Origin of the sequence: Microbacterium songi (genome assembly GCF_042747925.1) — a bacterium.
Classification (GTDB): Bacteria; Actinomycetota; Actinomycetes; order Actinomycetales; family Microbacteriaceae; genus Microbacterium.
On record NZ_JBHZIE010000007.1, the window covers coordinates 55,382 to 113,052 of the forward strand.

The following is a 57,671-nucleotide window of genomic DNA, read 5'->3' on the forward strand; positions in this document are numbered from 1 at the left end:
TGCGCATCCTTTTGAAATTCGTGATCGACTGCGATGCGGATGCGGCGTGGCGCGCTCTGCATTCCCCGAGCGCCGTCGGCGAACTGTACGGTCCGTTCCTCGAGCTGGCGGCGCTCGACCCGAAGGGCCTGCCTTCGTCGTTCACTCCGGGAACCGACGTTCCCGTGGAGATGTCCTTCGCCGGAGTGCCGATGGGCCGCCAGCTCATCCACGCCAGCGACCGCTTCACCCGCGATTCCCGCGGTGACGTGCGCATCTTCCGCGACAGCGGGATGCCTCTGACCGGCGCGCTCGGGACCCTCGACGTCTGGGACCACCAGATGGCGATCTCGCCGGCGCCGGGCGATCCGAGCAAGACGCTGTGGCGCGACCGTCTCACGATCGGCGGGGCGACCGCGCCGGTCCTCTGGCCCGTGCTCTGGGCGGTCTGGCAGTGGCGCGAAGCGCGCGTGAAGGCGCTCGCCCCGACGTGGGCGTACGACCCCGAGTCCGACGTCTCGATCGCCGACGACTGAGGGCCCCCAGCTGCTGGCCCGGTGCTGCCCGGCCGGGTGCTGCCCGGCGCGGCGGCGCGGCCCAGTGTTTCCAGGGCGGCACGGCCGGACGCTTGGCGGTGCGGTGCGGCGCGAACGGTCGCGACACGCCGTTGCCGCCGATACCCCGACGTAGGACACGGCATGTCGCGACCGTTCGCGAGGCCTTGGCCGGGGCCCGGGTGGGGGGCAGGCGAGCGCGGGCGCCGGGGCGCCCGCGCCCCGGGCTACTCGGCCAGCGCCGCCACCGGGGTGACCCTGGTGGCCAGGCGGGTCGGGACGACGGCGGCGATCAGGGTCAGCACCGCGGCTGCCACGACGATGCCGAGGATCGTCCACCCCGGGATCGACGGAGCGACGAGCGTGCCGGCGGGCGAGGCATCCGGGCTCAGCTTCACCGAGCCGAGCAGGGACTGCGCCCCCGCCCACCCGTAGACCGTGCCGAGCACGAGGCCCGTCACCACGGCGGCCGCCGTCAAGTGGGCGGCCTCGCGCAGCACCATTCCGCGCACCTGACCCGACGCCAGGCCGAGCGCGCGCAGCAGACCGAGCTCGCGGCGGCGCTGCAGGATGCTCAGCGTGAGGAGGTTGACCAGCCCGACGGCGGCGATCACGGCACTCACGCCGATCAGAGCGGTCACGATGCCCGTGAACGTGTTCATCACGGTCTCCATCTCGGCGGGGAGCTCCCCGCCGGCCGAGGCCGCGATCACCGACTTCGTCGACTCGAGCGCCACGGCGAACATCGTGATCAGGGTGACTCCGATGACCAGTCCCATCGTCATGCGGGACGACCGCTCGGGGCTGCGGCGCGCATTTGCCGCGGCGAGGCGGGCGGGCGCCGAACGACCCAGCAGGCGGCCGACCGCACTCAGCACCGGCGGCATCAGCATCGTCGAGCCGAGGATGAGGCCGGTGAACGACAGGACACCGCCCGCGAAGGAGACCAGTACGCCGGTGGGCGACGTGAGGCCCACCACGATCCCGACGGCCAGCAGGCCCGCGCCCGCGACGAACAGCGCGATCGCGATCAGGTTGCGGCCCGTTCGACGCACCAGCTCCGCCGAGGACGACTCGACCGATTCGCCGAGCGCCTGCAGCGGAGTGACCGTGAGGACGCGACGGGATCCGACCCACGCGGCCCCCCACGTCGTGAGGGCGACCACGGCGGCCGGCACGAGCAGGTCTCCGCGCACGAGCTCGTACGCCACTGCGGGCGCCCCGAGCGCCGGCCCGCCCCAGCCGATGAACGCCGCCGCGACCGCCGTGCCCAGCACCAGACCGATCATCGCCCCGATGGTGCCGACGATGAGTCCCTGGCGTGCGACCTCCCTGCGCTGCGACGCGGCCGAGGCCCCGATCAGACGCAGCAGTGCGATGCGGCGCGTGCGCCCGGCCACGACGGTCGCGAAGGTGTTCGCCGTCACGATGGCGCCGACGTACACGGAGACCGCGACGAACAGGAACGACAGGATGCTCAGCACCAGGGCGAGGGTCCCGCTGTCGCCCACGTACGGATCGGCGCGCATCACGGCTCCGATCCATCCGGTCGTGCTGATCAGCACCACTCCGAACGCGCTCGAGATCCCCGAGACGATGACGCTCGCCCCCATCCCCCGCTCCCGCAACCACCCCATTCGTGCGGATGCCGCGGGGCGGGGCATCCGCGTCGATACGGTGCGCGCACCCGGGCCGGCGGATGTCGCCGCGCTCATGCCGCGACCTCGCTCTGCAGCATGTACGCGGAGATCTCGGCGGCGCTCTGTCGCGGCTTGTCGGCGACGATGCGCCCATCGCCGAGGAACAGCACGCGGTCGGCGTGGCTCGCCGCGATCGGGTCGTGCGTGACCATCGCGATCGACTGGCCGTCGCGACTGGCCGCCGCGAGGAGTGCGAGGACCTCGCGGCCGGACCGCGAATCGAGGTTGCCGGTCGGCTCGTCGGCGAACACGAGATCGGGCGCCGTCGCGAGCGCGCGGGCGATCGCCACGCGCTGCTGCTGGCCGCCGCTGAGCTCGTGCGGTCGATGACGCAGGCGGTCGGCGAGCCCGAGCGACTCGACGAGACCATCGATGCGCGCGCGTTCGATCGCGCTCGGTCGCCGCCCGTCGAGGTCGAACGGAAGGCTGATGTTCTCACGGACATCGAGTGTCGGAACCAGGTTGAACGCCTGGAAGACGAACCCGACCCGTCTGCGACGAAGGACCGTCAGCTCGAGGTCGCTGAGCCCGGTGATGTCGGTGTCGCCGATCCATGCGCGGCCCGAGCTCGGCGCATCGAGCCCCGCCATGATGTGCATGAGCGTGGACTTCCCCGACCCGGACGGTCCCATGATCGCGGTGAACTCGCCCCGGCGGATGCCGACCGAGACGTCGTCGAGGGCGCGCACGGCGCCCGCCGCCGTGCCGGCGCTGCCGTAGGTCTTCGTGAGGTGCTGGACGTGGGCGGCGAGCCCGAGGTCGCTGGATGTGATCTGCATGACTCGACGCTACGAAGACGGCCCACTGCCGCGCGTCCGCCGTCAGGGTCATCCGCCTACATCGCAGGGATGACGTTGCCGCTGCTCACCCGCAGGTCGCGAGACCGAGATCCACCTTGAGCTGCACCACGCGGGTCGCCGCGTCCGTCACCTTCGCCGCGAAGGCGGGATCTGCCATCGCCGCCACGAGCGAGTCGTGGAACGGCCCGACGGCCGCCGGATCGGCGGTGAGCGCGAGATCGCCCCCCGCTCCGACGAAAGCGGTGGCCCGGTCGGTGACGGGTGTCGAGGCGACGGATGCCGCGACGCCGATGTCGTCGCTGATCACCACGCCGTCGAAGCCGACCTGGCCGCGCAGGAGCGACGTGATCACGGCGGCCGAGAACACCGCTTCGGTGGTGGGATCGATCTGCGTGTAGATCGCACTGCTGATCATGACCGCCGGGACCCCGGCGGCGATGCCCGCCGCGAACGGCTGGAGGTACGCGTCGGTCGAGGTCGTGACGTCGTCGGCCGTCCCGCTCGCCGTGAAGTCGGTGTTCCCGGTCACGCGCCCGAGTCCGGGAAAATGCTTGATCGTGGTGCCGACCCCCGCAGCGGCCATCGCGTCGACGACGGCGACGACATGGGATGCCACGGCCGTGGGGTCACTCGAGAACTGCCGGTTCAGTCCGCCGATCGGAGGATTGCCGCGCCCCAGGTCGGCCGGAACGGTGTCGGCCACGGGGGCGAGGTTGAGGTTGATCCCGGCGGCGCGGAGCTCGGCGGCCCACACGGTCGCCTGCGCCGCCAACGTGGCGGGGTCGAGCGCGCCCTGCTGCACGGCGGAGGGGATGGCGGTGAAGCCCTCGCCGCGCAGCTGCTGCACGTCACCGCCCTCCTGGTCGGCGGCGATCAGGAGGCCGAGCCCGCCGGTCGCGGGACCCGCCAACGACTGCAGGTGCGTCGAGGCGGTCCGAGCGACGCTCATCCCGCCGTCCCACCCGCCCAGGAGGACGACTCCGGCGAGGTGGTACCGGGTGATCGCGTCGTCCAACAATGTGGGGTCTTCGTTATCGCCGAGTCCCACGATGATGAGCTGTCCCGCCTGCTCGTCCGGGGTGAGGCCGTCGACGATGCGCGCCGCGCAGGAGAGCGTCGGCGTCGGAGACGGAGTCGCGGTCGGGGACATCGTGCGGGAGTCGCTGGGCGACGCGCTCGCATCTCGCACGCTCTGCGGTGCGCACCCCGCCAGCACGAGAGCACCGATGGTCGCCGCGATCCCCAGAACGGTGCGGCGGAAAGTCACACGAGCGAGCCTAATCGCGGTCGTCTCGACGTCGGCCCGAGCCGGCGGGCGATCAGGCGAGCCCGTGCTCGAAGGCGAACACCACCAGCTGCACACGATCGCGCAGTGCGAGCTTTCCCAGGATGCGGCTGATGTGCGTCTTGACCGTCGCCTCGGAGAGGAACTCCCGCCCGGCGATCTCGGCGTTGGACAGCCCGCGTGCGGCCAGCGCGAAGATCTCGCGCTCACGCTCGGTGAGTGTGGCGAAAGCGGGCGGTACCGGGCGGGGCGCGGCATCCGAGAAGTGCGCGAACAGGTCGCGGGTGGCGGATGCCGCGATCACGGCCGAGCCCGCATGCACCGTGCGGATCGCCGCGAGAAGGAACTCGGGGTCGGCATCCTTGAGCAGGAATCCGCTCGCCCCCTGGCGGATCGCCCGTGCCGCCGCCTCATCGAGATCGAACGTCGTGAGCATGACCACGCGGGGCGGGTGGTCGTCCTTCAGCAGCTCGGCGGTCGCCGCGAGCCCGTCGAGGACAGGCATGCGGATGTCCATCAGCACGACGTCGGGCGCCGTCCTGCGCACGACCTCGATGGCCTGAGCGCCGTCGGCCGCCTCCCCGACGACGACGAGGTCGGACTGCGACTCGACCATCATCCTGATGCCGGCGCGGAACAGCGCCTGGTCGTCGACGAGGACGACGCGGATCACGTCGGCCCTCCGATCGGCAGGGTCGCGTGCACGAGGAAATCGTCACCGGTGCCCCTGGCCTGAAGCCGACCGCCCACGAGATTCGCGCGCTCGGTCATGCCGATCATGCCGTGCCCGCTGCGTCCGGGGGTCGTGCCGGCGGGAACACCGTTGCGCACGCGCAGATCGACACGATCGGCGTGCCAGGCCAGCGCGATGCGCACGGCGCGACCGTCCCCGTGGCGCAGCGCGTTCGTCAGCGCCTCCTGAAGGATCCGGTAGACCGCCAGCTGGACAGCGGCCGGCGGCTCGCCCGGCGGGGCCGGGTCGACGTCGACCTCGAGCGGCACCCCGGCGGACCGCACCCGCGCGTACAGCCCCTCGAGATCGGCCAGCATCGGCTGCGGCCCATCGCTCTGGATGTGCCGCAGTTGGGCGAGCAGCGTCCGAACATCGGCGAGCGCGGCTCGCGCCGTGGACGAGATGGTCGCCAGCGCCGCGGGGGCCGCATCGGGATCGGATGCCGCGGCGTAGCGCGCACCGTCCGCCTGGGCGATCACGACCGCGAGGGAGTGCGCCACGACGTCGTGCATGTCCCGCGCGATCGCGACCCGCTGCTGTTCGGCGATCGCCTCAGCCTCGGCGCGCTGCTGCGCCGCGCGCGTCACACGCGCCCCCCGCGTCGTGCGCACGAGCGCACCGACGGTCCAGGACAGGAGCAGGGCGAAGGTCGCGGCGATGTAGGTGACGGCCGCCAGGGTGATCGTGGACGGCGTGATGCCGACGCCGGTGAAGGTCGTCCCCAGGAAGATGTACAGCGAGATCACGAGCGCACCGACGAGGGCCGAGGCGAAACCGACCCAGAACACCAGTCGGCTGCCATATGCCGCCGTGACGTAGAGGACGGCGAAGATCGCGATGTTGCTCGGCTGGGGGTTCAATCCGAGGCTCATCTGCAGGATCGCACCGACCCACGCGATCGTCAGGGCGAGCGGCGGCGAGAGCCGGCGCACGGCCAGTGCTCCCGACATGAGGAGCGAGACCACGATCCCGCCGGCGTACCCGGCGGGCTGGTCCGCGGAGTGGAACACCAGGAATCCGAACGCGAGGAAGAAGACGATCGCCGCGACCGCGTCCAGGACGAGCTGGGTGCGGGTGAGGGGGCGGAACACGCTCTCACGCTACGCGAGCGCCCCCGCCGAGGCATCCGTCTGGAGATGTATCCGCGGCGGGCGCCCGGTCAGGCGGACGAGCGCGCCGGCACGATCGGACGGTTCTCGTAGAAGGTCTGCAGCACGATCGTGGTGCGCGTGTTCACGGCCGCGCTGGAACGGATGTCGCGGATCAGTGTTTCGAGTGCGCGCGGCGAACCCACCCGGGCGAACAGCATGTAGCTCGCGTCGCCGGCGATCGAGTGGCATGCCTCGATGGCGTCGAGGTGCGCGAGCCGGTCCGGTGCGTCGTCGGGCTGGCCGGGATCGAGAGGCGTGATCTCGATGAACGCCGACAGCGGCTTGCCGAGCGCTTCCGGGTCGAGCACCGGACGATAGCCGGTGATCACACCGCGGGTCTCGAGGCGACGGAGGCGTGCCTGCACGGCGGATACCGAGAGGCCGACGCCATCGGACAGGTGTGCGAGCGTCGCCCGGCCGTCGGCGGAGATCTGCTCGAGGATCGACAGGTCGGTCGCGTCGAGCGGGTGTGCGCCCCGAACGCGGGCCTGCTCACGGGAGAGGGTCATGACCAGATGCTATCGCCCGGAGGCCCCACGACAGGAATATTTCCGGTGATCCAGCAAAGTACGGGCATTCTTCCTAGAGTGTCCGTGAACGCGCGATGACTCGTCGCAGCGTCGGACCCCCGCACCGCCCGGCCCGATCGGCCCCGGTGCCCTCGATCGGAGGTTGCCGTGCCCTTCCCCCCGACCAGCGAGCAGACCACGCAGACCGTCGTCGACACCTCCGAGGCGACGGCGACCGTGATGGACGTCGAGCGCTCGGCGGCCTGGATCGCACTCAAGGAGGCGGCGATCGCCCTGCAGGGCCTGCAGGCGAAGGACGGATCGGTGCCCGACACGGCCGCTCATCCGACCGCGCAGGCGCACGTCGATGTCATCGTCCGCGCCATCGACGAGCTCGCGCCCCTGTTCCCGCACGACGCGATGTACCTGTCGGCCTCCGGTGAGGACTTCCGCCGGTGGGCGGGCGCCGGCTTCGGCATCCCCGACTTCTACGATTCGCTGATCGCCTTCCAGCCGCAGAAGCACCGGATCGACGGCATCCGTCACCTGGTGATCTTCCCGATGTACACGCAGAACGGCTCCGCGAACCGCTTCGTCGAGGCCCTCATCGTCGAAGCGATCTGGCCGAAGTTCATCGCTCAGCTCGAAGCGGGCGACTACGGCAACAAGCTGTTCCTGTCGCTCAAGCTCATCGACTTCACCCCCGGATACGACACCAATTCGGCGGTGCTGTTCCCCGAGACGGTCGCGATGCGCGAGATCCCGACGTTCACCTGGGGGGCGATCTTCCAGGACCGCGAAGCGGCCCGCTACCGCCGTGTCGTCCGCGCCGCGGCCGACATCACCAAACTCGAGCTGCCGGCGGAGGCCGCGCGCATGCTCGACGACCAGGAATTGACCGAGCAGACGTTCGTGATGTGGGACATCATCCACGACCGCACCCACATGCGCGGCGACCTGCCGTTCGACCCCTTCATGATCAAGCAGCGGATGCCGTACTTCCTGTATTCGCTCGAGGAACTGCGCTGCGACCTCACCGCCTTCCGCGAGTCGGTCGCGATCCAGCAGCGTCTCACCGCCTGGGCCGAAGAATGCGATGAGCTCTCGACCACCGAGACGCAGATGCTCGAGCACGCGCGGCTGGTTCAGTACGCGGTCATCTTCGACCGCATCTTCCGCTTCTCGATCACGGGCTCGCGCGTGCGCAACTACGACGGGCTCGGCGGTCAGCTGCTCTTCGCCTGGCTGCACCAGCGCGGCGTGCTGCACTGGACCGACACGGCACTGACCTTCGACTGGGACGGTGTCCCGGCGGCGGTCATCGCGCTCGGCGACGCGATCGACGAGCTCTACTGGCGCTCGATCGACCGCCCGAAGGCAGCGCACTGGCTGGCCGCCTACGACCTCGTGCGCACGACGCTCACGCCCCACCCCGCATCGCACTGGGCACGCGGGCTGCCCGACGACGTGCTCGCCGGACCCGTCTCGGGCTACACGAACGCCGTGCTCGACGACGAGTTCCCGCTGTCGATGTTCTTCGAGGCCCTGGAGAAGAAGATGCGGCCCGTCATCGCATCGACCGAGGGGATCCGGGCCGGCGATGTCTGAGGACGGTGCGGCTCGCTCCGTCGGGTCTGCGGCCGGTGGCGGAGCTGCGGGCCGTCTCGTGCTCATCGCCGGCGCGACGAGCGCGGCAGGGCTCGCCTCCGCGGCCTCCCTCGTCGCCGCGGACGCCCGCGTCATCGCCGCCGGCCGCGATGCAGGCAAGCTCGACCGTCTGCGTGCATCGGTCGGCGACGAACGGCTGACCACCGAGGTGTGCGACCTGGGCAGCGAGTCGGAGGTGTCGGCGCTGGCGCAGCGTATCCGCGCCGCCCACGGACGGGTCGACGGGGTGCTCCACCTCGTCGGCGGGTGGCGCGGGGGCGGGGGGCTCGCCGGGCAGAGCGACGACGACTTCCGCTTCCTCGAAGGCTCGCTCACAGCGCTCCGACACGTGTCGCGCGCGTTCGACGATGACCTGAAGGCATCGGATGCCGCACGCCAGGCGATCGTCTCCTCGACCGCCGTCGCGCGTCCCCTCGCGGGCGGAGCGAACTACGCGGCCGTCAAGGCGGCGAGTGAAGCATGGACGCACGCCGTCGCGCAGGGGTTCGCGAAGACCGCCCGTGACGGCGGACGGCCGCTGGCTGCAGCATCCGTCATCTTCCGGGTGAAGGCACTTGCAGGGCTCGAAGGAGTTCTCGGCGCCGCGTTCGTCGGTCTGTGGGACACACCTGCGGGGGACGTGAACGACTCCGTCGTCGAGCTGCACCCCGCCTGACGCGGCGGTCCCGCCCTACCCCAGGCGCCGGACGCCGCGACCCGCAACTAGATTGGACCCCCGTGACCACGCTTCATGACCAGACCGTCCGCGGCTTCGCCTCGGACAACTACTCCGGCATCCACCCCGACGTCCTCGCCGCCATCGGCGCCGCCACCGGCGGCCACCAGACCGCGTACGGCGACGACGTCTACACGGCGCGGCTGCAAGAGGTGTTCGCCGGCCACTTCGGCGACGGCGTCGAGGCATTCCCCGTGTTCAACGGCACGGGTGCGAACGTCATCGGTCTGCAGTCGATGCTGCCGCGATGGGGGGCGGTCGTGGCCGCCGCCACCGCCCACATCAACGTCGACGAGGGCGGCGCGCCGGAGCGGGTGGCGGGCATCAAGCTGCTGACCGTCCCCACGGACGACGGCAAGCTCACCCCCGACCTGATCGACCGCGAGGCGTGGGGATGGGGCGACGAGCATCGGGCGCAGCCGCTGGTGGTCTCGATCACCCAATCGACGGAGCTCGGCACCGTGTACACGGCGGAGGAGATCCGGGCGATCACCGATCATGCGCACTCGCTCGGCATGCGCGTGCACCTCGACGGCGCGCGCATCTCCAATGCCGCGGCCGCGCTCGGCCTCCCCCTGCGGGCCTTCACGCGCGACGTCGGCGTCGACGTGCTGAGCTTCGGCGGAACCAAGAACGGCGCGATGCTCGGCGAGGCCGTGGTCGTACTCGACCCCGAGGCCTCCACGGGGCTCACCTTCCTGCGCAAACTCAATATGCAGCTGGCCTCGAAGATGCGGTTCGTCTCGGCGCAGCTGATCGCACTGCTGGAGGGCGACCTGTGGCTGCAGAACGCGACCCACTCCAACGCCATGGCCCAGCGCCTGCGCGCCGGGGTCGAGGCGGGCATCGACGACGGTTCGATCACCGGCGTCGCGTTCACCCACCCGACACAGGCGAACGGCGTGTTCGCGACCCTGCCCGACGGGGTCGCCGATGCGCTGCGGCAGAGCTTCCGCTTCTACGACTGGGATGCCGCGAGGAACGAAGTGCGCTGGATGTGCTCGTTCGACACACAGGAGGACGACGTGGACGCGTTCGTCGCCGCGATCGCGCGGGAGACGTCCCGCGGCTGAGGTCGTGCGTCCGACGGAAAGCCGTGCGTTCGACGACGACCGGCGCAGAGGCCGTCAGCGCAGGGCGCCGACGCTCGCCAGAGCGAGGCGGATGAGCGACCCGCGGCCGCCCTCCATCTCGGCGGCGAGGGAGTCGGATGCCGCTTCCTGCGGCGGCATCCACGTCACCTCGAGAGCGTCCTGGCGGGGCTCGCACGTGCCGGTGACAGGGACGACGAAGGCCAGGGAGACCGCGTGCTGGCGATCGTCGTGGAAGGCGCTCACCCCGGGGATCGGGAAGTACTCGGCCACCGTGAACGGCACGGGCGAGGGCGGCAGGAGCGGGAACGCCATCGGTCCGAGATCGTTCTCGAGGTGGCGGAACAGGGCGTCGCGCACCGTCTCGCCGTATCGCACCCGACCACTCACGATCGTGCGCGTGATCTCGCCGAGCGGCGTCGCGCGCAGCAGGATCCCCACATCGGTGACGGCGCCCATCCCATCGGTGCGCACGGGAATGGCCTCGACGTAGAGCATCGGCATCCGGCGCCGGGCCTCGGCGAGCTCGACATCCGACAGCCAACCGGGGTTGGCCACGTTGTCGGCGGCCGCGGAGCCGAACCTCCCGTCGCCCAGGGGGTGCCCCCCGGTGAAGCCGGACGAGCCATCCCCGCGACGTTGGTCCCGGGACGAATTGTCGTCGTCGCGCTCGTTCGGGTCGGGGTCTGGGGTGCGCACGGCCATGCCTCTTGTATACCTCACGGTCGCTCCCCCGCCGATCGACAGACCGTCGCGATGAACCGCACCGGCCCTGACGGAGGTCGGCGGCCCCTGTCAGGATGGGGACATGGACGAACTCCCCGACCTCGACGACGCCGCCGTGCTCTGGTCGGTGCCCGACGCCGAGCGCGCCGGGCGGCCGTTGCTCGTCCTGCTGCACGGATACGGCGCCGACGAACACGACCTGTTCGGGCTGGCACCCCATCTTCCCCCCGAGTTCGTCCTGGCCGCCGTGCGCGCCCCGCTCGCGCCGCCATGGCCGTCGCCGGGGTACTCGTGGTACCCGATCGGCGGCGCGGCAGAGAACGGAGAGTCCGGGGCGGAGCCCCGGACGGCCCTCGACGGCCGGGATCCGGACGCCGTCACGGATGCCGCATCCGCCGTCCTCGCGTGGGTGGATCGTGCCGCGATCGGGGCGGAGAGTGTCGGCATGCTCGGCTTCTCGCAGGGCGCCGCCGTCGCGATCCAGGCGCTGCGGCTCGCGCCAGAACGCTTCGCGTTCGTCATCAACCTGAGTGGCTACGCCAGCCCCGGCCTGCTGGCGGGCGACGCTCAGCTCGCCACGCGCAAGCCGCCGGTGTTCTGGGGCCGCGGGACCCGCGACGAGGTGATTCCGGAATTCCTCGTCGAGCACACCGTCCAATGGCTGCCGGGGCACGCCGATCTCAGCGGCCGGGTCTATCCGGGGCTCACCCACAGCGTCTCGGAGCAGGAACTCGCCGACGTGCGCGTGTTCCTCGAGAAGGTGCAGGGAGACGTCACAGGGTGACGAGCGTGCCGTCCGCCGTCCGCAGCACCAGCTCGAACCGAGACGGCGCCCCCTGCACGACCTCTGCCGTCGCGCCATCGCCGAGACCCAGCGTCGCGTTCAGCCGGATCACCCGTTCGGGATCCTCCTCGATGCGGGTGAAGGAGACGAGCTCGATCGTCGGCAGATCGCCCAGCCCGGGCTGGGGTGTCGTCCCCCAGTCGATGAGGAAGGGCACCCCGGGAATCGGGTCGGCCGCCCGCACGAGCGTCCACTCCAGCAGCGAGCCGTCGGGGGTGCGGCGAGAGAGAGGCGTCACCGGGCCGGGGTCGTAGCCGGCGGCGCGGGCGCGCTCGGCCACAGCCCCGATGTCATCGGGATGCACCGCGTAGGTCACGATCCGGGGCCCGGGCAGATCGACGATGCCGAAGGTCGTCGGCACGATGTCGGAGTCGGCGTCCGGAGCGATCAGCTCGATGTAATGCGGCACGCGCGCACCGTCCACCGTGAGGGCGACGAGATGGTTCGCCGTACCCGTGGGATGCCGCCCACCGGCGGCGGCGGTCACCCCGGTCGCCGCGGCGAACCAGCCGACGAGCACCTCGAGGTCGGGACCGGCGATGACGACGTGGTCCAGCAGCGCGGGAACCGTCACTTCGTGCCCGCCCGCCGGGCGGGGACCTCGGGCTCGCCGAGCGACAGCATGAGACGATTCGCCCAGCTGAAGAACGCCGAGCTGTTGACGATGTCGACGATGTCCGCATCGTCGAGTCCGGCGGCACGCAGTCGATCGACTTGCGCGGTGCCGAAGCGCGGTGGCGTCGCTGACAGCGCCGCCGCGGCATCCACGACCGCGTTCCACACGTCGTCGCCGACATCCGCGCCGATGCCCTCGTCGAGAAGACGCTGGACGTCATCACGGCGACCGGATTCGCGGGTGGCCGCTGCGGCGTGCACCGAAGCGCAGAAGACGCACCCGTTCGCGCGCGACGTCGCGGCGGCGGCCAGCTCGCGCTCGGCTCGGCCGACGCCGTCGGCGGTGTTGAAGAAGATGTCGAGATCGGTCAGCGTGCGCGCCTGGAGCGCCTCCGGGTTGCGCACGAGCAGACGGAAGTAAGGGCTTTTGATGCGGAAGTCATCGATCAGAGCCGCACGCTGGCGCGGCGAAAGCTCTTCTTCGGGTACCGGCTCGATCCAGGGGACCCAGCCGAGGCCCTCCTGGGTGAACCGATCGGGACGGTGCAGCTCGGGGTAGTCGATGACGCTCATCGGCGCTCTCCGTTCGATTCGTCGCGCGCGGGATCGCTGCCCGCCAGTACGCGCAGGCCCCACGCGGTGCGGAGTTGGAACGACAGGAAGGCCACGAGCTGCGACAGGGTGACGATGTCGTCGTCGGACCATCCGGCGTCGGCGAGCGCCGCGAGCGCGGCACCGCTGGATTCGCGCGGACGGAAGACCAGCAGATGAGCATGGGCGAACGCTGCTCGCAGGCGGGTGTCGAAAACGCCGGCCCGGTCCTCCGAGGCGTCGAACGCCGTACCCGAGGTGTTCTCGCCCTGCAGTCCTTCTTCTCGATACGTGCCGAAGGGTCCGGAGGTGGCCGTGGCCCGGACCAGGGCCGCGACGGGGGCGCTGAGTTCCGCGTCCTCGTCGGCGAGCAGGTCCGAGTAGAACGCCGACGCGGCGGGGAAGCCGTGCAGCCCTGACACGTAGGCGGCGACGGCGTAACGGTCGGCCACGGGGAACGTGCCGGGGTCGGCGGGCTCGAACAGCGCGCTGAAGCTGCGCTGCGCCTGCTCGCGCGCCTGCGGCCGATGACCGCGGATGGAGGCGATGTCGCTCGACGCGGCTGCTCCGCTCAGCAGGTCGATGATGTCGACGGCCGTCGTGGTGGATGCGGGGGTGGTCATCGCGTTCCCTCCAGGACTGCGGGGCTGCGGTGGGCGTTCCGGAGCGCCTCGGCGGCTTCTGGTCCGACACTCCAGCCGAGGCGTGGCGCGACTTCGGTCGCGATCAACTCGATGGAGCGCAGCGTCCACTCGTGCGGGGCGTCGATCGAGTGCACCTGGAACGACACGTCGGTGACCTGATCGATCGTGCGGTCGGCACCGAGGGAGGCGACCACCTCATCGACGGTGCCGACGTGGGTGTCGGTGACCCGGAAGAGCTCGTCGATCGACAGCTCGCCGGGCTCGACTCCGACGAAGGTGGCGGCGAGCTTGTGCAGCGCCTCGCCGACGTGGTCGACGACCTTTCCGCGGTTCTCCTCGTCGACGACGAGAGCGGTGCGCGACGCCAGGATCCGCGGCTGCACGCCGTCTGCCAGGTGCGCGAGATATCCCTCGACGACCGGAACCTGCACGTCGTGGAGGGGGATGTCGCGGTTGCGGTCGGGGCGCGGCTGCGTTCGAGACAGCAGCAGCCCGTCGCCCCGCTCGGCCGCGCGGACGCCGCCTTCGACGGAGAAGGTCGCCTGCCAGATGCGGCGGTCGAGGTCGGTCGCGTAGGGGTAGATCGCGTGCTCGGTGCCGCGGATGCCGCGCCCGCCGAGTGCGTCCAGAAGCACCTCGAAGTGATCGGTGAACACCTGACGACGATCGTCGAACGAGCGCCCGAACGCGTCGAAGGAGGACGGGGTGCCCCCGGTCGCCAGCCCGAGCTGCACGCGTCCGCCGCTGAGGGCGTCGAGCACCGTGGCGTCCTCCGCCACCCGCAGCGGGTCGTCAAGGGGAAGAGTGACCACCGCGGTGCCGAGCGCGATGCGGGATGTGCGCTGGGCCGCTGCGGCCAGGAGCACGAACGGCGAGGGGAGACCGCCCTCCTGTTCGTGGAAGTGGTGCTGCGCGAGCCAGGCCGATGCGAAGCCGACACGCTCCGCCTGCTCGATCTGCTCGATGGCGAATCGGTAGCGATCGGCTGCCGACGCCTGATCGAGCACGCGGGTGAAGAACCCGACACGGGGCGATGTGGTCATGTCATCCCTCTTGTTTCGATGGAGAGTGTGGAGCGGGGAGTCCGGAGCGCAGGCTGGCTCCGGGGATGGCGGCGATCAGCTGCCGGGTGTACTCGCTCTGCGGGTCGGCGAACACGCGGTCCACCGGTCCGAGTTCGACCTGCTCGCCACGTCGCATCACCGATACGGTATCGGCCAGTTGACGCACCACGGCCAGATCGTGCGAGATGAAGATGTAAGTGAGTCCGAGCTCCTGCTGCAGGCGGTTGAGCAGCCGGAGGATCTGCGCCTGGACCGTCACGTCCAGGGCCGACACGGCCTCGTCGAGCACGACCAGGCGCGGCTCGAGGATCAGCGCACGGGCGATCGCCACCCGTTGGCGCTGACCACCGGAGAGTTCGGCAGGGCTCCGGGTGGCCATCTCCGGGGTGAGTGCGACGAGTTCCAGGTGGTGCGCGGCACGCGCGGCGCGCTCACGGGCATCGCCCAGGCCGAAGTTGCGCAGCGGCTCGGCGACGACCTCTCCGACGCTCTGTCGCGGATCGAGCGAGCCGTAGGGGTTCTGAGAGACGAGCTGAGTCGTGCGTCGGTACGCGCGCGCCGATCGCAAGGCGGTGACCTCGACCCCGTCCACGCGGATCGACCCTGCCGTCGGACGCCCGAACCCTGCGATCGCGCGCCCTGTGGTGGTCTTTCCCGACCCGGATTCACCGACGAGCGCATGGGTGGTTCCGGCAGGGACGGTGAAGCTCACGCCGTCGACGGCGAGGAAGGGTGTCCTGCGGCGCCCGCGCGAGTACTCCTGTCGCAGACCCTCCACCACGACGAGGGGGGATTCGGCTCCGGACACCCGCACCCGCTCGCGGATCACGACGGTGCTCAACGAGGGCGCGTCCGACAGCAGCGCCCTGGTGTACTCGGCGGTCGGCGCGGCGATCACCTCGCGCGTCGGCCCGTGCTCCTGCACCTCGCCTCCGCGCATCACGACGAGCTGCTCGGAGTGGTCGGCCGCGACGGCGAGATCGTGGGTGATGAACAGGACGCCGGTGCCGGTGTCCTGTCTCAACCGGTCGATGAGCTCGAGCACGCGCCGCTGAACGGTGACGTCCAGCGCGCTCGTGGGCTCGTCCGCGATCACGAGTTCCGGCTCCAGCGCGAGCGCCGCCGCGATCAGCACGCGCTGGCGCATCCCGCCGCTGAGCTCATGCGGATACTGGCGTGCCCGCGCCTCGGGGTCGTCGATGTCGACCTTCTCCAGCAGCTCGTGCACGCGCGCAGCGATCTTCCGCCCGTCCCGCCACCCGTGGATGCGCAGGCTCTCGCCCACGCTGGCGCCGATCGTCTTGACCGGGTTGAGCGAATTGCCGGGATCCTGCGGGATGAGGCCGATCCGGCGTCCGCGGATCTGCCGGAAGCGGCGATCCGACAGCCCGACCAGCTCGAGATCGCCCAGACGGATGCTGCCCGACGGCACTCTGCCGTTCGCCGCGATCAACCCCATGACGGTCTGCGCGACGGTCGTCTTGCCCGAGCCGGATTCACCCACGATCGCGGTGGTGGTGCCGGCCATGACGTCCAAGGACGCCCCGGCCACAGCATCCACCGGTCCTCGGTCCGTCTCGTACTGGACTCGCAGGTCGGTGATGCGCAGAAGCGGCTCGGCGCTCATCCTTCTCCTCCTCCGCGGAGGGCCTGGCTCACCCGGTTGGTCGCCAGCACGACGAAGACGACGACGATGCCCGGGAGCACCGTCAGCCACCACGCCGTCGCGACGTAGTTGCGTCCTTCGGAGATGAGCAGACCCCACTCCGGGGTGGGCGGCGGCGCCCCGTAGCCGAGGAAGCCGAGAGTCGCGATCTGCAGGATCGCCGATCCGAACTGCAGGGCGATGAGTGCGACCACCGGGGTGATCGAGTTCGGGAGGATGTGACGCCACATCACGGTCCAGAACGTGCCGCCGCTGCCGTACGCCGCCTCGACGTATTCGCTCACGCGCACGCTCACCACCTGCGAACGGGACAGTCGCGCGAAGACGGCGATGGAGGTCACGCCGACCGCCACCGCCGTCGTGGCGGTGCCGAAGCCGAGGAGGATCACGATGCTCAGCGAGAGCAGCAGGGACGGGATGGCGAGCATGACGTCGATCACGCGCATCAGGCTGTCGTCGACCCAGCCGCGCACCGACCCCGCGATGAGGCCGATCGCGGTGCCGACGACGAAGCCGACCGTGACGGCGATCAGCGCGCCCGTCACGGACTGCGCCGCTCCGTGCACGACCCGCGTGTACAGGTCACGGCCGAGCGAGTCCGTGCCGAACCAGTGCTCGGGCGACGGGGGTCTGAGCGCCTGACCGGCGGAACCCGCCGTCGGGTCGCCGGGTGCGAAGAGGGACGGCAGGACCGTCCACAGCAGAGCGACCGCGAGCACCAGCAGAGACAGCACGATGCCGGGGCGGACCCAGCGCCTCCGCCGTGCGCGCGCTGCGGGGCCGGCCGTGATGGCGGTCAGGGCGGTCATGCGGTGACCTCGGTGCGGAGTCGGGGGTTGAGCACGGGATAGAGCAGATCGACGATGAGGTTGATCACGACGAAGGTGACGGACGACAGGATGACGATGGCGAGCAGCACCGGCGAGTCCCGGTTCGCGACCGCCTGCGCCGTGAGCTGACCGATCCCGGCCCGTCCGAAGACCGTCTCGGTCACGACGGCCCCGCCGACCAGTTCTCCGAAGAGGAGTCCTGCGATCGTGAGGGTGGGCAGGAGCGCGTTGCGCGTGATGTTTCGCCAGAGCAGCCAGCTGGTGCTGGCGCCCCGGGCGCGCACGACCTGGACGAAGGGCTGCGCGCTCACGTCGTCGATGCTGCGGATGAGCACCTGGGCGAGGGGGGCGGCGATGGGGATCGCGATCGTGATCACCGGCAGGATGAGCGCCTGCACGGGGTCGGCGCCGATCAGCGGCACCCAGCCCAGGCGGAAGGAGAAGATCTGGATGAGGATGATTCCGATCCAGAACACCGGCACCGACACGAACAGCGGCGGCATGCTGCGGAAGAACCGCCGCAGGGGACCGCCCGCCCCGTGCGTCGCCGTGAAGGCGATGATGCCCGCGAGCACCACGGCGAGGATCGTGGAGAAGAACGCGAGGGTCAGGGTCGACGGCAGCGCCGCGGCGAGGAGGGTGGACACGGCCGCGCCGGACTGCACCGAGTACCCGAAGTCGCCGCGCAGATATCCCAGGGTCGAATCGACGAACCGAGTGATCAGCGGCTGGTCCGCCCCGTACGCCGCGCGGATCTCATCGAGCTGCTGCGGCGACAGGCCGAGCTCGGGCGACCCGTACCGCGCGAGCACCGCGTCGCCGGGGAGCAGCGCGAGCAGCACGTAGGCGGCGATGTAGGCCAGCACCAGCACGATGAGTGCCTGGCCCAGCCGCTGCAGAACGTATCTCATGGGATGCCTCGGGTGGCCGGCCGTCGCGGGGACGACCGGCCACCTCGACTCGTGTTCCTACTTCTGAAGCCAGGTCGAGTAGAAGGACGGGCGTCCGACGGACTCGGTGGAGAAGCCCTGAACGCCGCCGCTCAGACCGAACACCTGGGGTTCCTCGAAGATCGGGAGGATGTAGGCGTTCTCCGCCAGGTATTCCTGCGCCGCCTTCGACGCCGCTTCGCGCTCGTCCGTCGTCGGGACGGATGCGATGTCGGCCAGGAGGGTGTCGAGCTCCGGGTCCGCGACCGAGCTGTCGGCCGCGTCGCGGTTGAGCAGCGTGTTCCGGTTGCCGGAGGCGTACTGCGACTTCAAGACATCGAAGTCGGCACGACCGACCATCGAGTGGTACACCTGCACGGTGTTCACGTCGAGACTCGCCGCGGTCTGCGCCGCCTGGTCGCCCGGAAGGAGGTTGACCTCGACCCCGAGACCGGCGAGCTGCTCCTGAATGAGCGTCACGACCTCCTTCGACCGCGGCTGGGGCAGGGCGTCGTTGAAGGTGAGCGACAGCTTCTGGCCGTCCTTCTCGCGGATGCCGTCCGAACCCACGACCCACCCGGCGTCATCGAGCAGCTGGGCCGCCTTGTCGGGGTCGTAGTCGTAGTACGAGGACGTGTCGACGTAGCCGCGGGCGGTCTTTGCGAGTGCACCGGTGGCCAGGGGGTAGTTCGCGGTGAAGAGCGTGTCGATGATGGCCTGACGGTCGATGCCCGCGATGAGTGCCTGACGGACGCGGATGTCGCTCAGCAGCGGGTTGCGGAAGCGGAAGCTCAGTCCGTTGTTCACGCCGTTGGTGGCCGCCGCGTGCAGCGAGAGTCCGCCGCCGGCGAACTGCGCCTCGTCGGGGGCGGGGATCTGCCGCGCGATCTGGGCCTGACCGGCGACGACCGTGCCGACGCGCACACTGTCCTCGGCCGCCACGACATACGTCAGCGAGTCGAGGTATGGGCGACCCTGGTGCTCGAGCGACGGAGGAGCCCAGTCGTAGTCGTCCCGGGCCTCCAGGGTCACCTGGGTGCCCACCTGCTCGTCGCTGATCACGAACGGACCGGCGCCGATGACCTCCGCCGCGTTGCCCGGGCCGTATCCCTCGCTGCCCAGTGCCAGGGTGGAGTCCGAAACGAGACCGGAGTTGATCGTCGAGACGGCCTGTCCGAAGCCGGGGGCCGGGGCCGTGAAGAAGAACTTCACCGTGGACTCGTCGACGACCTCGCCGTGGTCGTAGTTGTTGATGGCCTCGGACACCGTGAGCTTCTTGTCGGGGTTGCCCTTGCCGAACAGATCGAAGTTGGCCACGACGTTCTCGGCGGTGAGCGGGGTGCCGTCGGAATAGGTCACATCCGTGCGGATGGTGAAGGTGTACTCGGTGGCGTCCGCGTTGACCTCGGGGAGAGCGGTGGCGATCCACGGCTCGAGCTCGAGGGTCTCGGGGTTCTGGTAGAGCAGACGCGACGTGATGTTGTTGACGATGCCGCCGTTGGGGTAGAACCCCGCTGCGGGCGGGTACAGGGTGGTCCAGGTCTGCGGCTCGAGGTACGTGAGGTCGCCTCCGGTGACCGGTTCGCCGGCACCGGACGCACTCGGGTCGGCGGATCCGCCGGCCGCGCAGCCGGCCAGCAGTGCGGCGGTGGTCGCGACTGCTGCCGCGGCGAGCGCCCATCTCGGGAAACGTGATGCCATGTCTGCATTCCTCTTCGGGGATAGGTATCTGGGTGCAGACCCAATTCTCCGGTCGCGTCGCTCAGGCCGGGCATCCGTGTCGCTATGTGACGGTTCCGCCCGCCGCGTCATCCCGGCCACCACCCGCCCCGATGTCGGTGGCAGCGACCAAGATGGAGGGGTGAGCGATGTGTTGGACCGTTTCGGTCCCGCGACCGCGGACTGGTTCCGCAGCGCGTTCACCGCGCCCACGTCCGCCCAGCAGGGCGCCTGGGAGGCGATCTCGGCCGGCAAGCACGCCCTCGTCGTCGCGCCCACCGGTTCGGGCAAGACGCTATCGGCCTTCCTCTGGGCGATCGACCGTGTCTTCCGAGACAAAAAGGCGCAGCCGGATGCCGCGGCATCCGCTCCTCCCCGTCGCAAGCGCGGCGCGACCGCGCCCGTCGTCGAGAAGCCCCCCGCCACGCGCATCCTCTACATCTCGCCGCTGAAGGCCCTGGGGGTGGACGTCGAGCGCAACCTCCGGTCCCCTCTCGTCGGGATCGCGCAATCCGCACGCCGACTCGGTGTCGAGGTGCCGCACGTCACGGTCGGTGTCCGCTCCGGAGACACCACCTCCAGCGACCGCCGCAAGCTGGTCACCGATCCGCCCGACATCCTCATCACGACACCCGAGTCGTTGTACCTCATGCTGACGAGCCAGGCCGGCGAGACGCTACGCGGCGTCGACACGGTGATCGTCGACGAGGTGCACGCCGTCGCGGCCACCAAGCGGGGGGCCCACCTCGCGGTGAGCCTCGAGCGGCTCGATGCCCTCCGTCGCTCGTACGACTCCGATGCGGACCCCGCCCAGCGCATCGGGCTTTCGGCCACGGTGCGGCCGATCGACGAGGTCGCCCGATTCCTCGGCGGATCCGCACCGGTCGAGATCGTGGCCCCCCGCGCCACGAAGGCCTTCGACCTGACCGTCGTGGTGCCGGTCGACGACATGCTCAATCCGCCGCCGCCGCCCGGGTCCGAACCGCCCCCGCGGACAGCACCCGAGACGGATGCCGCACCCGATGAGGACTGGTTCGCCGGTGATGCGCGCGTGCGACCCGAGAACACCGAGATGAGCGGGTCGGTATGGCCGCACGTCGAGGAGGCGATCGTCGACCGCATCCTGCAGCATCGCTCGACCATCGTCTTCTCGAACTCGCGGCGCCTCGCCGAGCGGCTGACAGGGCGTCTCAACGAGATCTACAGCGAACGCCTCGGACTCGATCTGCCCGAGGCGTCGGTGCCCGCGGCGACGATGGCGCAGGCGGGCTCCACCGGCGGCGCCGAACCCGTGCTCGCGAAAGCGCACCACGGGTCGGTCTCGAAGGAGCAGCGCGCGCAGGTCGAGGAGGAGCTGAAGGCCGGCGTCCTGCGCTGCGTCGTCGCGACCAGCAGTCTCGAGCTCGGCATCGACATGGGCGCGGTCGATCTCGTCATCCAGGTCGAGGCACCGCCCTCCGCGGCATCGGGCCTGCAGCGCGTCGGCCGCGCCGGTCACCAGGTCGGCGAGGTCAGTCGCGCGGCGCTGTTCCCGAAGCACCGGGGCGACGTGCTGCACACCGCGATCGTCACCGAGCGGATGCTGGCGGGGCAGATCGAGGCGATCTCCATCCCGCAGAACCCGCTGGACATCCTCGCTCAGCAGACCGTCGCCGCGTCCGCCCTCGGCTCGATCGACGTCGAGGAGTGGTTCGAGACCGTCAAACGCAGCGCGCCGTTCCGCATGCTGCCGCGGTCGGCGTACGAGGCCACCCTCGATCTGCTCGCGGGTCGCTATCCGTCGGACGAGTTCGCCGAACTGCGCCCACGCCTGGTGTGGGATCGCGATAAGGGCACGCTGACGGGGCGGCCGGGCTCCCAGCGCATCGCCGTCACCAGCGGCGGCACGATCCCCGACCGCGGCCTGTTCGGCGTCTTCATCGCCGGCGAGTCCCAGAACGCCCGCGTCGGCGAGCTCGACGAAGAGATGGTCTACGAGTCGCGCGTGAACGACGTCTTCACTCTGGGCACCACCAGCTGGCGGATCGTCGAGATCACCCACGACCGCGTGAACGTCCTGCCCGCCTACGGTCAGCCGGGCAAGCTTCCGTTCTGGCACGGCGACGGCATCGGCCGCCCCGCCGAACTCGGCGAAGCGCTCGGGAAGTTCTCGCGCGACCTCCTGTCCGTCTCGCGCGAGAAGGCGCAGGACCGACTGTCCGAGGCCGGGCTGGATGACCGCGCCTCCGCGAACCTTCTCGCCTACCTCGACGAGCAGAAGGAGGCGACCGGCAGCCTGCCGACCGACAAGAGCCTGACGGTGGAGCTCGGCCGCGACGAAGTGGGCGACTGGCGCGTCATCCTGCATTCCCCGTACGGCATGAAGGTGCACGCCCCGTGGGCCTTGGCCGTGAATGCGCGGATCCGCGAGCGTCTCGGGGTCGAGGGCGCCGCCGTCGCGAGCGACGACGGCATCATCGCGCGTGTGCCGGACGCCACCGCCGAGCCACCGGGCGCCGAGCTGTTCGTCTTCGATCCCGACGAGCTCGAGCAGATCGTCACGAACGAGGTGGGCGGTTCCGCGCTGTTCGCCTCGCGGTTCCGCGAGTGCGCGGCCCGCGCTCTGCTCATGCCCCGCATGAACCCGAACAAGCGCAGTCCGCTCTGGCAGCAGCGCCAGCGGTCGGCGCAGCTGCTCGAGGTCGCCAAGCGCCACCCGACGTTCCCGATCATCCTCGAGACCCTTCGCGAGGTGCTGCAGGACGTCTATGACGTGCCTGCTCTCCTGCGGATCGCCCGCAGCATCGGCGACCGCCGCATCCGGCTCGTCGAGATCACCACCACCCAGCCGTCGCCGTTCGCGCGCGATCTGCTGTTCGGCTACGTCGGCGCGTTCATGTACGAGGGCGACTCGCCGCTCGCGGAGCGCCGCGCAGCCGCCCTTTCGGTCGATCCCGCGCTCCTGAGCGAACTGCTCGGCAAAGTCGAGATGCGCGAGCTGCTCGACCCCGACATCATCGCGCAGTTCGAGCGCGAGGCGCAGCGCCTCGATCCGGATCGGCGGGCGCGCGGCGTCGAGGGCGTGGCGGATCTGCTGCGCGTGCTCGGTCCGCTCGATGCCGCCGAGGTGGCGCTCCGGCTCGATCCCGTCGAGCAGGCATCCGACAGCACGGCCGATGCATCCGAGACGGACGAGGGCTCGGCGCCGCAGACCGCACAGACCGAATCGATGCGGGCTCTGCTCCGGGACGAGGCATCCGCCCACCTGACGGCCCTCGCCGACGCGCGCCGCGCGATCGCGGTGACGATCGCGGGCGTCCCCCGGATCGCAGCGATCGAAGACGCCGGGCGACTGCGGGACGCCCTCGGGGTGGCGCTGCCCGTCGGCATCCCGCTCGCCTTCCTCGAGCCGCACAGCGACCCGATGTCCGACCTCGTTGCGCGCTACGCGCGGACGCACGGTCCTTTCACCGCGGATGCCGTCGCCGAACGCTTCGGCGTGGGCGTCGCGGTCGCCCGGCAGACCCTGCAGCGGCTCGAGAGCCGAGGCCGCATCACGAGCGGCTACTTCCTCCCCGACACGTCCGACGCCGGCACGCGCGCCGGGGGCGCCCAGGACCAGGAGTGGTGCGACACCGAGGTGCTGCGCCGCCTGCGCATGCGGTCGCTCGCCGCCATCCGGGGCAGTGTCGAGCCCGTGCCGCCGGAGGCGTTCGCGCGCTTCCTGCCCACATGGCAGCACGTCACGCGGCCGCTCGAGGGCATCGACGGGGTCGCGGCCGTGATCGAACAGCTCGCCGGTGTGCCGATCCCGGCGAGCGCCTGGGAGTCGCTCATCCTGCCCGCGCGGGTCGCGGATTACCGTCCGACGATGCTCGACGAACTCACGGCGAGCGGCGAAGTGCTGTGGTCGGGTGGTGGTTCACTCCCCGGCCGCGACGGCTGGATCGCCCTGCATCCCGCCGACGCCGCCGCGCTCACGCTCGCCGCGCCCGAAGACGAGGTGGCCCCGGAGTCGCTCGAGGAGCGGGTGCTCACGGCGCTGGCCGGGGGCGGGGCCTACTTCGCGGCTCAGCTGAAGCAGCTCACCGAGGCCGAGAACGAGCAGTCCGTGATCGAAGCGCTGTGGAGCCTGACCTGGTCGGGGCGGATCACGAACGACACCTTCGCCCCCATCCGCACGCTGCTCGGCGGCGGGGCCCAGACGCACCGCGTGGCGAGGAAGACGCCGCGCTCCCGTCTCTACCGCGGCACGACGATTCCGCGTCAGGGCACACCGCCGCGCCCGCCGGCGCTCGGTGGACGGTGGTCGCTGCTGCCCGCACCCGAGTCCGACCCGACCCTGCGCGCGACGGCGTCGGCCAGTCTTCTGCTCGACCGGTACGGGGTCGTCACGCGCGGGTCCGTGCAGTCTGAGGGCCTCCCCGGCGGCTTCGCCCAGGCGTACCGCGTGCTGGCCGGCTTCGAGCAGGCCGGGCATTGTCGACGCGGCTACGTGATCGAGAAGCTCGGCGCCGCGCAGTTCGCGGCCTCCGCCACGGTCGACCGGCTCCGCGAGTTCGCCGGTCTGCCCGACCCGGCTCCGCTGCGCACCATCACGCTCGCCGCCACCGATCCCGCCAACCCCTACGGAGCCGCGCTCGCCTGGCCCGCGATCGAGGGTGTCGGCCACCGCCCGGGCCGCAAGGCCGGGGGGCTCGTGGTGATCGTCGACGGCGCGTTGACGATCTACCTCGAACGCGGCGGCAAGTCGGCGCTGGCCTTCACCGACGATGAGGCACGACTCGCCGCCGCGACGAAGAGCCTCGCCACGACGGCGCGCGCGCGTCACCTCGACACCCTGACGATCGAGCAGGTGAACGGCGAATTCGTCTACGGCACCGCCGTCGGACGGGCGCTCCGCGACGCCGGCTTCGCCGAGTCGCCACGCGGTCTCACCCTGCGCCGGGGGTCGACGACCACCGCGGCCGTGCCGGTCACCTCTCCGGCGGCGGAGTCCGGTCGTGCCTGAGGGCGATACCGTCTTCCGCGCCGCCCGAAAACTCTCCGACGCTCTGACCGGGGAGACGGTGACCCGGTTCGACATCCGGGTTCCGGGAAGCGCCACCGCGGATCTCCGCGGCGAGACGGTGCATGCCGTCCTCCCCCGCGGCAAGCACCTGCTCGAGCGCATCGGCGACTTCACCCTGCACTCGCATCTGCGGATGGAGGGTGTCTGGCACGTCTATCGACCCGGCGAGAGATGGCGACGACCCGCCTACGCCGCGCGCGCCATCGTCGGCACGGCGCAGCTCGACACCGTCGGCTTCGAGCTCGCCATGGTCGAGGTGCTGCCCACCGCCGACGAGGATCGGATCGTCGGACACCTCGGGCCCGACCCGCTGGCAGCCGACTGGGATCCGGCCGAGGCCGCGCGCCGGCTCGCCGCGGACGACCGGCCCGTGCACGTGGCGCTCCTCGATCAGCGCAACGTCGCCGGGTTCGGCAACGAGTACGCGAACGAGATCCTGTTCGTGCGCGGCACCCTGCCCTCGAAGCCCGCGAGCGAGACGGATACTGCGGGCATCGTCGACCTCGGCGCACGCATGATCACGGCGAACGTGGTGCGCAACGAGCGCACCTTCACGGGCGATGCCCGCGCCGGGCGCCGCACCTGGGTGTACCGGCGCGACGGACGCGCGTGCCGCCGATGCGGGGCCCTGATCCGAACGGGCGCCCTCGGTGCGGATCCGACCAAGGAGCGCAATGTGTTCTGGTGCCCGGTCTGCCAGACCTGAGGCTGTCCGAGCGGATGCTTCGCCTCCGGTAGCCGCGGCGGACCCCGACAATCCGTCCGACCCCGCCTCGACCCTGCGCGGAACGTCCGCGAGATCATCGGGCGCTTGCCTCCGTCGACGCCGACGTATTGACTGTGAGGACATTTCGCCCCCGACGCGTTCGACAGGAAGTGATAGCCGTGGGAACCACTGTGTTCGAACGGCAACAGCCGGCAGCATCCACCATCCGACAGAGTCTCATGGACACTCGGCACGGCGTGTTCTGGCTCGATGACCTCGCCGACGTTCCGACTCGCGAGCCCCTCACGGGTGCGCACACGGCCGACCTCGCGATCGTCGGCGGCGGCTACAGCGGACTGTGGACGGCCGTCCTCGCCAAGCGCCGCAATCCGGCTGCTCGGGTCGTGCTGCTCGAGGCCCGCACCGTCGGGTGGGCGGCATCCGGCCGCAACGGCGGGTTCTGCGAGGCGAGCATCACCCACGGACGGGAGAACGCCGTCTCGCGCTGGCCCGAGGAGGCAGCTGTCCTCGAGCGGCTGGGACTGCAGAACCTCGATGCGTTCGAATCCGACGTCGCCGAATGGGATATCCGAGCCGACTTCGAGCGCACCGGTGCCCTCGCCGTCGCGATCGAGCCGCACGAGCTCGCGTGGCTGCAGGAGCAGAAGGCCGAGGCCGTCGCGGAGGGCGACGACACCATCATCCTGCTCGACGAGGCGCAGACCCGCGCCGCCGTCGGCTCGCCCACGTACCTCGGAGCCACCTGGGACACCCGGGGATGCGCGATGCTGCACCCCGGCAAGATGGCGGCCGAGCTCGCGCGCGTCGCCGAAGACCTCGGCGTCGAGATCTTCGAGCACTCGCTGGTCAAGAACGTCGAGACGCCGGATGGCGCAGGGGCGGTCGTCCGTACGGCGGCCGGTTCGGTGACGGCTGCGCAGGTCGCTCTCGGCACGAACGTCTACCCGTCGCTGCTCGGTCGCAACAGACTCATGACCGTGCCGGTGTACGACTACGTGCTCATGACCGAACCGCTCAGCGACGATCAGCTCGCCTCGATCGGCTGGCAGGATCGCCAGGGCATCGCCGACATGGCGAATCAGTTCCACTACTACCGACTGACCGCCGACAATCGCATCCTCTGGGGCGGGTACGACGCCGTCTACCACTACGGCCGCAAGGTGCGCGCGCAGTACGAGGAGCGTCCGTCGACGTACGAACTGCTCGCCTCCCACTTCTTCACGACGTTCCCACAGCTCGCGGGGCTGCGCTTCTCGCACCGCTGGGCGGGGGCGATCGACACCTCGACGCAATTCTGCGCGTTCTACGGGCTGGCTCGAGGCGGACGCGTCGCGTACTCCGCCGGATACACCGGCCTCGGCGTGGGTGCGACGCGCTTCGGCGCCGAGGTCATGCTCGACCTGCTCGAAGGACGCGAGACCGAGCGGACGGCCCTTGAGATGGTGCGCAGGCGCCCGCTGCCGTTCCCCCCGGAACCCGCCGCGGCGATCGGCATCAACGCCACGCGCTGGTCGTTGAACCGCGCCGACCACAACGCGGGCAAGCGCAACGTGCTGCTGCGCACCCTGGATGCCCTCGGGCTCGGGTTCGACTCATGAGCGAGCGGCTCGTCCCGGGCGAGGTGACGGATGCCGCGCAGCTGACCGTGCCGTTCGAGACGGTCGCCCCCGCTCAGGTGGTGGCCGGTACACCCGGCACCCGGTATGCGCCGCTGGACGAGGCATCCGGCGTCTCGATCGGAGTGTGGGAGATGTCTGCGGGGGCGATGAGCGATGTCGAGGCCGACGAGGTCTTCGTCGTCCTGGCGGGCGACGCCACGGTGGAGTTCATCGAGCCCGCACTGCCGCCGATCGAGCTGCGCCCCGGGTCGATCGTGCGACTGGAGCAGGGCATGCGCACCGTCTGGACCGTGCGCGACACCCTCCGCAAGGTCTTCGTCGCCGGCTGATCCGGGCTCAGCGGCCCGACCCCCGCCGCACCAGCAGCGCGAGGTGCAGCCCGGTCTGGGTTTCGCCGTCGTCGAGGTCGAGGCCGAGCAACTGCTCGATGAGCGCGATGCGCTGATAGAACACCGACCGGGACAGATGCGAGGCGGATGCCGCGGCCGTGCGATTGCCCGGATGCTGCAGCATGGCCTCGAGCACGTCCAGCAGGTCACCCCCGCGCTCGAGGTCATGGACGATGAGCGGCGCCAGCATCCGCTCGCCGTGCTCGAGCAGCCGGTGGTCGTCCCGCAGTTCGGTGATGAGCTGCTCCAGCGGGCGATCCGCCATCCGCCGCAGCTGCGCCCCGGCGCCGACCCTTCGCCGCCGCCCCCGCGCCAGTGCCACGGCCTCCTGCAGCGATGCGAGAGCGCCCTCCAGGCCGTCTGCAGCGGAGCCGACCGACACGACCACCCGCTCGGCCGCGCCGTCGACGGCGGTGCGCGCGAACGCGAGCGCGGCCGCGTCGTCGAAGGGGACCTCCGGGGGCACGGAGAGCAGTACGGCCGCCGCGGCCGTGCCGACGCCGACGCCGACGGGGGCCGACCCGGACAGGGCGCGTCCCCGGAGGGCACGCGCAGCGCGGTCCACAGATTCGGCGGTTGCGGGGGCTCCGGCGATCACGACGCCGTACAGCCTCGCGCCGACGATCGGCAGGCCCGCAGCCTCGATGCGCGCGGCCGCCCCGGCGACGCCCGCGAAACGTCCGGCGAGAAGTCCGTCGACGAGCCGGCGTCGACCGATGCGGCTCCACTCGTCGCTGTCCCCGTCGGCGAGGCGGCCGAGGGCCAGTGCGATCGCGCCCTGTTCCAGCACGGCTGCGCGGCCCGCGGGGTGCGCCGGGCCGGGCAGGGCGATCAGATGACCCCATCGGATGCCACGCGCCTCGACGGGCACGACGAGCCATTCGTCGAGCGCATGCCCGTGGCCGACAGCCGACGGGTGGCGAGAACCGCGGTGCACGGCGCGCGACTGCACCTCCCACGTCGAGAACAGCTCCTCCTCCTGAGCGAGCGGCACCTCGCCCGCCACCACCTCGTGGGCGAGGTTCTCGAGCACGACAGGCGCGCCCAGCGTATGGGCGAGCTGGTGCACGACGAAGTCGGCGGGCGCGCCGCGGAGGGCAAGGGCGGTGAAGCGCTCGCGCACCTCGTCGCGGGCTTCCAGCGCATGGATCTGGTGCTGGATGATGCGGCGGTGCACCGCTTCGGTCACCGTGACGAACCGCACCTCGCGGTGAAGGACCACCAGCGCCAGCGCGTGCCCGCGGGCCGCATCGACGAGCGCGTCGGGCACGGACCGGTAGTGCACGCCCAGTTCGAGCACGAGGCCCGAGAGACCGGCCGCGGCCAAGCCGGCCACGAACGTCTGCAGCTCGTCCGGCTGATCGGGCCACGCCGATCCGGTCGACAGCAGCAGTTCTCCCCCCACGAGCAGTCGGGCGACGCCGGGGCTGTCGCTGACGTGCACCCACCGCACCGACGCATCGAGGAGTGCACCGCCGACGAGCACCTCGGGAACGCCGTCGACGACCGCGCCCAGTGCGAGGACATCGTGCACCGTGGGAAGTGAGGACTGCGGGTCGTCGGCGACCGGACGGATCGTCCGGATCACCGCGTGTTCGCGACGTTCAGCCATCAGGACTCTTCCTCGTGCTCTGCGATGCTGGGATGGATCGAGCCTAAGCGATGGCCGGTCGATCTGTCCGACAGCCCCGAGGGGAACACCCATGAGTCTTATCCTCCACCGCGTCGACGGCGCGGACACCGGAACCGCCGAGCGCACCGGCCCGGTGTACGACCCCGCCACGGGCGTCGTGCAGCATCGAGTCGCCTTCGCCACCGCAGCCGTCGTCGAGGAGGCCGTCGCGGCGGCCGGAAAAGCTCTGCCCGGCTGGCGTTCCACCGGGTTGATCAAACGCGCCGACGTGTTCTTCCGTCTGCGTCAGCTCCTCGTGGAGCGGCAGGACGAGCTCGCTGCGATCATCACGAGCGAGCACGGCAAGGTGCTCTCGGACGCGAAGGGCGAGATCAGCCGGGGCATCGAGAACGTCGAGTTCGCCGCGGGCCTCGTCCACCTGCTGAAGGGCGAACACAGCGAGCAGGTGTCACGGGGCGTGGACGTGCATTCGACGAAGCAGCCCGTCGGTGTCGTCGCGTGCATCACCCCGTTCAACTTCCCGGTGATGGTGCCGCTCTGGATGACGGCGTCCGCCATCGCGTGCGGCAACACGGTGGTCCTCAAGCCCAGCGAGAAGGACCCCAGCGCCTCATTGTTCCTGGCCGACCTGTTCGCCGAGGCCGGCCTTCCCGCCGGCGTCCTCAACGTCGTGCACGGGGACCGGGTCGCCGTCGAGGCGCTCCTGGACTCGCCCGACGTCCGCGCCGTCAGCTTCGTCGGCTCGACTCCGATCGCGCGCACGATCTACGAACGTGCCAGCGCGGCCGGAAAACGCGTGCAGGCCCTCGGCGGCGCCAAGAACCACATGGTTGTCATGCCCGACGCCGATCTCGATTCCGCGGCCGACGCCGCTGTCTCGGCCGCCTATGGTTCGGCCGGGGAGCGCTGCATGGCGGTGTCGGTGCTGGTGGCCGTGGGCGATGCCGTCGCCGATGAACTCATCGCGAAGGTGAGCGAGCGGATCGCATCGCTCGCGATCGGCCCGGGCACCGACGCCGCCAGCGAGATAGGACCGCTCATCACCCGCGAGCATCGCGACAAGGTGGCAGCTTACGTCGCGGGTGCCGCCGCCGAGGGCGCCCGCGTCGTGGTGGACGGGACGGTCCAGATGTTCGACGGGGACGGCTTCTTCATCGGTGTGAGCCTGATCGACGACGTCGCGCCGGGGATGAAGGTCTACGACGAGGAGATCTTCGGGCCCGTGCTCGCGGTCGTGCGGGCGGCAACCTATGCCGACGCGGTCGACCTGATCAATGCCAACCCCTACGCCAACGGCGTCGCCCTCTTCACCCGCGACGGCGGGACGGCACGAGAGTTCGAGTTCGACATCGAGGTGGGCATGGTCGGCATCAACGTCCCGATCCCGGTCCCCGTCGGCGCCTATTCGTTCGGCGGATGGCGCAGTTCGCTCTTCGGCGACTCGCACATCTACGGCCCGGAGTCCATCCACTTCTACACGCGCTCCAAGGTCGTGACGACGCGCTGGCCGGGTCACACCCCCTCGCAGGTCGACCTCGGATTCCCGAGCAACCACTGACAACGCCGCAACCACCCGAATCCGAACGGAGAACCCATGAGCGACACCCTGCTCTCGCCGGCGATCGTCGATCCCGGCGAGGACGCCCGTGTCCGCGCCGACGATCGCGCCCACGTCTTCCACTCCTGGAGTGCGCAGGCACTGATCGATCCGCTGCCGGTCGCGGGAGGTGCCGGCGCCACCTTCTGGGACTACCAGGGCAACTCCTACCTCGACTTCAGCTCGCAGCTGGTGAACCTGAACCTCGGGCACCAGCATCCGGATCTGGTGGCGGCCATCCAGGCGCAGGCGGGCCGGCTCGCGACGATCCAGCCGTCGATGGCGAACGGCGTCCGCTCAGATCTCGCACGCCGCATCGCCGAAGTGGCACCCGACGGCATGTCGAAGGTGTTCTTCACGAACGGCGGCGCCGACGCCAATGAGAACGCGGTGCGCATGGCACGCGCGGTCACCGGTCGGCGCAAGGTGCTCGCGGCATATCGCAGCTACCACGGCAACACGACCACGGCGATCTCGCTCACGGGCGACCCGCGGCGCTGGCCGAACGAGCCCGGCGACGGGTCGGTGGCCCGCTTCTTCGGCCCCTACGCCTACCGCTCCGCGTTCCATTCCACGACCCCCGAACAGGAGGCGCAGCGCGCCCTGGAGCACCTCGAGCAGACCATCGTCCTCGAGGGTGCCTCGACGATCGCGGCCGTCATCCTCGAGACGATCGTCGGGACGAACGGCGTGCTCGTGCCTCCTCCGGGTTACCTCGAGGGAGTCCGAGAGCTCTGCGACCGGTACGGCATCGTGTGGATCGCCGACGAGGTGATGGTCGGTTTCGGTCGCGTCGGCGAGTGGTTCGCCTTCCAGGCGTGGAATGCATCGCCCGACCTCATCACCTTCGCGAAGGGCGTGAACTCGGGGTACGTCCCTCTCGGCGGCGTCGTCATATCGGACCGGATCGCCGCTCACTTCGACACCGTCGCGTTCCCCGGCGGCCTGACCTACTCCGGTCACCCGCTCGCCTGCGCGGCCGGCGTGGCGACCTTCCAGGTCTTCGCGCGTGACGGCATCCTCGAGCGTGTCCGCGACCTGGGCGCGCGCGTGGTCGAGCCGCGCCTGCGGGCGATGGCCGAGCGGCACCCCTCGGTCGGGGACGTCCGCGGCCGCGGGCTGTTCTGGGCGATCGAACTCGTCCGCGACCGCGGAACGCGCGAACCCCTCGTGCCCTTCAACGCCGCCGGAGCGGATGCTGCGCCCATGGCCGCGGTCGCCGCGGCGTGCAAGCGAGAGGGCGTCTGGCCGTTCGTCCACTTCAATCGCGTGCACGTCGCACCTCCGCTGGTGATCGGCGAGGAGGACCTGCTCCGCGGTCTGGACGTCATCGACAGGGCACTGGAGGAAGCGGACTCGTCCCTCATCTGACACGCCGGCCGGTCCGACCCGGCGGCTCATCCGACCCCGCGGGCGGCGCTCTTTCCGCGGACGGGCGGCTTCTCTCCATCTGAAGGCAGTGAGGCAGCCCGCGTCAAGCCCCCTGCATCACGATTTTCAGGCGCGTACCGTCGAGTTGTGGGCAATCCAATGGTGTATCGGCCACGAATGCACTGTGCAGGAATGATCTGGCACCGTCGAAGGTTATTTCTTTACTCGGCACCGTTGGTGCCGTTGGAGGGGATCGTGGGCAAGAACTACATCGACATCGAGAACGACCGTGGCGAGACGTTGCGGTACCGCAAGCACGTCAACGGGCGCGGGTTGATCGCGCACGGGGCGAAAGTGCACCCGAGCGCCATCGTCGAGAGCGGCGCCTACATCGAGCCGGGTGTACAGATCGCCGCCGGCGTCCACGTCGGACGCGGCGTGTGGGTCGAGTCCGATGCGCACATCGGCGCTGATGCAGACATCGCTCCGCACGCGCACATCGGCTCGGGAGCGGCCATCGGCGCGGGGGCAAAGATCGGCGTCCGCACGCAGATCGGCACGGGGGCGCGCGTCGCCACCGGTTCGCTGATCGGCGACGACGAGACCGTCGGCGACGGCGAACTCGTCGCGACCGATCGTCGGGGCCTGCGGCTCGCGGCGTAAGCGCCGCGGCCGCACCACCCCTCGTCAGGCGAAGACGAACAGCACGAAGCCGATCAACGGCAGCGTGCCCTGGACGAGCGCCGGACGCAGGTATCTCGCCCCCGACGTCAGCAGCACCAGGGATGCAGCGAGCATCGAGCCCAGGCTGAACAGGACGAGCGTGCGTCCGGCCACATCGGCGACGGTGTCGGGGCCACCGGCGAAGAACAGCACTATTCCGAGGATCGCGCCGATGGCCAGGAAGAGGTTGTAGAAGCCCTGGTTGTACGCCATCGGCTTCGTGGTGTCGGCCGCCTGCTGATCGGCGACACCGAATCTCTTCCACACCCGCGGCTGCGTCCACTGCACGCTCTCCATCACGAAGATGTAGACGTGCAGCAGCGCGGCGAGGGCCGCGAAGAGGGTCGCGAGTATCGTCACCATGCTCGAACATCCATGCTCGAACCATATCGTCCCGACTACGCTGGCGACGTGGCACAGAGCGGCAGTTCACGGGGGCGAGGGCGGGATTCCGCAGGTCGGCGTCCCGCGAAGGCGTCGGGTCCCACCGGCCGCCCCCGCAAGGGCGGTGCGGCCCAGCCCGGGGCGAAGCCGGCGCGATCCGCGTCGGCGTCGATCACCGGGCCGGACGTGAAGCCGGCGGCTGCGGCATCCGGACCCTTCGTCCTCGGCGTCATCCCCGGCGCGACGCCCGGGAAGTGGATCGGCACCTGGCGCGAACGTCTGCCCGCCGTGCCGCTCGAACTGGTGCAGCTCTCGGTCCGCGACCAGCGCGCGTCGCTCATCGAGGGGACCGTTGCCGCCGCGCTCGTCCGACTCCCGATCGACACCTCCGGCCTGCACGTGATCGCGCTCTACGACGAGGTTCCCGTCGTGATGATGTCGGCCGATTCGCACCTCACCGCGGCCGACGAACTGACGCTGGCCGACCTGCACGGCGAGATCGTGATCGTGCCGGGCGACGACATCTACGCGCTGACGGTGTCCGGCGCGGTTTCGCCGTCGTTCGACGCACCGACCGAGACCGCCGACGCCGTCGCCACGGTCGCTGCCGGGGTGGGGGTGGTGATCGTTCCGATGTCGCTCGCGCGCGCGCACCAGCGCAAGGACGTCGCACACCGCCCCCTGCGCGACGGACCCGTCTCGACCGTCGCCCTCGCCTGGCATCAGGACCGCGCGACGCCCCTCGTCGATGCGTTCGTGGGGATCGTCCGCGGACGCACCGCCCAGTCCTCGCGGGAGTGAGGCGGCAGTGCACCCCGACAGCCCCGACCCTGCCACCGACGACGAGCGATGGCTGATCGTCGGCGGACGCCGTTGGCGACGCACCGACCCGTCGCTTCCGGAGCCCGTCGTCGCCGCCCTGAAATCCCACCTCGGTCGAGGACGATCCGGCGTGGGTGCGGCGAAGCGGCAGGGCGACGATGACGCCGTCGCCGCCTCCCGCCGCCGCGTCGGTCTGGCCAAGCACGGTCTCGGCGAGCGAGGTCCGTACTGGTGGGATGAGCCGGAGCCGGCGCGACTCGAACGCGCACGGGAGGCGCTGCGCGAACTCGACGGACTCGAACGCACTGCGGGAGCCTGACAGAGGGGATGTCGCCGACCTGGGTCTCTGCGACATCCCCCCTCGGAACGGCGTTCGGTGATCACGCTCTCGCGCCCCAGGATCACCGTCGCCCCCAGCGGCTGACACCCCCAGACATCATTCGCACGATCCGTCGTTCCGCATATCCAGAGCGGACGACACCCGCCCTGATACACCGCGCCCCGAAAAACTCAGAAGCCCGCCCCGTGGGTCTGGAACGGCGCCACGATGCCGGTGCGGGCGGATGCCGCGGCCAGCGCTTCTGCAGGCGGCAACCCTTCGGCGAGACCGGCGTGCATCGCCCCGAGCAGCTCGCATGCGACGTCATCGGCGACGATCACGGGGGTCGCGACCACGGCGCGGGTGCCGGCGTGCAGCCAGGTGCGCGTCATCCCGATCGCCTCCTCCCCCCAGCGCACGGCCGAACGCCCGACCTCGCACGCCGACAGCACCACGGTGCTCGGTACGCGCGGCATGCGGTCGATGTCGTACCCGAACAGCGTTCCGTCGGCCAGCGACAGGCCCGAGAAGAGCGGGTTGTCCAGAGCGTGTCGACCGTGGGCGGCGACGTGCAGCAGATCGACACCCGCGGCGAGCTCGGTGACCGCGTCGACCGTGGCGTCCTCGCCGTGCAGCAGGGATGAGGACGGCCACGCGGATGCCGCGGCCCGCACCTCCTCGAGACCGCGCGCGACGCGCGGGCCCACCGCGAACCCGATCGACCCGTGCTCTACCGCGGGCGACCGGTGCAGCCGCGCCCACCGGGTGGCCGACACCGCCAGGGTGAAGACCCGCCCCTGCAGCGCCGGCAGCACCCCCCAGGGGATGCTGTTGAGCACGCCCGGGACGGTGATGACGATGCGCCGTGCCGACGTGAGTCCGAGAGGTCCGTCCAGCAGCGCCGCCGACAGCGACTCCAGGCGTTCCCGCAGCGAGCGGGCGATGACCTCCGCCATCGGGCCGGTGCGGATGCTCGCCGCCATATCGAGGTCGGCTCGGAGGCCGGGCAGAGCGCGCTGCACGTCGCCCCACCGGTCGACGTCGACGAGCGAGGCGCGCTCCGACGTCACGACGAGCGCATGCATGCCCACGCCGGAGTAGACGAATGCCAGCAGGGCGGTGTCGGAGTCCAGGGCCGACCGCAGCTCCGGCAGGTCGATCCGCTTCTGGAACTCCACCGACCCCGTGGCCGACCACTGTCGCTCGCGTGCGCGGTCGTACAGGGTGGCCGCCCGCGGATCGGAGAGCCACGCGCCGCTCGGATCATCGGCGCGCAGCATCCGCAGCTCTGCGAGTTCCGCGGCGAATTCGGGATCGGGGGGAGGGCGCAGGGGGACGACCTGCTGGCTCAGGTGGCGCGCACGCTCAGACCATTCGAAGACGACCTCGGGGCGGCGGGAGCGGACAGCCGCGTCCAGTCCCGTCCAGATCAGGCTGGCGCCGTGCATGCTGATGGAGGTCTGCAGGTCGAGGCTGCCGTACGTGCGCTGCCACTCGGCGAGCACGTCGAGGCCGCGCGCGGCGTGGCGACGCGACTCGCCGTCCCGCCCGATCGTCGCCGCACGGGCTGCGCGCACCTCATGCGCCATCAGCCGCACGTCCATCGAAGCATCCGCGGGGATGCGGATCGCTCTGCTCGAACCGTCCATCGCCGCCGCGTGGCGGGCCCGCCAGAGCTCGTGCGCCATGCGCAGCGCCGCCGCCTCACCGCGGAAGCCGCGGTGATCCAGGATCGCGGCGGTGTCGTCGATGTCGTCGCGTCGGAGCTTGCGACGCGGTTCGGGTACGCGTTCGCCTCCCCGGTCGAGGGAGCCGCCCGCGAGCAGCGCGCGCAATCTGACGGCGCGGGCGCGCGCGGCCCAGGTGTCGTTGCCCAGCGCGCGGAAGCGCCGCTCGGCTGCGCCCGCCGGACGCACGGCACGCTGGGCGTCATGGGTCAGGAGGGATCGCGCGAGATTGAACTCCGCCTCGGCGCGGGATTGCGGCATCCGGAGTGTCCCGAAAAGGCTCGCCGTGCGCTCGAGGATGCGCTCGGCCTCCGTCGACAGGCCCGCGTCGCGGAGCACTTCCGCGCGGTCGACGTCGCCGATCGCGGCGCCGACAGGCGTGGCGGCGGTCACCGGGCGCGCGGCCTGCATGTCCTGCAGGGCGGCGACGATGTCTCCCGCGAGGAGGGCGAAGTACCCGAGGTTGTGACGGGCGTGGGCGGCCTCGACCGGGTGTCCCGCCGCGTCGAACGTCTCGATCGCCACCTCGAGGTCGGCCGCCGCGTCGTCGAGGCGACCGCGCTGCGAGCTGGCGAGGCTCCTGTTGATCCGCACCCGGGCGGCCGAGACGGGGTCGTCGCTGAGCCTGCTGATCGCGCGGGAGAGCCATTTGTGAGCCTCCTCCAGGCGGCCGCCGTACATCGCGAGCGCTCCGAGCTGGCCGTTGAGGATGGCGATCGTGTGATCGCTGAGTCCCGGCCCGGCGAGCGCTTCTCGACAGAGCCTCTCGGCCTCGTCCGGTGCGCCGGTGCGCTGCAGGACGAAGGCCCGCGTGCCGACGATGCGCGCGCGCAGGTCGGCGTCCGCCGTGCGCTCAGCGGCGTCCAGCGCGCGCTGCGCCGGGGCGTATCTGCCGTTGTTGCTCAGTTCGACGGCACGCCGATGGAAGTCTTCCGCGGTCCGGGCCACGCCCTCATCATCGTGCACGTGCTCTACGACCGCCACTGCCGTCACTCCGTCGTGAGCCGTGTCGGATGCACGGTAAACCCCCTCGGGAACCTGCATCCGACGCGGCTCGCGGACCGGGGCCCAGGTCGCGCTCAGCGGCTGGGTGCCAGCGACACCCCGTTCATGGTGTCGTCGAAACCATCGGCGGCCCGACGCGCAGCCTGGATGAGGCCGGCCGTGTCGGTGATCGACCCGTCCATGAGGCCGGGTTCAAGCGCGGCGGCGAGCACCCCCGCGACGAAGGGCGCCGCGAAGGACGTTCCGCTCCAGAGCGCGAAACCACCGGTGAAGTCGTCAGGTTTGATGCTCTCGCGGCGCATGCCGTACCGGTCGTTGCGCGACCCCGCCTGCACACCGCCGAGGAACGGTGGTGACGTGCTCAGCACCGCCGCCCCGGGCGCGTAGACCTTCACCCACGCCCCGAGGTTGCTGAACAGCGCGACCGACGCGCGGTGGGGGTTGAGCGCCCCCACGCTCACGTGCGGCGCGGCATCGTCGGGGTCGTCGACCGCAAACTGCGCGCCGGGCCAGTCCCACAGCGCCGCGGGGAAGGCGGGCCGGTCCGTCGCGTCGTTGCCGGCCGAGCAGACGACCGCGCACCCGTGCCGGCGCGCGACGACGAGCAGCTGCGACAGCGTGTGGTCGAACAGCTCGTCCTCGGGGGTCTCGTGATAATAGCCGAGAGACAGGTTGAGCACGTCGACCCTGCGGCCCCCGTCCTCGACGGGCGTCGTCATCATCTTCACGATCGTCCGAATCGCCAGCATGAACTGGCCCTCCAGCAGAGTGCCGACGCTGTCGGCGACCCGGACCGCGATGATGTCGGCCTCGGGGCAGACCTGACGGATGATGCCGGCGATGAACGTCCCGTGACCGGCCGAGGGATCGAGCGCCCCGTCGTATGCACCCACGATGTCGCCGTGTGTCTCGGGATCGGTCGCGGGGTCGTCCATGCCGATCACCTCGCCGTCGAACGTCGGGGAGCGCGTGACGATCTTCTCCGGCAGCCAGGAGTGCCGGCCGCATCCGGTGTCGAGCACCGCGACGACGGGACGACGACCCCCCGCGGCCAGCTCGCGACGCCGCTCGGGGGCGGGCCCGATGTAGTCGACGACCTGCCTGCCGCCGCTGCCGACCATCGCGTATCCGCCCGTTCCGGGGACGTTGGTGCTCCCGAACGGGTTCGTGCTGCCATAGGGATTCGTGCTGCCGAACGGATTCGTGCTGCCGAACGGGTTGGTGCTGCCGAAGGGGTTGGTGCTGCCGAACGGGTCGACGCTGAGCACGTGATCGAGCGAGACCCCGGCGAGGTCCCGACCGAACCGCGCCCGCGCACGCTGGAGCAGGCGCCAGGCGTCGATGGGCGGCACGGGCTGGTCGTCCTTGTCGGGGCTCGGCTGAGGGAAGATCTCGACGCGGTGGATCGTCGGCAGATCGAGCTCCCGCCGGGCGCGCTCCGCCCGCTCCACGGCTCGGTCGCGCTCCAGAGGCGTCCCGTCGAGGTTCTGCAGCTCGATCCCCCAGCCGAAATCGGATGCCGCCTCCCGAAGCCGGGTGAGCAGCTCGTCGAGCTCGGCGCCGGTGCTGAGCAGCAGGTGGTCCGCGGCGTACACCGTGGGGTAGGCGTCCACGCCACGCACCGGCTCGCTGCGCGGATCGAGAGGCACCCCCTGTGCGCGCGCCGCGTCGTATCGCCTGCGCCAATCGACCGGACGCTGATCACGCGCATCATCGGAGGCGGAGGGGGGCAGGTCTGTCATGGTCTCTCCTTCGGGTCCGCGTCAGGTGCGCGGGGGCATTGCGGTGTCCGGCCGGTCGGTGCCGGGACGATCGGATGCCGCGGCGGGGGCCGCGGCATCCGATCAGATCTCGAACTGGGGTGTCTGGAACTCGCGCAGCTCGCCGTCGTCGGCCCGCACGACCAGGCGGATGCGCGAGATCCCGGACGCCACCTCGTCGAAGGCGAACCGGCCGTGTTCGGCGGCCTCGGCCGACCGCTCGCTCTCGCCCTGTGCGAGGCGTATGGCAAGGGTGGGCGCGTCGATCCACCCGTCGATGCGGTGCTGACCCGACTCGAGGGTGCTGATGTGCAGCAGCACGTTGGTGCTCCCGTCGCTGAACTGCAGGGTCGCGGTCTCGGCCTCGCCGCGCGTCGCCGAGACCGCCGCTCCCTCCACGAGGGTCAGCAGGGCGTACTCACGACTCAGGTCCTCGACGGCGACGGCCGCCACCATCCGATCGACGAGTCCGGCCGGGACGGGATCCACCTGCATCCACGCCGTTCGCAGCCGCGCGAAGAGCGCCGCATCGGCCGCGTACCCGTCCGCAGGGTGATCGTCAACGTCCATGGTTCTCTCCTCCCGGTGCCGCGTTCTCCCACAGGGTGCGCAGCTTCGCCAAGCAGCGCTGGCGCGTCGGCCCGATGGAGCCGACGGGCATGGCGAGGTCCGCCGCGATCCGCGCATAATCCGGGCGCTCATCGAACGCCACGACGCGCAGCAGACGCTGGCAGCGGTCGTTCAACTCCCCCACCAGTCGCCACAGGCGGTGCGATTCGTCGCTGACCGTCACCTCGTCCTCGGCCGAGGCCGCGGTCGGCAGATGCGGCTCCAGCGACTCCGTCTCGGTGGCGTCGGACCGACGATGGAGTTTGCCGACGCGCCAGGCCTCGCGACGCGCGCACGTCGTCAGCCAACCCGAGATCGCGAGCGGCTCGGTGATGGATCCGTGCCGTCGGACGAGCGTCATCCACGTCGTCTGGACGACGTCCTCCGCGAGCGCAGTGTCGAGGCCGTAGGCGCGGACGACATGCCAGAGCACAGGGGTCATGATGCGCACGAGCTCGTCCATCGCGCGGGTGTCCCCCTCGCGCCAGCGCAGGAACAGGGCGGCCGCACGTTCCCACCGCGGGAGGCCGCTCGCGTCGCCGGCGCCGGCGGACGCGTCGGTCGGGTCGGTCGGGTCGGCCGCACCCGCACGATCGATCGCCGTCATAGCGCCCATTGTCTCCACACAGACAGGGAGTGCGATAGGGCAATCGGTGATACATCCGTCATCGCGTTCGTCCGCGGGCGCCGCCGCCATAGACTCCCTGCATGACGACCGCGCCCCTGCTCTACGTCTGCGTGCGTCCCCAGAAGGGGGCCGCGGCCGCCGAGTACGAGTCCTTCCGGCGCGCGACGCGGCTCGACGAAACGCGCCTGCATCAGCACGACCTCGTGGCGGAGGCGCTGCCCGCGGACGCGTTCGAGAAGTACAGCGGGTTCCTGGTCGGGGGCAGCCCTTTCAACGTGACCGATCCCGAGACGAGCAAGCACGACGTGCAGCGGCGGCTCGAGGGCGATCTCGCCCGTATCGCCGATCGCGTGCTGGACGGGTCGGCTCCGCCGGTCGCCGCGATCTTCACCTGCTACGGGATCGGCGTCGTGACGAGGATGCTGGGGGGCACGGTCTCTCGCGGATACCCGGAGGACACCGGGCCCACGACCGTGACCCTCACGCCGGCCGGCCAGGGAGACGACCTCCTCGGCGGGCTCGCGTCGCAGTTCGCCGCCCTGACCGCGCACAAAGAGGGTTCGGCCGAGGTCCCCCCCGGTGCCGAGCTGCTGGCCGTCAACGACGCGTGCCCCGTGCAGGCCTACCGGGTCGGCGAGCGCCTCTACGCCACGCAGTTCCACCCCGAGCCGACGACGAAGGCCTTCACCGAGCGGATGGCCGTCTACCGAGACGACGGCTACTTCGCGGCGAACGACTACAAGGCCGTCGCCGGTCGTGTGCTCGCGTCATCCGTCACCGAGCCGGCGCGGATGCTGCGTGCCTTCGCGCGGTCGTTCGGCCCCGCCGACGCCGCCTGACGACGGCGCGATCCTCGCACCGATCCGTGCGGGGTGGTGTCAGTCCCCTTGCGGGCGGAGCATCCGCAGCCCGGCGACCAGGAGCGCCGGCACGAGGACGGCCACGGCGACGATGACGGCGGTCACGCCGATCCCCGTGCTGTGCGGCTCCCCCGTCAGCCGACCGACCGCCAGCCACGTCAGTCCCCACGCGAGGGCGAGGCCGGGCGCGATGCGCCAGCCGCTGATCCACGCGATCGCGATCCCGATGACGGCGACGACGACGAGCACGGCGATGCCGATGGGGGTCGCGGCATCCGCCCACTCGGCGGGCACGCTCACCGTCAGCCACGCGGCCGTGTTGGCCACCGTCGCGAGAGTGACCCACCCGAGGTGCAGTCCGGTCACGCCGTCGATGAGGATCGCGTCGACCAGGCCGTCGTCGGGAACCCGCGTGACGACCGCACGGTGGAACGTGAACCCCAGGGCGATCAGCAGGGCGACGATCGCGAGGACCGTCAGCGGCAGGGTCGCGAACTGCGCGACGACGAGCCAGAGCCCGTTGAGCACCGCGGTCAGGGCGATCAGCCAGCCGAGCTCGCGCTGACGCGGGTTCGCGCGCTGCTGGGGCAGCGCCTGCCAGATCGTGTAGATGATCAGCCCGACGTAGATGACGGACCAGATCGAGAACGCCTGGCGGGCGGGCGCCAGATAGGAGGCATCCGCGTCGAGGGCACCGTTCTGCAGGTCCTGCACGGCCGAGCCACCGAACAGGCCGATGCCGACCATCGCGCCGATCAGCATGAACGACACCGCCGAGATCACGACGATCTGGCGGACGAGATCGAGGCCGACCGGAGTCTGGGAAGCGCGCGACGAGTGTGCCATGTGATCGAGACTAAGCGGATCGGAGGCGTGCGCATCGGGGCTTGACATGCCCGGCTGCGGAAACGGCGCTCACTCGAGCGGACCCACGACCACGGCCGACTCGGACGGCACCACCACTTCCCCGTCGTCGACCTCGGCCGCGGCATCCGTCGTCAGCAGGATGCCGCGGTCCGCCGAGACATCCCACGCGACCGGCTCCGTGGTCAGGTTCACCAGCACCGACAGCTCGCCGTGTGCGAAAGCGAACGCGCGGTCGGCGGGGTCGCTCGACTCCTGGGAGCCGCTCGCCGCGGCCAGAGTGGCGAAAGCCGGGTCGGTCAGCGACGGCCAGCGCCGTCGCAGCGCTCCGAGGTCGCGGTAGAGCTGCAGGAGGCGCGCGTGATCATCCTGCTCGACCTCGCTCCAGTCCAGCTTGGAGCGCTCGAAGGTCTGCGGATCCTGCGGGTTGGGAACGAGCGACTCATCCCACCCCATCTTCGTGAACTCCTCGAGACGCCCGTGGGAGACCGCGTCGCCGAGCTCGGGTTCGGGGTGCGACGTGAAGAACTGCCAGGGCGTCGACGCGCCCCACTCCTCACCCATGAACAGCATCGGGGTGTACGGAGAAAGCAGCGTGAGCACCGCGGTCACGGCGAGGCGCCGGTACGACAGATGCTGACTGAGCCGGTCGCCGGCGGCGCGGTTGCCGATCTGGTCGTGGTCCTGCGCAAAGGTGACCAGCCGGGAGGTCGGCACCGTCGCGGGGATGGGGAATCCATGATCGCTGCCGCGGAACGACGAGTACGTGCCGTTGTGGAAGAACCCGTCGGTCCACACCTTGGGAAGCGCCTCGAGGGCCGCGAAGTCCTCGTAGTAGCCGGCCGTCTCGCCGGTCACCGCGACGTGCACCGCGTGGTGGTAGTCGTCGCTCCACTGACCTGCGAGACCGTAGCCTCCGGCCTCGCGCGGCATGATGAGCTTCGGGTCGTTGAGGTCGGACTCGGCGATCAGAGTCAGCGGCCGCCCCAGGTGTGCGGCGAGCGCGTCGGATGCCTCGGCCAGCTCCTGCAGGATGTGCACGTCGCTCGTGTCGTGCAGAGCGTGGACGGCGTCCAGTCTCAGGCCGTCGACGTGGTAGTCCCGCATCCACATCAGCGCGTTCTGCACGATGTAGTCGCGTACGACCGGCTCATCGAGGTTCACGGAGTCGCCCCACGAGTTGCGGGTGCCCTCGCGCAGGTAGGGGCCGAACTCCGGCAGGTAGTTGCCGCTCGGTCCGAGGTGGTTGTAGACGACGTCCTGGATCACCGCGAGACCCCGCGCGTGGGCGGCGTCGACGAACCGCTGGTACGCCGCGGGTCCGCCGTAAGCCTCGTGGACGGTGTACCAGAGCACGCCGTCGTAGCCCCAGTTCCAGACGCCGTTGAAGCCGTTCACCGGCAGCAGCTCGACATGGGTCACACCCAGATCGGCGACGTGGTCGAGGCGCTCGATCGCCGAGTCGAGCGTGCCGCCCGGCGTGAACGTGCCGAGGTGCAGCTCGTAGATGAGGGCGCCCGCGAGGTGGCGCCCCGTCCACTCGCGGTCGGTCCACGCGAAGACCGACGGATCGAACACCGCGGATGCCCCGTGCACTCCCCACGGCTGGCGGCGCGAGCGCGGGTCGGGCCGAAGCTCGTCGCCGTCGCCCAGCACGAACCCGTACTCATCGCCGTCGGCGAGCGCGACCTCGGCGCTCCACCAACCGCCGTCGACGGCCGTCAGCTCGAGGTCGTCCTGGTCGGGCCGGCGCAGCCGGACCCGTTCGGCCCGGGGTGCCCACACATCCACGCTCATCGTCTTCCCTCTCCATCACTCATGCGTACGACCGCTCGGCGAAATGCGGGTCGAGACCGGGGCGCCGCTCACTCCGCCACCAGCAGCGCCACGGGGTACACCGACAGCACCTCCGACAGCCGCAGCGTCGAACCGTCGAAGCGGCGCCCGGTGAAAGCATCCGTCACCGCACCTGCGTGCCGCAGGAGGGCGGTGTCACCCCATCCTCCGCGGGCCTCCAGCCCGACCGGCAGCCGGGTCGCGACGACGAGGGCCCCGCCCCGGTCATAGGCGATCGCGTGATCCGCAGCCGGACCCACCACCGTCATCGGGGTGTATCGCGCGAAGAGCTCGGGGCGGTCGCGACGCAGCCGCAGGGCGCGGGAGACGACCAGGAGCTTCGCCGCACCGGTCTCGTCCACGGGCGGCACGAGGCCCCCGTCGAGCTCGGCGAGCAGCCGACGTCGCTCCTCGTAGTCGACGGCGCGGCGGTTGTCGGGGTCGACGAGCGACGTCTCCCAGAGCTCGCTGCCCTGGTAGACGTCGGGGACGCCGGGGCCCGCGAGCTGCAGCAGCTTGAGGGAGAGCGAATTCGACCAGCCGGGCGCCGAGATCTCGGCGACGAAGCCGCGCAGGAGTGCCGCGAGATCGGCGTCGTCGAACACCGCGTCGACCAGCGCGTGCATACCGTCTTCGAATGCGGCGTCGGGGTCGAACCAGTTCGTCCGCTCGGCTGCTTCGCGGGCGGCCTTCTCGGCATAGTCGTGCAGCCGCTCGCGCGATGCGGGCCACGAGCCGACGATCGCCTGATAGAGCAGGTTGTCGAACGGACCGTGACCCGTCGACGCGATCGCGCGGGAGGCGTCGAGCACATCGGCCCAGCGCTGCGGGACCTCCGCGAGCACGTCGAGGCGCGCGCGGACGTCTTCGCCCCGCTTCGTGTCGTGCGTCGACAGTGTCGTCATCGCGCGCGGCCACCCCGACTGCCGCGTCGCCTGCGCACGGTGGTACTCGTCGACCGTCGACGAGAAGAGCCCCGGGTCTCCCCCCACCTCGGTGAGAGAGCCCAACCGCGTGTAGCGGTAGAACGCGCGGTCCTCCACGCCCTTGGCCATCACCGGTCCCGCCGTCTGCTGGAAGCGCTGCGCGACCTCCTCGGACGGGTCGGCGAGCACCGGAACGAGTGCGTCGATCGCATCGGTCAGATCAGGACGGTGAGCGGATGCCGCGGCCGCCGCCTGCGCGAGCCACCTGCGTCCGGCCGGGAGGTAGGAACGGTAGGTCGGGAAGCAGGCCAGCAGTTCGGCGAGGGCATCGCGCGCCCGCTCGGGCGGGAGGTCGATCGATGCGGGCAGGGTACGGACGAGTCGGCCCACTTCGGCGGCCTGGGTGGTGTCTGCCACGTCGCGCTTCGTGTCGTGGATCAGCTCGTGCCAGCTCTGCGGCTCGGGCAGGTCCGTGCCCGCCCGGAGCCGCGCATCCAGCGCGTCCAGCAGATCCTCGCCGCTCGCGTCGATGAGCACGCGTTCCCCCTCGCCGAGGGCGTCGTACCCGGTCGTGCCGTCGGTCTCCCACCACGCGGCGAGCGCTTCGGGCTCACCCTGCACGTCGGGCTCGAGGATCTTCTCGACCACGACGTAGGTGCCGTCGGTCGCCGCCGCGAGCCGCTCGAGGTAGGCCCCGGGGTCGCGCAGGCCGTCGGGGTGGTCGATCCGCAGACCGTCCGCGAGGCCCTCGCGGATCCACCGGACGACCTCGGCGTGTGTCTCGTCGAACACCCAGGGCACCTCGACGCGCACCCCCGCGAGGGTGGTCACGGTGAAGAAGCGGCGGTGATTGAGCGCGGTCGCCTCGTCGCGCCAGAAGCTCAGCTCGTAGTGCTGTGCGTCCGCGATCGAGCGCACCGTCGCGGCGTCGCGCAGGTCGGCGCCCGCCGGCACCGACCCCGGCGCCAGCGGCAGCACGTGGTCGAAGTAGCGCAGCGTGCCGAAGGGCGCGCGGCGCGAGGCATCCGTCCGGATCTCGATGTCGGCGATCGCTTCGTCGAGCGGGGAGCCGAGGACAGGGACCCGCACGCGGTCGTGGCCGTAGTCCCAGTCGATGTCGAACGCCTCGGCGTAGCTCGAGTCGCGCCCGTGCGTGAGGAGGTCCCACCACCAGTGGTTCTCCCGCGGATCCGCGATGCCCATGTGGTTCGGCACGATGTCGATCAGGATGCCCAGGCCCGCGGCCCGCGCGGACACCGCGAAACGGTCGAGGCCGTCCGCTCCGCCCCTGGCCGGGTCGACCCGGGTGGGATCGACGACGTCGTAGCCGTGGTCCGACCCGGTCGCTGCCGTGAGCAGGGGCGACAGGTACGCCCACCCCACCCCGAGGTCGCGCAGGTAGTCCGTGACGGCGGCCGCCGCATCCAGATCGAAGGCCTGTCGGATCTGCAGGCGGTAGGTCGATGACGGGTGCTCAGACATGGGGCGTCCTCTCGCGGGGTGACCCGCCTATGGAGTGCAGAGTGCCCGCGCCGGACCGATGGGTGACCGCGCGGGCACTCACGGGCTACGACGTGCGCATCTCCGGGGTCGGCGAGGCGCCGGGCACCAGGTCGATCGAGCCCGTCATCACGGCGGCGAGCGACGCCGCGACGGAGTGGTCCGCCTCGACCTCGGGCTCGGAGTGCTCGGCGAGCACCATCGTCGACTTCGCGGACACCTTCACGGTCGCCCCCGGAGGGATCGGACCGGTGTCGGACTGCGCGCCGGCCGTGTCCACGAGGACGTCCCAGTTGGGGCTGAACTCGACGGCGGGGATCGTGAAGTCGATCTCGTCGTCGCTCGCGTTGAACATGATGATGAAGTGCAGGTCGTCGATCGGCTGACCGCGGCGATCACGCTCGCGGATGCCGTCGCCGTTCAGGAACACGCCGATCGCGCGGCCGAAGCCGGAGTCCCAGTCCTCGGGCTGCATCTGCGTGCCGTCGGGCCGCAGCCACACGATGTCGGGCACGCGCTCGCCCTCTTCGCGGCGCACCGGACGCCCGTCGAAGAACCGCCGACGACGGAAGGTCGGATGCTCGCGCCGCAGCTTGGCGAGGGCCGCGGTGAACTCGACCAGCGGGTGATCCATCTGATCCCAGTGCACCCACGTCAGCTCGTTGTCCTGCGCGTAGCCGTTGTTGTTGCCCTGCTGCGTGCGCCCGAGTTCGTCGCCGTGCAGCAGCATCGGCACACCCTGGGAGAGCAGCATCGTCGCGATGAAGTTGCGCTGCTGGCGCGCGCGCATCGTGAGCACCTCGGGGTCGTCGGTCGGACCCTCCACCCCGAAGTTGTACGAGCGGTTGTGCGATTCGCCGTCGTTGTTGTTCTCACCGTTGGCGTCGTTGTGCTTCTCGTTGTAGCTGACGAGGTCGCGGATCGTGAAGCCGTCGTGGGCGGTGACGAAGTTGATGGATGCCACCGGTCGACGACCCGAGTTGGCGTACAGGTCTGCCGAGCCGGTGATGCGCGACGCGAACTCGCCGAGGGTGGCGGGCTCACCGCGCCAGAAGTCGCGGACCGTGTCACGGTACTTGCCGTTCCACTCGGTCCACTGCGGGGGGAAGTTGCCCACCTGGTAGCCGCCGGGGCCGATGTCCCACGGCTCGGCGATGAGCTTGACCTGCGAGACCACCGGGTCCTGCTGCACGAGCTCGAAGAAGGTCGACAGCCGGTCGACGTCGTAGAACTCCCGAGCCAGCGTGGAGGCGAGGTCGAATCGGAAGCCGTCGACGTGCATCTCGAGCACCCAGTACCGCAGCGAGTCCATGATGAGTTGCAGCGTGTGCGGGTTGCCGACGTTCATGCTGTTGCCGGTGCCGGTGTAGTCGGTGTAATACCGCTTGTCGTTGTCCTCGAGTCGGTAGTAGGCCGCGTTGTCGATGCCGCGCATCGAGAGCGTCGGGCCCATGTGGTTGCCCTCGGCGGTGTGGTTGTACACCACGTCGAGGATGACCTCGATGCCCGCGGCGTGCAGGGCGCGGACCATCCCCTTGAACTCCTGCACCTGCTGACCGCGCTGGCCTGTGGCCGCGTAGGAGTTCTGGGGCGCGAGGAAGGCGATCGTGTTGTAGCCCCAATAGTTCGACAGTCCCTTTTCCTGAAGGGTCGAATCGTTGACGAACTGGTGCACCGGCATGAGCTCGATTGCCGTCACGCCGAGCTTCTTCAGGTGCTCGATGATCGCCGGGTGGGCGATGCCGCCGTACGTGCCGCGCAGCTCTTCGGGAACGTCGGGGTGCAGTTCGGTGAGGCCCTTCACGTGGGCTTCGTAGATGAACGACTCGGAGTACGGCGTCTTCGGCTGACGGTCACCGGCCCAGTCGAAGAAGGGGTTGATGACGACCCCCTTCATCATCGAGGCGGCGGAATCCAGATCGTTGCGGGAATCCGGGTCGCCGAAGTTGTACGAGAAGACCGACTGGTTCCAGTTGACCTGCCCGTCGACCGCCTTCGCGTACGGGTCCAGGAGCAGTTTGTTCGGGTTGTAGCGATTGCCGCTCGCCGGGTCGTAGTCGCCGTACACGCGGTAGCCGTAGCGCTGGCCGGGTCCGATCGTCGGCAGGTAGACGTGCCAGACGAAGGCATCGACTTCGAGCAGCGGGACGCGGGTCTCCTTCCCGCGGTCGCCGAACAGGCAGAGCTCGACGCGCTCAGCCCCCTCGCTGAAGATCGCGAAGTTCGTGCCGTTCCCGTCGAACGTCGCCCCCAGCGGATAGCTCGATCCTGGCCATGACTGCATGTCTCGATCCCCTCTTTCAACCTCCCCACCTTAGTCGAGCGTGGTCACGCTGCCCGGCGGAGGGCCCGTTCGAGCATGGTCGATGGCGCGGAAAGGGTCCCGGGTCTTGACAGAGGGTCAGTTCGCACCCAAGGGCGGGCGCAGCAGCAGCTCGACCCGTTCGTCGAGGTAACCGGCGAGCGGAGCGCGCATCGCCGAGCCGCTCCACTGCACGAGGGGCTCGCCGTCCACGACACTGAGGGGGACGGATGCCGCGCCCCGTGCGATCGCGTCGAGGTCGAGCCGGCGCCACCCGACGTGCACCGCCCGTCCATCGGGGAAGCCTCCGCGTGCGGCCGCGGCGGCGAGCGCAGACCTCGCCCGCTGCGACTCCGCCGTGTAGCCGCGCGGGGCCTCGGTGCGCGCGCGCACGATCTCGCCGGTCGCCAGCACCTCGTCGGCGGTGAGCAGCAGCACGCCGAGATGCCAGGCCTCGCCGTAGGGCTTGATGCGGTCGGCGCGGGCGATGCTGAGGAAGCGCCGACCCGTCAGCAGTTCGCCGAGCGCCTCCTGCGGCGCCCCCTCGAGACGTTCGCGCGCCCGGGAGAAGAGCCCGTGCAGGTCGGTCACGGTCGGCCGGCCGCTGCGCGCACGCTCGTGATCACGCCGGCCCCTCGGCGACCGCGGTGCGCACGCTCGCGCGCTCGCCGCGCAGCCCCATCGCCACGAGCGGGAAGACGAGCACCGACAGCATCCCGGCTCCCACGAGCACCGAGGCGAAGCCGGTCGACAGCACACCGTCGGCGACCGCGACCGAGGTCACGGCGACGATGATCGGAAGGCCCGTCGCCCCCATCAGCATGACCGACCAGCGTTCCTTCGCACTCGCCCCCGCGGGCGCGGCGAGCATCGAGGGGAGACCGCGGACGACGAGCAGCGCGAGCAGCGCCGCCGCCACGCCGACGAGCAGCAGGGGCTGCTCGAAGAAAGAGGTGAGGTCGAAGGTCACCCCGGTGTAGACGAAGAACACCGGCACGAGGAAGCCGAACGCGATCGCCTCGATCTTGCTCTCCACCGCCTCGCGGTCGGCCTCCTTCGCCTCGCGCATGATGAGTCGCCAGACGATGCCGGCGGTGAACGCCCCGAGGAGGAAGTCGATGTCGAGGACGACGCTGATCACGACGAGGGTGGCGAGGATGAGCAGCACGACCCTCATCGCGAACTGCCCCGAGGTGTGCAGCGTCGCGTTCACGAAGGAGTGGAATCGGCCCTGCGGCGCGCGCATGGCCCACCAGATCGCCAGGGCGGCGATCAACGCGAAGAGCGCGAGGACGATCGTCGACAGTCCGGGCTCGCGGCTGCCGAGGAAGATCGAGATGGCGATCAGGGGTCCGAATTCGCCCACGGCGCCGACCGCGCTCACGGCGTGACCGAAGGGCGTGCCGAGCTCGCGGGCGTCCCGCAGGATCGGCAGCAGCGTGCCGAGTGCCGTCGACGACAGGGCGATGCCGATGATGATGGCGGGCTCGCCCGGCGCGATGAGCCAGCCGAGCACGCATCCGACCGCGATGCTGATCACCCAGCCGAGCACCGACCGCCGACCGGATCGCCCGGCCAGCGACGAGAACTGGATCTCGGTGCCGGCGACGAAGAACAGCAGCGCGAGACCGAATTGCGACAGGGCGGCGGCGAAGTCGGAGGCCTGCGCCCAGTTGAGGACGCTCGGGCCGACCAGGATGCCGAGCAGCAGCTCGAACACCACGATGGGCACCGGCAGCCACCGTGCGATCCCGCGCGAGAGCAGCGGTGCGAGTACAGCGACCAGCGGGATGATGAAGAGTGTGCTGCCGTCGAGGTCCACGCGTTCACAGTAGCGACAGCGGGGCCGCCGCCGTCGGGTCAGCGCACCTTGGCGTCGAGGAACTCCATGAGTGCCGGCACGGCCAGGTAGGCCACCGTGCCGTGCGTGGCGGACGAGATCGGCTCGTACGTGACGTCGATGCCGAGGGAAGCTTCGTGCTGCGCGAAGGCCTGGGTGTCGGCGGGGACGACGAGGGTGTCATCCAGGCCCTGCGCGAGGAACAGGGGCGCGTCGAACCCGGTCTGCCCCGCCGAATTCTCGGCGAACAGCCCCGCCCACGGCTCGGTCTTCGTCGGATCGCGGGAGGTGAATGCGCCCACCAGCGGTTCGCCGATCCTATGCAGCTCGGTGATGTTCGACAGCAGGCAGAGTGACGTCATCTGCGGGATGAGGGCCACCGCCGCGGGGGTGAGGATGTCCGCGAGGTCGGCGCCCGCGACGGACGGTCCGTAAACGCCCGCGTACGCCGCGAAGGCATAGGACCCGATCGTCACGCCGGAGATGTCGTCGAGGTGCGCAGCCATCAGCGACGTGAGGTCGGCCGCCGGTGCCGCGGCCGCGACCGCCTGGATCTTCAGCTCCGGCGCGTAGGTCGCCGCCCGCTCCGCCGCGAACAGCACCGCCTGCCCGCCTTGGGAATGCCCCCACAGCACGACGCGGTCGCTCGCGTTCACAGCCGGGATGTGCTGGGCGGCCCGGACGGCGTCGAGCACGTTGTTGCCCGCGGTCTCGCCGATCAGGTAGGAGTTGGCACCGGGCGTCCCCATACCCAGATAATCCGTGCCGACGACGGCGTACCCCCGGTCCAGGAGCGCGCGGAGTCCCTCGATGAGGAAGAAGGGGTCGAATCCGGACGACGGCGCGCAGTCGGTCGCGGAGCCCGTGGTCGGATGTCCCCACGAGACGATCGTGCGCCCGCCGGCGGGGGGCGGCGTGAGCGGCACCACGAGGATGCCCGTCACGATCACGTCCGCGTCATTCAGGTCGCGGGAGTGGTACATGAGGCGCCACGCGCGTGCGCCCGCGGGGGCGCCGAGGAGCTCCTCCGATTTGAGGATGTCGCCGGGGGCGCCGGCGGGTGCGGGCGAGGGCTGCGCATAGAAGGCCGCGACGCCGGGTCGCTCGGCGGCGTCGCCCGCGACGCGGATCTCCTCGGCCGTGATGACGACGATCGCGACGGCGAGCACTGCAGCGAAGAATCCGACGATGAGGCGATGGGCACGGCGAGCCTTCCGGGGGGCGGAGGCGGGCGGCACGGCGGTGTCGGGATCGGCGCGGTCCGGCGGGCCGGGGTCGGTCACGACGGCACTCCGGCCCGGGCGGCGTCACGCGCGGCACGGGCGTCATCGGCGAGCGACCGGGCCGTCTGGTGCTCCGCCGTACGCTCGTCGAGATCGGATGCTGCGGTCGAGGCATCCGCGCGCAGCGCGTCGAGCTGCGCCTGCACGTCGTCGATGCGCTCCTGCAGATGGCCGGCGCGCTCCCGCGCCTTGGCCTCGCGAGCCGCGGTCCTGGCGACGTCCCGGTCCGCGTCGGCGAGCGCCCGCTCCGCTTCGCGCAGTACGCGCTCGGCCTCCTTGCGTGCGCGGCGCTCCGCCAGGTCGTCGCGGGTGCGGGGCTGAGCTGCGGACGCGGGGGCCGATCCCGCGACGGCGCCCTCGAGATCGACCTCCTCGAGGCCCGAAGCGCGGAGCGTCCGCACGAGACGGCCGGAGCCGACCGCGGCGGCGGCCGCGGCATCCGTCATCGCGGCGTTCAGCGTGTTCTCGATCTCGTCGCGAGCACTCTGACTGACGGCCACTCCTCGCGCGCGGGCGAGCCCGACCGCGTCGGCGGCGAGGGCCGCGACCAACGCTCGCCGCTGCCGCCCCAGTCGACTGAGCTCGGCTGCGTCCAGGTCTTCCTGCGCCTCGCGCAGCTCGGCCGCGAGCTCGAGGGCGTCGCCCAGCCGCTGACCCTGAGCGAGCAGGTTGACCGCCCACGCCGCCACCGTCGGCTTCCGGAGCGCCCGGATGGCCTTGGCCGCCGCCCGATCGGTCGTGGCGTCCGCGCGGGTGTTGCGGGCGGCCGTGAACTCCCCGGGCTCCCTCGCGTACAGCTCGGCGGCCGCAGCGTCCACCGACGCGCCGTTCTCGGCGGAGGTCGCGGCATCGCCCATGACGCCATTCTGTCGCCCGGCGCGCGCGAGCGCGAGCGGCGGGTTCAGCCGGCGATGCGTGCGGCTTGACGAGCCGCGCCGAGCGCGACGTACTCCCCCGGAGCGGGCACGTCCACCGGCAGACCCAGGACGAGCGGAGCGATACGGCGCACCGCCTCCGACTGCGCACCGCCGCCGACGAGCAGCGCCCGTTCGAGAGGCACCCCGAGCCCGCGCAGCGCTTCGAGTCCGGCGGCGAGACCGCCGAGCATGCCTTCGACCGCGGCACGGGCGAGGTTCTCACGCGTCGTCGAGGCCAGTGTCATACCCGAGAGCGAGGCCGTGGCGTCCGGCAGGTTGGGTGTGCGCTCGCCTTCGAAGTAGGGCACGAGCGTCAAGCCCCCGGCACCCTCGGGCGCAGCCAGCGCCAGCTCGCTGAGCTCGCCATGGCCGACGCCGAGGAGTCGCGCCGTCACGTCCAGAACACGGGCGGCGTTGAGCGTGGCCACCAGCGGCAGGAAGTGCCCGTCGGCGTCGGCGAACCCCGCGACGGTACCGGTCGGATCGATCGTGCGGTCGGCGCTGACGGCGAACACCGTGCCGCTCGTGCCGATCGAGACGACGACGTCTCCCGGTCCGGCCCCGAGACCGAGCGCGGCGCCGGCGTTGTCGCCCGCGCCCGCGCCGACGCGTCGGCCGTCCGCGTCGAGGACATGGTCGAGGGGTCCGAGCACACGCGGCAGCACGGCATCGTGCCCGAGGGCCGCGCGCAGAAGCTCGCGGTCGTAGCCGTCGTCCTGCGGAGTGAAGTACCCCGTGCCCGAGGCATCCGAGCGATCGGTGACGAGCTCACCGAGCACCGGGCCGAGTGCGGACTCGCCCTCGGGGCCGTAGCCGCGCAGCCGCCAGGTCAGCCAGTCGTGGGGCAGTGCCACCGCCGCCGCGCGGGCGGCGTTGTCGGGTTCGGCGTCGCGCAACCAGCGCAGTTTCGTGATCGTGAAGGAGGCGACGGGCACGAGCCCCGTGCGCCGCGCGAGCTCTTCCGCGCCGAACTCCGCGATCAGGTCCGCCGCCGCGCCGGCCGAGCGCGTGTCGTTCCACAGCAGAGCGGGTCGGATGACGTGCCCGCGATCATCGAGCACGACCATGCCGTGCTGCTGTCCGCCGATCGCCCAGGCGGTGACGTCGTCCATACCGCCGGCGTCGGCGATCGCGGACTGGAGGGCACTCCACCAGGCGGCGGGGTCGACCTCGGTGCCGTCGGGGTGCGCGGCGCGCCCCTCACGAACGACACGGCCGGTCGCGGCATCCGTGATCACGACCTTGCAGGACTGCGTCGACGAGTCGACTCCCATGGCGAATGTCATCTGTCTCTCTTCTCACGTCTTCTCTCGCCGAAGCTCCGTGGCGACGGTGGCCCACGTCGTCAAGCCAGACGGATACGGGGCCGCCGCGACGGCGGCCCCGCACGGGTCAGCGGGCGCCGAGCAGGTGCTCGGTGGCCAGCTGCTGCAGCCGCACGAAGCCGAAGCCCTTGCCGCCGTAATACGCGTCCGTGTCGAAGTCCTCGTACGCCGAGCGGTCGGCGAGGAAGTCGTCGTACGTCTCACCCTCGTTCAGCGTGGGCACCGACAACTCGTCGACCTTGGCGGCGGCGAGCGCTTCCTGCACCTCCGGATCGGCGCGGAAGGCCGCGGCGCGCTCCTTGAGCAGGAGGTAGGTGCGCATGTTGGCGGCCGCCGAGTCCCAGACACCGTTCTCGTCTTCGGTGCGCGACGGCTTGTAGTCGAAGTGACGCGGCCCGTCGTAGGCGGGGACCCCACCCGGGCCGCCGTTCTCGAGCAGATCGACGAGGGCGAACGCGTTGTGCAGGTCGCCGTGACCGAAGACCAGGTCCTGGTCGTACTTGATGCCGCGCTGTCCGTTGAGGTCGATGTGGAAGAGCTTGCCGTGGTACAGCGCCTGCGCGATACCCGCGGCGAAGTTCAAGCCGGCCATCTGCTCGTGACCGGTCTCCGGGTTCACGCCGACGAGCTCGGGGCGCTCGAGCGAGTCGATGAATGCGATCGCGTGGCCGAGCGTAGGCAGCAGGATGTCGCCGCGGGGCTCGTTGGGCTTGGGCTCGATGGCGAAGCGGATGTCGTAGCCCTTATCGGTCACGTAGTCGCCGAGCAGGTTGACGGCCTCACGGTAGCGCTCAAGCGCCTGACGGATGTCTTTCGCGGAGTCGTACTCGGCGCCCTCGCGCCCGCCCCACATGACGAACGTCTTCGCGCCCAGCTCGGCGCCGAGGTCGAGCTGACGGAAGACCTTGCGCAACGCGAAGCGACGGACGTCGCGGTCGTTGGAGGTGAAGCCGCCGTCCTTGAACACCGGAGCCGAGAACAGGTTGGTGGTGACCATGGGCACGATCAGACCGGTGTCGGCCAGAGCACCCTTGAGCCGGTCGATCTGCGTCTGACGCTCGGCGTCCGTGGAGCTGAACGCGAACAGGTCGTCGTCGTGGAAGGTGAGGCCGTAGGCGCCGAGTTCGGCGAGCTTCTCGACGGCGTGGACGGTGTCCAGCGGCGGACGGGTCGGCCCGCCGAACGGGTCGGCGCCGTTGTAGCCGACGGTCCAGAGACCGAACGAGAACTTGTCGTCATGGGTGGGGGTGGGGCCAGAAGTCTGGGTGGGCATGTCGCTCCTTCGCGGGAATTGTTGCGGTTAACAACCTATAACAGATCGGATGCCGCGTCCACCCCCGAGGAGGACGGCAGACGCACGTCGATCCGAGTCGGACCGGGGTTCGGGAACGATAGGACGACCGTGCGCCCGCCTCGCGCGGTCGCCTCGTATTCGCCCGCGAAGCCGCGGAAGCGGACGACGCCCTCGGCATCCGCCACCAGCGTCGTCGGCGGCATCCACCACTCGCCTTTGATGAGGTCGTGGACCGCCGTGTACGAGGGCTTGACCGTCCCGTCCGCCCGGACGAGCCCCACCGGTGCGCCGAGCCACGCTCCGTCGTCACTCAGCCCCCAGTAGTTGACGGCCTGCACCGACGGATGCGACACGAGCGAACGGTAATGGCGGACGAGCTCATCCGCTTGCCGCTCTTCACCCTCGGGGGTCGAGGGCCACTCGTCGATCTGATAGTCGTTGAGATCTTCGATCTCGGGCGGCATGATGTGACCCGACACGATGGTGGTCTCGGTCATGTGCAGCGGGAGGCCGAACCGGGCGAACCGATCGACGACGGCCAGGACGGCATCCTCGCCGCGATAGCCCTGGTGCATGTGAGTCTGCAGTCCGATCGCATCGATCTGCACACCGGCCTCGAGTACACCCTCGATGAGGCATTCGTAGGCCGAACCGAGGTCGAAATCGTTGATGAGAAGGGTGGCGCCCGGATTGGTCCGCCTCGCCTCCTCGAACGCGAGTCGCACGGTGGGAATACGGCCGAGCTCGCGGGCCATCCGCGTGATGCCGTTGTCGCCGTTGTCGAAGACGGGCATGATGACGGCCTCGTTGATGGCGTCCCACGTGTCGATCAGGCCGGCGAAATCACCGACATCCCGGCGGATGCGCTCGCGCTGCGCCTGCTCCACCTCGGCCACCGGCAGATCGAGCAGCCAGGGCGCCGTGACGGTGTGCCAGACGAGGGGGTGACCTTTGACGGTCACACCGCGGTCGGCGAAGCGCTGCGCGGCGGCTCGCAATCGCGCGGTGTCGGGTCTGCCCCGCTCGGGCTCGAAGCGACCCCAGTAGAACGGGAGGGTCGCCGTGTTGTACAGATCGAGCCACAGCGCCTCGAGGTGCTCGAGCCGCTCGAGCTGTCGACCGGTCCCGCCGCCGAACGTCTCGACGTCCTCGTGCGCGTGGTGATCGGGATCGCCGCCGGCAAGCGGGAGGAAATCGAATCCGATGTTGCCGAACGAGAAGGCGTGGCGTGTCTGCGCGACGGTCACCGAAGCACCCGGCAGGGGTTGACCGGCATCGTCGAGCACCCTCATGGTCACGTCGGCGATGCGATGCCTCAGGGAGGGATCGATCGGGGGAACAGCAGCGGCCACGGCGTCGCATCCTCACATGTCGTCGGGGCCCCCACTTTCACACACGGGCGAGGCCTGCGGACGACGATGGCCGACCGAAAACGGAGTCGACAGTAGGGGCGCCCGCGCCCGCGGAATCTCGCCGGAACTTTCGAAGAGTTTTCGCAACTTTCCGGTAACGGTCGGCCCGTGACCTCATCGCGCGCTCATATGTTGGCCCAAGCCACAAACCCCAGCGCAAAGGAGCGCCCCCATGATGCGCCACTCGATTCGTCGTGTTCTGACCGTCATCTCGACCGCCGCCCTCGCGGCGGCGACCCTGGTGGTGCTGCCGGCCTCCGCCGCCACCGCCGATCCGATTCCGATATCCGCGGTGGACTTCGAGGATGGAACGACCGGCGCGTGGACAGCGAGCGGCGGCGGCCCGGGCACCCTGAGCGTCGTGGACATCGAGGGCGGCAAGGCCCTGCTCGTCACCGACCGCGATGCCGACTACGTGGGGCTGCAGAGCCCGGCGGGGATCTACACGCCCGGCTCGTCGTACAGCTTCTCGATGCGCACCCGGCTCGCCGAGGGCACGGTCGGTACGGCGGGCGTGCGTTTCGTCATGAAGCCGTCCTACACGTGGATCGGCGACACCACGATGACGGCGGATGCCTGGACCACCGTCACCGGAGAGTTCACCGTGCCGGCCGACGCCGATGCCGCGTCCCTGCAGGTGTACATCGGCACCGCCGATCTGACCGGCCCCTACAGCTACCTGGTCGACGACATCGAGGTGACCACCGATGACGGCGGCACACCGGGCGCCGAGGTCGTCCCCGGCGGAGCGGTCAACCCCGTCCCCACACCCGTCGGCCTCGCACAGGGCACGGGCGACGTCGCCGCGCTCACGTTCGACGACGGCCCGAACCCCGGGACCACGCCGGCCCTGCTCGACTACCTCGCCGCCAACGACATCCGCGCGGTCTTCTGCGTGATCGGTCAGAACATCACCGCTCCCGGCGGCGCAGACATCCTCAAGCGCATCGTCGCCGAGGGACACACGCTGTGCAACCACTCCACCACCTACGACGACATGGGCTCGCTCTCGCAGTCCGCTGCCCGCGAGCGGATGGCGCAGAACCTCGAGATCATCCGCACCGCACTGGGCGATCCGAACGCGCAGGTGCCGTTCTTCCGTGCTCCGAACGGCAGCTGGGGCCAGACCCCGGCCG

The 57,671-nt window shown here is 70.6% G+C and carries 48 protein-coding genes (2 of these 48 running past the window's edge); 16 read left to right on the top strand and 32 right to left on the bottom strand.

Annotated elements, in window-relative coordinates; translation table 11 throughout:
• Positions 1–515: the 3' portion of a hypothetical protein gene (locus tag ACFM35_RS10135; protein WP_378841594.1), read on the top strand. It extends 1 nt beyond the left edge of the window; 515 of the gene's 516 nt are visible here — the last part of the coding sequence; its start codon straddles the left edge of the window (only 2 of its three bases are visible, at positions 1–2); it ends in the stop codon at positions 513–515.
• Positions 516–760: 245 nt separating this feature from the next.
• On the opposite strand, the gene ACFM35_RS10140 is transcribed toward ACFM35_RS10135, so the two are convergent.
• The 6 genes from ACFM35_RS10140 to ACFM35_RS10165 form a co-directional block, all read right to left on the bottom strand.
• Positions 761–2,197, bottom strand: coding sequence for an ABC transporter permease (locus tag ACFM35_RS10140; RefSeq protein WP_378841726.1), 1,437 nt, complete (start codon positions 2,195–2,197; stop codon positions 761–763).
• A 47-nt stretch (positions 2,198–2,244) separates the two neighbouring features.
• On the bottom strand, positions 2,245–3,012 hold the full coding sequence (locus tag ACFM35_RS10145) for an ABC transporter ATP-binding protein (RefSeq protein ID WP_378841596.1): 768 nt from the start codon (positions 3,010–3,012) through the stop codon (positions 2,245–2,247).
• 85 nt (positions 3,013–3,097) lie between these two features.
• The gene (locus tag ACFM35_RS10150; RefSeq protein ID WP_378841598.1) at positions 3,098–4,300 is read right to left on the bottom strand and encodes a glycoside hydrolase family 3 N-terminal domain-containing protein; all 1,203 of its coding nucleotides are present in this window, start codon (positions 4,298–4,300) and stop codon (positions 3,098–3,100) included.
• A 52-nt stretch (positions 4,301–4,352) separates the two neighbouring features.
• Positions 4,353–4,991 (bottom strand): response regulator, encoded by a 639-nt coding sequence (locus tag ACFM35_RS10155; protein ID WP_378841600.1) that lies wholly within the window; start codon positions 4,989–4,991, stop codon positions 4,353–4,355.
• Entirely contained in the window at positions 4,988–6,142 is a 1,155-nt protein-coding gene (locus ACFM35_RS10160) for a sensor histidine kinase (RefSeq protein ID WP_378841602.1), read from the bottom strand. Before ACFM35_RS10160 ends, ACFM35_RS10155 begins: the two co-directional genes overlap by 4 nt.
• A gap of 68 nt (positions 6,143–6,210) precedes the next feature.
• Positions 6,211–6,711, bottom strand: coding sequence for an Lrp/AsnC family transcriptional regulator (locus ACFM35_RS10165; RefSeq protein ID WP_378841604.1), 501 nt, complete (start codon positions 6,709–6,711; stop codon positions 6,211–6,213).
• A gap of 240 nt (positions 6,712–6,951) precedes the next feature.
• On the opposite strand from ACFM35_RS10165, the gene ACFM35_RS10170 reads away from it, so the two are divergent.
• From ACFM35_RS10170 to ACFM35_RS10180, 3 genes are all read left to right on the top strand, one after another.
• On the top strand, positions 6,952–8,319 hold the full coding sequence (locus ACFM35_RS10170) for a DUF6421 family protein (RefSeq protein WP_378841728.1): 1,368 nt from the start codon (positions 6,952–6,954) through the stop codon (positions 8,317–8,319).
• The gene (locus ACFM35_RS10175) at positions 8,312–9,034 is read left to right on the top strand and encodes an SDR family oxidoreductase (RefSeq protein WP_378841606.1); all 723 of its coding nucleotides are present in this window, start codon (positions 8,312–8,314) and stop codon (positions 9,032–9,034) included. The genes ACFM35_RS10170 and ACFM35_RS10175 overlap by 8 nt, the downstream gene beginning before the upstream one ends.
• Before the next feature lie 62 nt (positions 9,035–9,096).
• Complete coding sequence (locus ACFM35_RS10180; RefSeq protein ID WP_378841608.1) at positions 9,097–10,167, top strand: threonine aldolase family protein; 1,071 nt, start codon at positions 9,097–9,099, stop codon at positions 10,165–10,167.
• A gap of 54 nt (positions 10,168–10,221) precedes the next feature.
• Here the strand turns inward: ACFM35_RS10180 and ACFM35_RS10185 are convergent, their stop codons facing one another.
• Positions 10,222–10,890, bottom strand: coding sequence for an NUDIX hydrolase family protein (locus ACFM35_RS10185; protein ID WP_378841610.1), 669 nt, complete (start codon positions 10,888–10,890; stop codon positions 10,222–10,224).
• Between the two features lie 103 nt (positions 10,891–10,993).
• On the opposite strand from ACFM35_RS10185, the gene ACFM35_RS10190 reads away from it, so the two are divergent.
• Positions 10,994–11,695, top strand: coding sequence for an alpha/beta hydrolase (locus ACFM35_RS10190; protein WP_378841612.1), 702 nt, complete (start codon positions 10,994–10,996; stop codon positions 11,693–11,695).
• On the opposite strand, the gene ACFM35_RS10195 is transcribed toward ACFM35_RS10190, so the two are convergent.
• Genes ACFM35_RS10195 through ACFM35_RS10230 form a run of 8 tightly spaced genes read right to left on the bottom strand, consistent with a single transcriptional unit; the run spans position 11,685 to position 19,795 of the window.
• Positions 11,685–12,329 carry a VOC family protein gene (locus tag ACFM35_RS10195; protein WP_378841614.1) on the bottom strand — a complete coding sequence of 215 codons (645 nt, stop codon included), beginning with the start codon at positions 12,327–12,329 and terminating at the stop codon, positions 11,685–11,687. The genes ACFM35_RS10190 and ACFM35_RS10195 overlap by 11 nt on opposite strands.
• Positions 12,326–12,943: an alkylhydroperoxidase domain protein gene (locus ACFM35_RS10200; RefSeq protein WP_378841615.1), complete on the bottom strand. Its 618-nt coding sequence runs from the start codon at positions 12,941–12,943 to the stop codon at positions 12,326–12,328. The genes ACFM35_RS10195 and ACFM35_RS10200 overlap by 4 nt, the downstream gene beginning before the upstream one ends.
• Entirely contained in the window at positions 12,940–13,584 is a 645-nt protein-coding gene (locus ACFM35_RS10205; RefSeq protein WP_378841616.1) for a CMD domain protein, read from the bottom strand. Before ACFM35_RS10205 ends, ACFM35_RS10200 begins: the two co-directional genes overlap by 4 nt.
• Positions 13,581–14,648 carry a putative FMN-dependent luciferase-like monooxygenase gene (locus ACFM35_RS10210; RefSeq protein ID WP_378841617.1) on the bottom strand — a complete coding sequence of 356 codons (1,068 nt, stop codon included), beginning with the start codon at positions 14,646–14,648 and terminating at the stop codon, positions 13,581–13,583. The genes ACFM35_RS10205 and ACFM35_RS10210 overlap by 4 nt, the downstream gene beginning before the upstream one ends.
• Position 14,649: 1 nt before the next feature.
• Positions 14,650–16,296, bottom strand: coding sequence for a dipeptide ABC transporter ATP-binding protein (locus ACFM35_RS10215; RefSeq protein ID WP_378841618.1), 1,647 nt, complete (start codon positions 16,294–16,296; stop codon positions 14,650–14,652).
• Positions 16,293–17,144 carry an ABC transporter permease gene (locus ACFM35_RS10220; RefSeq protein ID WP_378841619.1) on the bottom strand — a complete coding sequence of 284 codons (852 nt, stop codon included), beginning with the start codon at positions 17,142–17,144 and terminating at the stop codon, positions 16,293–16,295. Before ACFM35_RS10220 ends, ACFM35_RS10215 begins: the two co-directional genes overlap by 4 nt.
• Positions 17,141–18,076 (bottom strand): ABC transporter permease, encoded by a 936-nt coding sequence (locus ACFM35_RS10225; RefSeq protein WP_378841621.1) that lies wholly within the window; start codon positions 18,074–18,076, stop codon positions 17,141–17,143. The genes ACFM35_RS10220 and ACFM35_RS10225 overlap by 4 nt, the downstream gene beginning before the upstream one ends.
• Positions 18,077–18,133: 57 nt before the next feature.
• Entirely contained in the window at positions 18,134–19,795 is a 1,662-nt protein-coding gene (locus ACFM35_RS10230; protein ID WP_378841623.1) for a TIGR04028 family ABC transporter substrate-binding protein, read from the bottom strand.
• A 160-nt stretch (positions 19,796–19,955) separates the two neighbouring features.
• Here ACFM35_RS10230 and ACFM35_RS10235 point away from each other — a divergent pair, with 160 nt between their 5' ends.
• The 4 genes from ACFM35_RS10235 (at position 19,956) to ACFM35_RS10250 (ending at position 27,538) form a co-directional block, all read left to right on the top strand.
• A complete protein-coding gene (locus tag ACFM35_RS10235; RefSeq protein WP_378841625.1) occupies positions 19,956–24,803 on the top strand; it encodes an Lhr family ATP-dependent helicase in 4,848 nt (1,615 codons plus the stop codon).
• On the top strand, positions 24,796–25,569 hold the full coding sequence (locus tag ACFM35_RS10240) for a DNA-formamidopyrimidine glycosylase family protein (protein ID WP_378841627.1): 774 nt from the start codon (positions 24,796–24,798) through the stop codon (positions 25,567–25,569). The genes ACFM35_RS10235 and ACFM35_RS10240 overlap by 8 nt, the downstream gene beginning before the upstream one ends.
• A 179-nt stretch (positions 25,570–25,748) precedes the next feature.
• Positions 25,749–27,188 (top strand): NAD(P)/FAD-dependent oxidoreductase, encoded by a 1,440-nt coding sequence (locus ACFM35_RS10245; RefSeq protein WP_378841629.1) that lies wholly within the window; start codon positions 25,749–25,751, stop codon positions 27,186–27,188.
• Positions 27,185–27,538, top strand: coding sequence for a cupin domain-containing protein (locus ACFM35_RS10250; protein WP_378841631.1), 354 nt, complete (start codon positions 27,185–27,187; stop codon positions 27,536–27,538). The genes ACFM35_RS10245 and ACFM35_RS10250 overlap by 4 nt, the downstream gene beginning before the upstream one ends.
• Before the next feature lie 7 nt (positions 27,539–27,545).
• Here the strand turns inward: ACFM35_RS10250 and ACFM35_RS10255 are convergent, their stop codons facing one another.
• Complete coding sequence (locus ACFM35_RS10255; protein ID WP_378841633.1) at positions 27,546–29,210, bottom strand: PucR family transcriptional regulator; 1,665 nt, start codon at positions 29,208–29,210, stop codon at positions 27,546–27,548.
• A gap of 91 nt (positions 29,211–29,301) precedes the next feature.
• Between ACFM35_RS10255 and ACFM35_RS10260 the strand changes: the two genes are divergently transcribed.
• From ACFM35_RS10260 to ACFM35_RS10270, 3 genes are all read left to right on the top strand, one after another.
• Positions 29,302–30,789, top strand: coding sequence for a CoA-acylating methylmalonate-semialdehyde dehydrogenase (locus tag ACFM35_RS10260; protein ID WP_378841635.1), 1,488 nt, complete (start codon positions 29,302–29,304; stop codon positions 30,787–30,789).
• A gap of 36 nt (positions 30,790–30,825) precedes the next feature.
• A complete protein-coding gene (locus ACFM35_RS10265) occupies positions 30,826–32,199 on the top strand; it encodes an aspartate aminotransferase family protein (protein WP_378841637.1) in 1,374 nt (457 codons plus the stop codon).
• Positions 32,200–32,454: 255 nt separating this feature from the next.
• The gene (locus tag ACFM35_RS10270) at positions 32,455–32,862 is read left to right on the top strand and encodes a transferase (protein ID WP_378841730.1); all 408 of its coding nucleotides are present in this window, start codon (positions 32,455–32,457) and stop codon (positions 32,860–32,862) included.
• A gap of 24 nt (positions 32,863–32,886) precedes the next feature.
• Here ACFM35_RS10270 and ACFM35_RS10275 read toward each other — a convergent pair whose 3' ends face one another.
• A complete protein-coding gene (locus ACFM35_RS10275) occupies positions 32,887–33,285 on the bottom strand; it encodes a DUF1304 domain-containing protein (RefSeq protein WP_378841639.1) in 399 nt (132 codons plus the stop codon).
• Between the two features lie 48 nt (positions 33,286–33,333).
• On the opposite strand from ACFM35_RS10275, the gene ACFM35_RS10280 reads away from it, so the two are divergent.
• Together ACFM35_RS10280 and ACFM35_RS10285 are read left to right on the top strand one after the other, a co-directional pair.
• Positions 33,334–34,107 (top strand): LysR substrate-binding domain-containing protein, encoded by a 774-nt coding sequence (locus ACFM35_RS10280; RefSeq protein WP_378841641.1) that lies wholly within the window; start codon positions 33,334–33,336, stop codon positions 34,105–34,107.
• A gap of 7 nt (positions 34,108–34,114) precedes the next feature.
• On the top strand, positions 34,115–34,447 hold the full coding sequence (locus ACFM35_RS10285) for a biopolymer transporter Tol (protein WP_378841643.1): 333 nt from the start codon (positions 34,115–34,117) through the stop codon (positions 34,445–34,447).
• Between the two features lie 191 nt (positions 34,448–34,638).
• On the opposite strand, the gene ACFM35_RS10290 is transcribed toward ACFM35_RS10285, so the two are convergent.
• From ACFM35_RS10290 to ACFM35_RS10305, 4 genes are all read right to left on the bottom strand, one after another.
• Complete coding sequence (locus tag ACFM35_RS10290) at positions 34,639–37,122, bottom strand: CHAT domain-containing protein (protein ID WP_378841645.1); 2,484 nt, start codon at positions 37,120–37,122, stop codon at positions 34,639–34,641.
• A 131-nt stretch (positions 37,123–37,253) separates the two neighbouring features.
• Positions 37,254–38,921: a S8 family peptidase gene (locus ACFM35_RS10295; RefSeq protein WP_378841647.1), complete on the bottom strand. Its 1,668-nt coding sequence runs from the start codon at positions 38,919–38,921 to the stop codon at positions 37,254–37,256.
• A gap of 102 nt (positions 38,922–39,023) precedes the next feature.
• Positions 39,024–39,509 carry a hypothetical protein gene (locus ACFM35_RS10300; protein WP_378841649.1) on the bottom strand — a complete coding sequence of 162 codons (486 nt, stop codon included), beginning with the start codon at positions 39,507–39,509 and terminating at the stop codon, positions 39,024–39,026.
• Entirely contained in the window at positions 39,499–40,155 is a 657-nt protein-coding gene (locus ACFM35_RS10305) for an RNA polymerase sigma factor (RefSeq protein WP_378841651.1), read from the bottom strand. Before ACFM35_RS10305 ends, ACFM35_RS10300 begins: the two co-directional genes overlap by 11 nt.
• A 101-nt stretch (positions 40,156–40,256) precedes the next feature.
• Here ACFM35_RS10305 and ACFM35_RS10310 point away from each other — a divergent pair, with 101 nt between their 5' ends.
• The gene (locus ACFM35_RS10310) at positions 40,257–41,015 is read left to right on the top strand and encodes a glutamine amidotransferase-related protein (protein WP_378841653.1); all 759 of its coding nucleotides are present in this window, start codon (positions 40,257–40,259) and stop codon (positions 41,013–41,015) included.
• Between the two features lie 39 nt (positions 41,016–41,054).
• Here the strand turns inward: ACFM35_RS10310 and ACFM35_RS10315 are convergent, their stop codons facing one another.
• The 11 genes from ACFM35_RS10315 to ACFM35_RS10365 form a co-directional block, all read right to left on the bottom strand.
• Positions 41,055–41,882 carry a tryptophan-rich sensory protein gene (locus ACFM35_RS10315; RefSeq protein ID WP_378841655.1) on the bottom strand — a complete coding sequence of 276 codons (828 nt, stop codon included), beginning with the start codon at positions 41,880–41,882 and terminating at the stop codon, positions 41,055–41,057.
• 69 nt (positions 41,883–41,951) lie between these two features.
• On the bottom strand, positions 41,952–43,697 hold the full coding sequence (gene treZ, locus ACFM35_RS10320; RefSeq protein ID WP_378841657.1) for a malto-oligosyltrehalose trehalohydrolase: 1,746 nt from the start codon (positions 43,695–43,697) through the stop codon (positions 41,952–41,954).
• Positions 43,698–43,765: 68 nt separating this feature from the next.
• Positions 43,766–46,144 carry a malto-oligosyltrehalose synthase gene (gene treY, locus ACFM35_RS10325; RefSeq protein ID WP_378841659.1) on the bottom strand — a complete coding sequence of 793 codons (2,379 nt, stop codon included), beginning with the start codon at positions 46,142–46,144 and terminating at the stop codon, positions 43,766–43,768.
• Positions 46,145–46,229: 85 nt separating this feature from the next.
• Positions 46,230–48,446 carry a glycogen debranching protein GlgX gene (gene glgX, locus ACFM35_RS10330; RefSeq protein WP_378841661.1) on the bottom strand — a complete coding sequence of 739 codons (2,217 nt, stop codon included), beginning with the start codon at positions 48,444–48,446 and terminating at the stop codon, positions 46,230–46,232.
• 117 nt (positions 48,447–48,563) lie between these two features.
• A complete protein-coding gene (locus ACFM35_RS10335) occupies positions 48,564–49,055 on the bottom strand; it encodes a glutaminase (RefSeq protein ID WP_378841663.1) in 492 nt (163 codons plus the stop codon).
• Between the two features lie 31 nt (positions 49,056–49,086).
• Positions 49,087–50,286, bottom strand: coding sequence for a cation:proton antiporter (locus tag ACFM35_RS10340; RefSeq protein ID WP_378841665.1), 1,200 nt, complete (start codon positions 50,284–50,286; stop codon positions 49,087–49,089).
• A gap of 38 nt (positions 50,287–50,324) precedes the next feature.
• Positions 50,325–51,587 (bottom strand): alpha/beta fold hydrolase, encoded by a 1,263-nt coding sequence (locus ACFM35_RS10345; RefSeq protein ID WP_378841667.1) that lies wholly within the window; start codon positions 51,585–51,587, stop codon positions 50,325–50,327.
• The gene (locus ACFM35_RS10350; RefSeq protein ID WP_378841669.1) at positions 51,584–52,444 is read right to left on the bottom strand and encodes a transposase; all 861 of its coding nucleotides are present in this window, start codon (positions 52,442–52,444) and stop codon (positions 51,584–51,586) included. The genes ACFM35_RS10345 and ACFM35_RS10350 overlap by 4 nt, the downstream gene beginning before the upstream one ends.
• A 44-nt stretch (positions 52,445–52,488) precedes the next feature.
• On the bottom strand, positions 52,489–53,790 hold the full coding sequence (gene xylB, locus ACFM35_RS10355; RefSeq protein WP_378841671.1) for a xylulokinase: 1,302 nt from the start codon (positions 53,788–53,790) through the stop codon (positions 52,489–52,491).
• 106 nt (positions 53,791–53,896) lie between these two features.
• Positions 53,897–55,102: a xylose isomerase gene (xylA, locus tag ACFM35_RS10360; protein ID WP_378841673.1), complete on the bottom strand. Its 1,206-nt coding sequence runs from the start codon at positions 55,100–55,102 to the stop codon at positions 53,897–53,899.
• Between the two features lie 35 nt (positions 55,103–55,137).
• Positions 55,138–56,415 (bottom strand): endo-1,4-beta-xylanase, encoded by a 1,278-nt coding sequence (locus ACFM35_RS10365; RefSeq protein ID WP_378841732.1) that lies wholly within the window; start codon positions 56,413–56,415, stop codon positions 55,138–55,140.
• 292 nt (positions 56,416–56,707) lie between these two features.
• Here ACFM35_RS10365 and ACFM35_RS10370 point away from each other — a divergent pair, with 292 nt between their 5' ends.
• Positions 56,708–57,671, top strand: the start of a protein-coding gene (locus tag ACFM35_RS10370) for an endo-1,4-beta-xylanase (protein WP_378841675.1). It continues 3,323 nt past the right edge of the window; the window shows 964 of its 4,287 coding nt (coding positions 1–964); it begins with the start codon at positions 56,708–56,710; its stop codon lies beyond the right edge, outside the window.

What these genes read in the sequence shown, in the direction of transcription:
- ACFM35_RS10140 (WP_378841726.1), bottom strand. Translation starts at nt 2,197, where the DNA reads ATGCCCCGCCCCGCGGCATCCGCACGAATGGGGTGGTTGCGGGAGCGG.
- ACFM35_RS10145 (WP_378841596.1), bottom strand. Translation starts at nt 3,012, where the DNA reads ATGCAGATCACATCCAGCGACCTCGGGCTCGCCGCCCACGTCCAGCAC.
- ACFM35_RS10165 (WP_378841604.1), bottom strand. Translation starts at nt 6,711, where the DNA reads ATGACCCTCTCCCGTGAGCAGGCCCGCGTTCGGGGCGCACACCCGCTC.
- ACFM35_RS10170 (WP_378841728.1), top strand. Translation starts at nt 6,952, where the DNA reads ATGGACGTCGAGCGCTCGGCGGCCTGGATCGCACTCAAGGAGGCGGCG.
- ACFM35_RS10175 (WP_378841606.1), top strand. Translation starts at nt 8,312, where the DNA reads ATGTCTGAGGACGGTGCGGCTCGCTCCGTCGGGTCTGCGGCCGGTGGC.
- ACFM35_RS10185 (WP_378841610.1), bottom strand. Translation starts at nt 10,890, where the DNA reads ATGGCCGTGCGCACCCCAGACCCCGACCCGAACGAGCGCGACGACGAC.
- ACFM35_RS10190 (WP_378841612.1), top strand. Translation starts at nt 10,994, where the DNA reads ATGGACGAACTCCCCGACCTCGACGACGCCGCCGTGCTCTGGTCGGTG.
- ACFM35_RS10200 (WP_378841615.1), bottom strand. Translation starts at nt 12,943, where the DNA reads ATGAGCGTCATCGACTACCCCGAGCTGCACCGTCCCGATCGGTTCACC.
- ACFM35_RS10205 (WP_378841616.1), bottom strand. Translation starts at nt 13,584, where the DNA reads ATGACCACCCCCGCATCCACCACGACGGCCGTCGACATCATCGACCTG.
- ACFM35_RS10210 (WP_378841617.1), bottom strand. Translation starts at nt 14,648, where the DNA reads ATGACCACATCGCCCCGTGTCGGGTTCTTCACCCGCGTGCTCGATCAG.
- ACFM35_RS10215 (WP_378841618.1), bottom strand. Translation starts at nt 16,296, where the DNA reads ATGAGCGCCGAGCCGCTTCTGCGCATCACCGACCTGCGAGTCCAGTAC.
- ACFM35_RS10220 (WP_378841619.1), bottom strand. Translation starts at nt 17,144, where the DNA reads ATGACCGCCCTGACCGCCATCACGGCCGGCCCCGCAGCGCGCGCACGG.
- ACFM35_RS10225 (WP_378841621.1), bottom strand. Translation starts at nt 18,076, where the DNA reads ATGAGATACGTTCTGCAGCGGCTGGGCCAGGCACTCATCGTGCTGGTG.
- ACFM35_RS10230 (WP_378841623.1), bottom strand. Translation starts at nt 19,795, where the DNA reads ATGGCATCACGTTTCCCGAGATGGGCGCTCGCCGCGGCAGCAGTCGCG.
- ACFM35_RS10250 (WP_378841631.1), top strand. Translation starts at nt 27,185, where the DNA reads ATGAGCGAGCGGCTCGTCCCGGGCGAGGTGACGGATGCCGCGCAGCTG.
- ACFM35_RS10255 (WP_378841633.1), bottom strand. Translation starts at nt 29,210, where the DNA reads ATGGCTGAACGTCGCGAACACGCGGTGATCCGGACGATCCGTCCGGTC.
- ACFM35_RS10260 (WP_378841635.1), top strand. Translation starts at nt 29,302, where the DNA reads ATGAGTCTTATCCTCCACCGCGTCGACGGCGCGGACACCGGAACCGCC.
- ACFM35_RS10265 (WP_378841637.1), top strand. Translation starts at nt 30,826, where the DNA reads ATGAGCGACACCCTGCTCTCGCCGGCGATCGTCGATCCCGGCGAGGAC.
- ACFM35_RS10275 (WP_378841639.1), bottom strand. Translation starts at nt 33,285, where the DNA reads ATGGTGACGATACTCGCGACCCTCTTCGCGGCCCTCGCCGCGCTGCTG.
- ACFM35_RS10295 (WP_378841647.1), bottom strand. Translation starts at nt 38,921, where the DNA reads ATGACAGACCTGCCCCCCTCCGCCTCCGATGATGCGCGTGATCAGCGT.
- ACFM35_RS10300 (WP_378841649.1), bottom strand. Translation starts at nt 39,509, where the DNA reads ATGGACGTTGACGATCACCCTGCGGACGGGTACGCGGCCGATGCGGCG.
- ACFM35_RS10305 (WP_378841651.1), bottom strand. Translation starts at nt 40,155, where the DNA reads ATGACGGCGATCGATCGTGCGGGTGCGGCCGACCCGACCGACCCGACC.
- ACFM35_RS10310 (WP_378841653.1), top strand. Translation starts at nt 40,257, where the DNA reads ATGACGACCGCGCCCCTGCTCTACGTCTGCGTGCGTCCCCAGAAGGGG.
- ACFM35_RS10315 (WP_378841655.1), bottom strand. Translation starts at nt 41,882, where the DNA reads ATGGCACACTCGTCGCGCGCTTCCCAGACTCCGGTCGGCCTCGATCTC.
- treZ (WP_378841657.1), bottom strand. Translation starts at nt 43,697, where the DNA reads ATGAGCGTGGATGTGTGGGCACCCCGGGCCGAACGGGTCCGGCTGCGC.
- treY (WP_378841659.1), bottom strand. Translation starts at nt 46,144, where the DNA reads ATGTCTGAGCACCCGTCATCGACCTACCGCCTGCAGATCCGACAGGCC.
- glgX (WP_378841661.1), bottom strand. Translation starts at nt 48,446, where the DNA reads ATGCAGTCATGGCCAGGATCGAGCTATCCGCTGGGGGCGACGTTCGAC.
- ACFM35_RS10350 (WP_378841669.1), bottom strand. Translation starts at nt 52,444, where the DNA reads ATGGGCGATGCCGCGACCTCCGCCGAGAACGGCGCGTCGGTGGACGCT.
- xylB (WP_378841671.1), bottom strand. Translation starts at nt 53,790, where the DNA reads ATGACATTCGCCATGGGAGTCGACTCGTCGACGCAGTCCTGCAAGGTC.
- xylA (WP_378841673.1), bottom strand. Translation starts at nt 55,102, where the DNA reads ATGCCCACCCAGACTTCTGGCCCCACCCCCACCCATGACGACAAGTTC.
- ACFM35_RS10365 (WP_378841732.1), bottom strand. Translation starts at nt 56,415, where the DNA reads ATGAGGGTGCTCGACGATGCCGGTCAACCCCTGCCGGGTGCTTCGGTG.